Source organism: Streptomyces sp. M-16, from assembly GCF_052114405.1.
Taxonomy (GTDB): Bacteria; Actinomycetota; Actinomycetes; order Streptomycetales; family Streptomycetaceae; genus Streptomyces.
Genome location: NZ_JBFRER010000037.1, coordinates 1 through 54,177, shown reverse-complemented (window position 1 = coordinate 54,177; position 54,177 = coordinate 1). Strand labels below are relative to the sequence as shown.

The following is a 54,177-nucleotide window of genomic DNA, read 5'->3' as shown; positions in this document are numbered from 1 at the left end:
CCTCTCTACGGTGCGCGCCATGAAGATCCTGTTGATGCACGGACCAGAACACGGCCGAACGATCACCGCCGACCAGTACTGCGGGGACTTCCAGGAAGTCCACCGCACCCCGGACGGATACAGCTACCAGCTCACTGACCGGCAGGACGACCGTGGCCGCCAGATCGCCGTCGGCTACCCGGACTAGCCAGCTGCCGCGGCACGAGCTATGCCGGAGCCGTGGCCGTCCCGGAGCCCGAGGGTTCCGCGGGCGGTGATCTGGGCGGGGCCGCTCAGGGTCATGGCGCCGTCGGCGTCGACGTCGATGCGCAGACGGCCGCCGGGGAAGTCGACGTCGTAGCGGGACGGCTCGGCGGGCTGGGGGCCGCGGTGGCGGACGGCGGCGACGGCCGCGCAGGCTCCGGTGCCGCACGAGGGGGTTTCACCGACACCGCGTTCGTGGACACGCAGCACAAGGTGGCCGGAGCCGAGGTTGCGGACGAACTCCACCGTCGTGCCGTGCGGGTAAGCGTTCGCTGGGGTCACCGCGGGCGCCTCCCGGAGCTCTCCCGCGTGGGCGAGGTCCTTGACGACGGCCACGGCGTGGGGGTTGCCGACGTCGACGTGCAGGGCACGCCATCGCCGCTCCCCCACCGCCACGGTGATCCGTGCCGGGCCGGGCAGCGTCGGGCAGCCCATGGCGACGGCGACATCCGCGTGCGGGTCCGCGGGGACGGTCAGGTCGCGCAGGCCGGCGCGGGTGGCGAGGGAGAGGGGGCCGGGCGGGTGGTGCCCGGCGGCGACGAGGTAGCGGCCCACCAGGCGGGCGCCGTTGCCGCACATTGCGCCCTCGGAGCCGTCGGCGTTGCGGTAGTCCATGAACCATTCGGCCTGGTCGGTCATCGTGAAGGCTTCGGGGTGCGCGGTGGTGCGGACCAGGCGCAGCAGCCCGTCGGCGCCGATGCCCTCGCGCCGACTGCACAGCCGCGCGACGTCGTCCGCGTCGAGCGCGAGTCGGCCGTGGGGGTCGTCCAGGATCAGGAAGTCGTTGCCGGTGCCGTGGCCCTTGGCGAAGGGGATGTCGGTGAGAGCGTTCATGGGCTGGGCTGGTCTCCTGGGGCGAAGCGCAGCCAGACGCGACTGCTGGTGGCTGTGGTGGTCATGCCGTACGAGGAGCCGAGCTCGAGCACGTCGACTAAGGACTGCCAGTTGGCGGTGAGCCGGTCGTCGACGTCGGCAGAGATGGTCAGGCCGGAGGCATCCGTGGTGATGTGCGGCTGGGCGCCGGTGAGTTCGGCGAGCCGGTCCAGGGCTATGTGGATGTTGGTGCTGTGCTGTGCGCTGGCCACGGTGTCCCCCATCGACCCACCGGGTTTCACCCTCGGTGCTTCTAGTGCACGAGCTGTTAGCTGGTGCACTAGATTGCCAAAGTCGGGCGCCTGCCGCCACTCCGCTTGCGGCACACCGGCACTGACCGGCAGTCAGCACTTCCCGGGCGAGGAGAACCATGGCCGACAGCACCCCGGCCGGCTACCAGCGCGTCGCCGACGCCTTCCGCGAGCGGATTACCGACGGCACCTGGCCCCCCGGCCACCGCCTCCCTTCCCGCACCCAGCTCGGCGCCGAGTTCGGCGAGGGCGAGAACGTCATCCGCAAGGCACAGGAGACGCTCATCTCCGAGGGCCTTCTGGAGGGCCGTCCCGGCGCCGGCACCTACGTGCGCGCCCCCCGCCCGCGCCTGCACATGCAGCGCTGCCCCGCTCCCGGCACCCCGCCGGTCCCCCTGGCTCCGGCCGGGATCTCGACCTGGGACGCCCACAGCACCGCCAAAACCCCCGCGCCCACAGACATCGCCGCCCGCCTGGCCATCACCGCAGGCGACCCGTGCGTGCGCACCGAGTACGAGTTCCTCGACGCCCACCGCCAGCCCGTGATGACCGCGATCAGCTGGGAACCGATGGCCATCACCGGCGGCACCGTCGTGGTCCTGCCCGACGGCGGACCCTTCGCCGGCCGCAGCGTCCTCGACCGCATGGCCCACCTGGACATCACCATCACGCGCACCGTGGAACGGCCCCGCCCGGTCCAGGTCGACCGCGACCAGGCCCAGAAGCTCGGCGTTCCCGCCGGGACCCTGGCCACCCTGATCGAGCGCACCTTCTACGACGGCGACAACCGCCCGGTGGAGACCGCGGACCTGCTCGTCCCCGCCGACCGCTGGGACATCGACTACGACATCGCCCTCACCGCGTCGCCCGCGTGACCACGCACGCCGCGAACCGGGAGCGATGACCATCCGGATACACCGATTCCTCGGCCCCGAGGAATCACGACCCGCCGCCCGACCGGACGGCGGACTGGGGGAGGAGCCGACCATGTCCGAGGCTGTACGCCGTGATCCGCTCAGCCGGGCCACCGCCGCGTTAGGGTCACCAGCCCTCGGCACGGCCATAGGAATCGTGGGCCTGGTAGTCCCCGTCGTCGGCTGGGCCGTCGACCGCGTCAACCTCAAGGCCCTGCTCGCCATCCAGGCCGTCCTTATCATCGTCCTGGCCGCAGGCCACCTGTGGGTGCGCAAGAACTTCATCCCGCTGCGCCGGGCCAATAACCTCAAAGCCATGGATGACGCCGCGTACTACGACCGGGTCCGTGCACAACTCGAAGCCGAACTCATCTCCGACTACGGCGAGATCGCCGACGGCCACCTGCGGGTCTACGCCTCAGAAGTGCCCCGCCTGTCCGTCCTGCTGGTCAACACCATCACCGAGGCCCAGTCCCAGCCCCAGCGGATCCTGGCCGCAGACCTCACCACCAACCCCACCCTGCTCACCGGCCGCCGCGAGTACATCGCCGCCAACCGCCGCTTCACCGAGGCCGGCGGACGCATCGACCGCCTGTTCATCGTCTGGGCCGCCGACCTCGCCAAGGAGGAATTCGCCCGCTCCCTGCTGGAGCTCATCGGCCAGCACCGCGACCTCGGCGTTACCTGCGGCCTCGCCGTCCGCGACCGCCTGCGCGCCGACCAGGCCGTCGACGTCGTCATCTTCGCGGGCGCCGCAGCCCTGGTCGAGGAGGAGCAGGGCGACGCCGACTACAACCGCGGCCGCTCCTCCGTCTACTTCAAGGGCGTCGGCCGCTGGTCCGGCAGGTTCGAAAGCGTGTGGGGCCATGGAGCCGACTCCGCCCCCCGCGTCCTCCAGACCTACGAGGCCACCGCCCGCCCCATGCTCGACGCCAGTACCTGGGACGGCACCCGCATCACGGCCACCGTCGCCAGCCTGTAGATCCTCATCGTCCGTCCGCACCGTGGGGGAACCTGTGATCGTTCTCGATACCAACCAGTTCTCAAAGTCTTTCTTCCCCCACGGGCCGGCTCTCGGCATGATCCGTAAGATCGCGTCGTTCCGCGGCCGTGCGCTGGCCATCCCGGAGATGGTCGCGACCGAGCTGGTAGCCCACCACCAGCACGAAGTAGAGCTGAACCTCAAGGCGGCCCACACCGCACTCGGAGCACTCAGCGGCGCCTTCCACCAAGACCTGCTCGCCCCAGTCCGCGCGCTCTCGGTCCGTGACGCGGTCGAAAAGTACCGGGCCTCGCTGGAGCAGGTGTTCACCATCCTGCCCTCCCCTCCCGGTGCAGCAGAGGAAGCTCTGCGCAGGGAAGCTCACCGAATGCCGCCGGCCGAGCAGGTATGGACGGACGGCAAGAACAAGGTCAAGGCACGCGGGGCTCGTGACACGGCGATCTGGCTCACCCTTCTCGCCGCGGCCGAGACCCAGAAGGAGCTTTGGTTCCTCTCTTACGACAAGGACTTCGGTTCAGCCGACGGCTTTCATCCAGCGTTGGCCGACGAGGCGCAGAACAGGCTCGGCGAGTCGTCCACGTGCCTTCGTCTCATGCACAGCGGCATCAAGCAGCTGCTCGAAGAGTTGGCCGAGCCGTTCCCCGCTCCTGTCCAGGAGGTCGAGAGGATCATGCGGGGTGCGTCCGTACGAATGGCCGTGGCCGACCACACGCACGGTCTGCACGCGCTCCGCACGCTCATGCCTCTCAACTTCCAGACCGCATCGATCATCTTCTCCAATGGGCCGGACTTGCGGGTCGATGAGGTCATGGAGCCCAAGGCATACAAGGTCGGCGAGCGGATCTGGTTCAGCGCCCGTCTTCGCTGGCATGGGGAACAGACGTACTCCGTCGTCCAGCCGGAGGAGACGACCTGGGCGCAAAGGGTCGTCTACTCCTTCGACACCACTGTCCTGATTGCACGAGGTGAAGAAGGTGCCGCCTCAGCGGAGGTCGTCGCGACCGGCCCATTCCTGTTCAAGGACCGCCGCTTCGTGGCTGCCGAAGTTGATGGGTTCGTCTGGCCCGGCGAGCAACGAATCCCGGAGCCTGCGCAGCCCTTCGCCCAGAACGTGACGCCGCCGGCCGAAACCCCCGCTGCAGCCCTGCCCGACTCCTGACTCTGCACGAACTCTTACCCGCTCCGCAGCACGAAGAAGGGACCGCAGCCCACCGGGCGCGGTCCCTTCTTCCTTGCCGTACTTCAGGCGCCGCGGGCGCCGATCGTTCGTTACTGGCCGGGGTTCCTGCCGACCAGCTGCGTGAGGAGCTCGACGATCTGCGCCTGGTTGCGGTCCATCTTGTCGCTGAGGGCCTGCACCTCGCCCGCGAATGCCTCGCGCAGCTCGTGCACATCGTTGCGGACGCCCGTGACGGAGTGCTCCACCGACATCAGGCGGTTGTCGAGGCCCGCGATGTCCCCACGGAGGATCTGCAGGTTGTTCTCGTAGCGGCGGGTCAGGGCCGCGATCTCGCCCTGTGCGAGCTCGTCCTCAGGCATGCCGTCCGTCCTCATCGTCAGGTGTCAGCCCCCAGTATCCCAGCCCGCCCAGCCACCCCTCCCCCGCGTCACAGCACGAGATGGCACTACGCGCCATGCAACTAGTGCACTAGATGTACTGTGCGTGGGAGTCGGGTGGGAGACGTGCCCACCCCCGTCCCACGGGATCCATCTATGCTCGCCGCCTTATCCCTGATCACAGCCGGGATACTCCTGCGCCAGGCCGACCGCACGCACTTCGCCCACCAGGCCCCGCACACCGCCCCCGCCACGGAACTCCTCGCCCTACAGCGCGCCCGCGCCAACAACCTCACCCCGGCCCTGCTGCTCGCCGGACAGTGGATCCAGATCACCGGATGGTGGCTCCTGGCCACCAACGGCCCCGTCCTCGCCACCGCGGCCGCCGTCGGCATCGCCGTGCAGCTCCGCCACCTGCAAGAGATCAGCCACCACGCCATCCACGGCGTCCTCGCCCGCACCCGACGCGCCAACCGCCTCCTCGCCGAGACCTTCGCCCACCACCCCCTCGGCCTGGTCCCCGTCGAGCTGCGCCACCAACGGCACGTACGCGACCACCACCCCGCCGCCACCCTCACCGGCGACCCCAACCTCACCGACCTCCACCAGGCCGGCCTGCGCCCCGGGATCACCCCCGCCCGCTTCGCCCTCGCCCTGATCCGCCCGCTCACCCCCGCCGGGGTCGCCGCCACCCTCGCCACGCTCGCCCAAGACCTGCGCGGGCACCACGGCCGTCTCGCCACGCTCCTCGCCGTCCCGGCCGCCGCCTACCTGGCCGCTGGATGGACCGGCGTCATCGCGGGCTGGCTCGTGCCGCGCCTGCTGCTCTACCCGCTGCTCGCCTGGTGGAGCCTGATCGTCGAACACACCTGGTTCGACCCTGAGCACCGCACCGGCACCCAGGCCCACATCGAGGCCGGCCGCTGCCTGCGCCTGTACCCCCGCAACCGCATCCTCGCCGCAGTGGCCGCCGCCACCTGGCTCCCCTACGGCGACCTCCACCACTACGCCCACTCCGCCCATTCCGGCCTGCGCTGGAACTACCTCCCCGCCCTCGAACGACACCTCCCGGCCCCCCACTTCACCCCCGACGGCCTGGCCCTCGGCCCCAACACCGTGGCCACCCGCCACCACCAAGCCCTCACCGCACCCACCACCAGGCAGGCACCGGCCGAGCGGTAGTCCGCTCCCCCTCACACCGCGGCCCCGTAACCAGACGCTGGTTACAGGGCCGCAGCCGTTCTGTTCAGGCGCTGTGCGGCGGCTTTCGTTTCGCCGCCGTCTTCTTCGTGGGGCCCGCCGCGGGCTTCACGGCCTTCTTCGACGTCTTCCTTGCCGAGGGAAGGTCGTGAACCTCGGCGGGCGCAGCGTTCTCCCCGCGGGCTGCGCGTGCGTTGCGTACAGACTGCTGGAGCGCGGCCATCAGATCGACGACCTTGGCCGCAGTGACCGGTTCCTTGGCCGGCTCCACCTGGCGGCCAGCCTCCTTCGCCGCGATGACCTCCTCGACGGCGTCACGGTAGGCGTCGCGCTGCTCGGAAAGGTCGAACCCGGACGACAGAGCGGCGGCGAGCTCGACGGCAGCGTCGATCTCTTCGTCGGTCACTTCCACGGCCGGGGCGGGGACCGCGTCGGCCGGACGGATCTCATCGCTCCACCGCATCTGATGCAAGGCGATCACATCGCCGACCACCCGAAGGAGGCCCAGGCGCTCGCGGTCGCGCATCGAGTACTTCGCCACCGCGACCCGGCTGGAGCGCTCCAGGGCCTTGCGGAGCAGCACGTACGGCTTCAGAGCCGCAGGCCCGTCCGGAGAGAGGTAGTACGCCACCCCGATCTGCACCGGATCGATAATGGCGGCCGGCAGGAACCCGGCGAGCTCGATCGTGCGGGCGGTCGGCAGGGGCAGAGAGTCGAGGTCTTCGTCGGTGACGGGGATGACCGCGGTCGCGGTCTCGTAGCCGCGCACGATCTCGGCTGCGGAGACCTCCTGGCCGTCGAGCTCACACACTTTCCGTACCCGCACCCGGCCGCCGTCGGCGAGGTGGATCTGCCGGAAGGCGACGTCATGCGACTCGGTGGCTGGCCAGACCTTACAAGGCACGGTGACCAGGCCAAAGCTGATCGCGCCGCTCCAGACGGGCCGCATCGGAACCTCCTGCTCGTGCCCCCTGCCTCCAGCCTCGCACCCGCGGATGTACGCGGCGGTGAGGTAAATCTGACCGACGGCGTCGCACCAAGCAGCTGGGCGGGGTTACGTGGTTCCGGGCGAGTCAGCACAGCGCCGGAGATCGGCGTACAGCCGTGCGGTCACCCTGGGCTCGCCTGGTACGCGCCGGATACTCGGAGTGCCGCAGGTAGCCCAGCAGCGACCCTAGGTCCTCCGCCGCGGCCCGCACAGTGGCCTAGTCCCGGCGGGTGGTGTCCAAGACCAGGAGGCCAGGCTCGCTGACGTGGATCGAGTCACCCACACGCGGAGCCTCGGTCCAAGTCAAAAAATGCACAAATTGGTAACACGGGAACATACTGTTTGATGTGCGGGTTTAGCTATGTCTAAAGTGCCTCCCACGACACTGCCACCGGAGGAGTTGTTCATGGGGCCGCGCAATGCCAAAAAGTACGCGACGGAGGCGCTGGAAGGCCGTCTGCCAGTGGAGCTTGGTCGGCTGCCTCGGGATGTCGCGGCCACGATCGAATGGTTTCTGGAGCGGTACGGGGTCGCGCAAAACCAGTTGGCCTTGGACCTAGGAGTCACGGAAAGCCGCGTCAGCCAGATCCTGTCTGGGGACGCGAATCTCACCCTGCGCTCACTGGCGGCGGTCGCAGCCGCCTTGGACGCCCACTTCGAAATAGACCTCGTCCCCAACGACCCTGGTCGAGCTCTCGTCAACCGACCAATGGACCCGGGAACAGTTGATGCCGTCTCGGAAGCACCGGACAGCCCAAGCCCTGCACGGGAGCCAGCCTCCGACTCGGTACTAGTGCGCGAACAAGTCAATTTTGTCGTACCCCCAGTCGTAGGCCAGACCGAGTAGGTTCCGCATGGTGGTGCGCATCCCCGTCTTGCAGTTGGCAGCCTGAATGTCTGCCTTCTCGATCGACGACAGGATCCCCTTGAGCTTCTTGCGTGCATCCGACTGGTCATCAGGGATGTGGTCGGACAACTTGTCGTACAGCGCCTGGGCGAAAGCGACGGCCGAGGCAGCGTGCGGGTTGAATCGGTCAAATCCCCTGGCGCACTGACTGTTGATCCAGTCTTGCCGGTCCGCCAGCATCCGGCGGTCCACCTTCTTGTGCAGCAAAGCCAGCAGCTTGCGTACCCACCCCGGGACTCCCGAGACGGGCATGCCCTCTGTCGGGGCTGTCCTTGCAGCTCTTGTTCCATGAATCGCGGCTGGCGCGCCTGCAGATGCGGCCGCAGCGGCTGCGGCTGGCCATGGCCCAGCGATGGCAGCTACGAGGACCGCGGTCAGAAGAATCGTCGTCACCGACCACAAGCCCGTCTTCAGCAAGCCGAACGGTCGCCGCCTGTTCGGTCCATCAGGGTCCGTTTGGCATCCGTAGACGAGGGAGACGGCCCCGCTGATCGCTGCAACAGCGAAGAACAGCCAGGTCCGGAGTGTCCCCCCTGACGCCCCCTGAACGTCGATCGCGAGCTGCATGCCTCGAAAGTATCGTTCTATCTCAACCTCCACATTTCAGGGTGGAAGAGTGAGCTCGGAACTGCTGCCGACCAGCTGGGGTCAGAGGGCGCAGTATTCGCGCGAATAATCGAACACCTGATTGAATTAGTGGATGAGGTCCATCCGCTTCCCCGACAGCCTGCTTGCACTGGAAAGGGCTTGGCTACAGATCTACGAGAACATGGCCCGCCAGCCCCCAGGAGCGGGCACCACCGTCCACTGGCGCCGCCTCCTGGACCTCGACCGCGCCATCTGGACCCACCCCTACTGGGCACGGCCGGGCCGCTCCCAGGCCGCCCAGGTCGAGCTGCGCCGGCAGGCCCGCGCATGGCGATGGGTGGAGGCGGCGTGAGTGACCGGAACGGTTCACGACCCGTGGCATGAGCCCGAGCCCTGGGCCCCGATCACCATGCTGCTGCCCGACGGCCGCAGCGCCTCCAGGTCCGGCTCTACGAGCGCCGCCGCGACGACGACGGCCCATGGCTCTACCGCATAGGCGCACCCATCTGGCAATACGACGGCGAGGGCGACGTCGCAGCGATGGAGTTCCGCACCTGGGTCACCGCCGACCAGCTCGAGCCCATCAAGGGCGTCGACCTTTCCGTCGTCCCGACCCATCGGGCCGTACACGAGCCGCCACCCGCCCGCTGGGGCTGGGTGCAACGGCCCAAGCCCGGCGGCCGAGGGTTCACCATCCACGATCACGACTGCGGCCTCGCTGCCGACGGCGGAGCCGAGCTGGGCATCGACGAGGCACTGGACGCCATGCTCCGCCCCGGAGCCGAGGCGTGCGACCGGTGCGACGCGGCCGCAGTCCTCGTCCCGATGCTCCAGCTCGGCCAGGGCTACGCATAGCTGGCCCGGCTACAGGGCCTCAGCCTCGCAGTATGTCTCGCGAAGGTATTCGTGCACTGCGTTCTCGGGCACGCGGAACGACCGCCCGACTCTGACGGCGGGGAGATGCCCGTTGTGTACCAGCTTGTAGACCGTCATCTTCGAGACCCGCATGACACTGGCGACCTCGGCGACGGTGAGGAAGGCGACCTCGGAAAGCGGCCGTTCGCCGGCGGAAGGCTTAGGGGGCGTGGCGCGATGGAGTGTGCTCTCCACCGGCGTCGGCACTGGCTGCTGGGCGAGACGTTCCTGAACACGGCACAATCGCTCCGCTGTGTCCACGGGATCGCTCCACAACTCGCCGACCGCCCGAGCGGCGTTCTGCAGCCTGTCTTCGATGTTCATCAGGCAGCTCCGTCCACATCTGTCAGAAGCGTTTCCAGGGTGGCACGGGCATGGTGGAGATGGGTCTTCACCGAACCGGTTGAGATGCCCATGATCTCCGCGATCTCGCTGAGCGGATGGTCGAACTGGAGCTGGAGAGCGATCGCGGTGGCCTGTTGCTGCGGAAGTTTGCGGACTGCGTCCAGGATCGTGAGCCGCTCCTCGCGCTGAGCCAGCCCATCACGGTGGCCCACCCTCCCAGGCAGCTCATGAGGGTCGGTGCTGATGCCGTGTCGTAGCCGCGCAGTCCGGGCTTTGCTCAAACGCTGCTGGGCCACCTTGAACAGCCACGCCTTGGGATTTTCCAACGAGGAGACCCGGTCCCAGTACTGGTGCGCGGCGATCATCGTTTCCTGTGCCGCGTCATCAAGCACTCCCGAATCACCCTCTAACCAGATCAGATACCGCCGGACATGCGGATCCCATTGCGTGAAGAACCGCGCGAACTCCACCGAGGTCGGCGCCACTCACTCCCCCTTGCCCTCATGCCGCCCGCTCAATGGGATCCGTTCTCGACGGTGTCTCCGGCGATGACGGTACGGCGCCCCTGAGCCGTATCTTCCACCCGCAGCCCGGCCCCCGGCAGCCGTTCCAGCATTACCACCAGGGTGGCCCGGCGCTCACGCTCCAGCCCGGCCTTCACCCGGCCCCTCGCCAGCTCGTGCAGAACATCCCAGAGATTCGAACTACCCCTCCGGGACCGGAGAATGAGACCCGCCAGCCCAAGCAGCACAGGGACACCCACCGCGGTCAGAACCTCAACGCTCACTGGCCGACTCCGCCTGCCTCGCGCCACAGCCCCTTGCCGCAGCCCTGCCTACTACAGGCTTGGAGGCCCTCCTCAGGTTGAAGAGGGCCTCAAGATTTTTCCGGGCCAGCACCAACCACCCTTCGGACGGGGCCGGCTGCGCGCGCACCTCAGCCCTGGAAGTGCCGGAAGTTCTTCTCCATCTGCCGGATCTCCTCGGCGTCCAGCCCCTTCTCGCGCGCCCACACCGAGAGCTCCTCCTCCCCGAAGTTGCCGACCGAGTCGAACGTGTCCCCGATCGACTCGATCCGATGCCAGGGGTAGAACATCTCCCCAACCTGGAAGAGAACCTGATCAGGCCGCTTCTCACTGCTGTTGAAGGAGTAGTTCCAGCATCCCGTGAGAGTGATCACCCGGTCATCTCGGGCCAGGAACCGTCCCGGTACATCGATCGACTCGACCAGCTCCGGATCGTCGTCCACGACGTTGGACAGCGTCACGGTCTTCATGTCCTCGTACAAGCCCACGATGTGCCTCTCACCAGCCAGAAGGGGTCATCCGACACAACTGCTGTCGCTGCCCCCAGGCAACTGGGTGCCGTCACGGCCCCCTCTCGCAGAGGAGCCGGTACGACGAAGGAGGCCAGCCCCTGACGAGGCTGGCCTCCAAGAGGCGGGACGCCGGTGTGCCGGAGGCGTCCCCCGCACCCGCTAGCGCCCGCGGGCGTTCCGCAGCTGGCGTTCGAGAACATCCACGCGCTTGTTCAGAGACTCCAGGGTGGCCGTCGCGATCGGTCCCTCGAACTGCTGGATGAGCTGGTGATGGATTAGCCCGTGAGGAGTGTCCGTGATGCGGCTGAGCTGGGCGACGAGGCGCTTGATCACACGACGGACATCCGTCTTCTGCGCCGTGAGGTCCTGCTCAGGTTCGGCAGACGGCTGAGCAGGGATCGTGGCCGTCGCCGTGGTCAAGAGCTTCCCGCCGGTGACCATGCGGATAGCCGAGGCCATCTGCGCCGGCGTCATCGTCGGCGGAGCTCCGACGGCCTCGGCGACGTTCTTGGCGCGGATGAGCTCGTCCTCGCTGTAGGACTGCCCGCCGTAGACCGTCGAGTGGTGGAGAGCCTCGCTGGAGTCGATGGGCTGCACGAGATCGAGCTGCAGCGTCGTCTGGGTCCCATCACCCCGCAGCTCCCGGGCGGCCTTTGCCTGCTCGGCCAGGACGGCCTCGACGGTCCGTTCGATGTCCTGGGCGTACTTGAGGAGCGGCTGGATCGACGGGATGAAGAGGGTGGCAGTCGTCTCATCCTCGGGCGACCGCATACGGACGAAGCGGCCGACCACCTGCCGGAAGAACATCTCGGTCTTCGTCCGGGACGCGTACACACCCACCGCGAGGCGCTTGATGTCGACGCCCTCCGACACCATCTGCACCGCGACGATCCACTTCGAGGTGCCCTTGCCGAACCGCGTGATGTGGTCGGAGGCATCCGGATCGTCCGAGATCGCGACCGTCGTCTTCTCACCGGTGATGGCGTCCAGGAGCGCCGCGTACTGCCGCGCCTTGTACTGGTCAGCTGCCACGACCAGACCGCCGGCGTCCGGAACCTCCTGGCGGAGCAGACTCAGCTCCTCGTCGGCCCGCCGCAGCACCGACCCGATCCACTTCCCCTCGTGGTCCAGCGCGGACCGCAGAGCATTCGTGAGGGTCTTCTCGTCCGTGTCGGCAAGGTCGGTGGAGATGATCGCGCCGGCATCCCGCCACCGCACGTTCCCATCGAGCGCCGGAAAGGCGATCGGACGGACCACGGTCCGGTCACGAAGAGCGGTGCCGTAGTCGTAGTTGTAGCTCGGCACGCACTTCCGCTGGTCGTCGTAGCTGACGAACGGAATGGGCCGGCCGTCCGACCGGAACGGCGTGCCGGACAGCAGGATCCGCCGGGCCGCCCCGTCGAACGCCTGCTTCAGCGCCGCACCCCACGAGAGATTGGCGTCCTCTCCCGCGTGATGGATCTCGTCGAAGACGACCAGCGTCCGCTTGCGGCTCACCATCCGCTGCCACAGCAGCGGCTGCGCCGCGATCGTCGCGTACGTGACCGCGACACCGTCGAAGTCACTCGCGTAGACGGTCTGCCCGTTGGAGAACGAGCGGTCCAGCTTGATGTTCAGCCGGTTGGCGGCCTCCGCCCACTGCTTTCGAAGATGTGACGTGGGGACCACCACGATGATCTTCTCGATCTCATGCCGGTCCATCAGCTTCTCGGCGGCGACCAGGGCGAACGTCGTCTTGCCTGCGCCAGGCGTCGCCACCGCGAGGAAGTCGTCGTTGTTCTTCAGGAAGCGACGCAGCGCCTCCTCCTGCCACACACGCAGTTCCACGAAGCGGTCTCCCTTGCTCAGATTGCAGGTGGGGCAAAGCGCTTGGCCGTTGGTGACGTCAGTGGCGCCGCCGACGGAGTAGGGCCGTACGTGATCGCCGTGCCAGCCGGGTTCGAGGGGCTGTCCGCACTCGGTGCACTGCCCGTCGGCCGCCAGGTAAAGGGCGACTCGCTCAGAGGAGTTGAAGCGTCGGCGTTGGTCGGGGGGAGGATCTTCGGTCATCTGGCTCCCGTCGTCGCTGACCACCTTTGGCCAGGAGATAACCGGAATCACCAGTGTGACAGCGATATGGCATGTGAATATGCGAAACCAGCAAGAATGCCCATGCCCACATCCCGGGCCAGGACTCCAACACCCACTCCCTGACACAGACGTAGTTCAACAGGGAGAGGGCTGACCCTTTGGGACAGCCCTCCACATCGAACACCCGTCAGTTCGCCGCCTACGCCACGGGGTCGGCTTCCTTGCCGTCACTCTCCAGACCCGCGTCGATCACCAGGCGGGGAACCGCACCGCTTGAAGTGTCAGGATCGATGGAGTCCACCAGGCTGGAGAACCGGGCATACAGGCGCTTTGACATTGCGTACCGCTGGGCGTCCTGAAGAACATGGTCAGCGCCTGCCGCCAGAACAGCCCGGAAGATCGTCAGACACCGCACCAGGTGAGGCCCCGACAACGTCACCGTGGCCATCCCGGTGCCCCGGTCAACACGGCACCGCTCCCCAGGGAAATGCTGCGAGTCGACCGACCCATGGAACGGGATGTGGAACCCGGTGCCCGGCGTAGGAAACACCAACCTCTCCACGAACGCCCAGGTGTCCTCATGGCAGACGATCACCACCGAAGACACCGCTGCGGCCGTCGACAGACGTAACCGGTGACGACCCTCGAACTCCTCCCTCGCAGCACTCTGCCGTGCCGCCTCCTCTGCACGCCGCTCCCTGCGCTCCTTGGCCGCAGCCAGCTGTTCAGACACCGACTTGAACAGGTTCACGCATCTCCCTCAACGAAGCCCGCCCGAGAGACGAGCACCCCAACGGTCAGGACCGTCATGCCCACACGGCGAACCCCCTATCCGGCCCGCGGGGACCCGGGACCGGTACCGCTCGGCCGCGGCTCCCGCCACCACCCTCGCCACGCGCAGCACCTTGCCGCAGAGAGCCGTTGACGTGCTGCGGTTGCCCAWAGGCAACCGCAGCACCCCAAGCCGCGACTCCGCTTGCCTCAAGGCGCGCGCGGGCAGGACCTGCCGAAGCCTCCCCCGGCGCCCACCTACCGCTCAGCAACGCGGCATCCCCCACACGCACACCACCATTCGGCCCCGGCGGCCGGCCGCCAATAGGGTGCGCGCCGTGAGCAGCAAATACGCCGACCTCGGCCGCCTGGGCCACTGCTGGCGGTGCGGAGACTCCGTCCAGGGCTACCCGGACCACGACGGCCAAGAAGTCGTCCTCGACGTCCGCGAAGCACCCACCCACCTCGTACCCGAAGAACTCCGTTGGAGAGTCAACGGCAACGGCATCGCCCTCCCGCTCGGCTGGACCGACCCCACCGACACCGTCCGCATCCGCCACGAACCCGTCTGCATCGCCAGCCCCCACCCCGGCCCCGAACCCCTGCGCAACCACCTCAACCGCGCCCACCCCATCGCCCGAGGCCACGAAAACGTAGCCGCGGCCCTCACCGATCAGCTGCGGAGCCAGAACCGCAACCCCACCTCGGACGACGTCCGCACCGTCCTATGCCCCCGCTGCGAGGCAGAACCGGACTTCCAGTGCGTCGACACCTCGGGCATCCCCCGCACGGCCAACCACAAAGAACGCGTCGTCGCGTTCCACCAAGCCCGCTACGACGCCTTCCCCGTCCCGCAGGTGGCCGGCCAGACGACGCGCCCGCTCCGGCCCTCACGCCACCAGGTCCGCACCATCCCGTGCCCCCGCTGCCCCGCTCCCGCAGGCCAGCCCTGCACGGACGACCAAGGACAACCCCGGACCGCCAACCACATGGAACGCGTCGACGCCTACACCAGCGACATCTGAAGCACACAGCAAGGAGGCCCAACCTTGAAGGGATGGGCCTCGGCGAACCGGTGCCAGCGATGGTCAGAACAGCGTGTCCTGGTCAGGTTCCTGGCGCGGTAACGGGGCGACGTCTTCGCCGTTCCACTTCTCTTCGAGGTGTTTGCGCCAGCCGGACGGAGGAGGCCACGGAACTCCCCACTCGGCAAGCTGTTTCTTGGTCCAGCCACCGTTTGCGGTCTGCGCGGCGGATACCTCGTCGGGCGAGGGCACGTAGCTCGTCATGACACGGATGGTTCCCAGCAAGCCCTGACCGCAACAACGGTGCCACCACGCGACTGGAGCGGACTTCCTTCCCGCGTCCCGCCGCAGTTGGTCACCCGCTTTTCGACGCTGGTACGGAGCTTCAGGAGCCGTCCTGGGACGGAAGCAGAGGATCAACGAACCGGATGCGGTCAAACCGGCGATCAGGAGCGTTGGGAGGGCGTGACCAGACGTTGGTGGCGTCACGGCGCTGCACTACGTCCTGGACGACTTCTCCGGCGTCACGCGCGAAGCCGCCGGGTACGAGAGCGACACGGTGGCAGTACATATCGCTGCTGTCCTCCGCGTACCCGTACCACTTTCCGTCCACGTAGCGCTTTTCAGGCCGGATCACGTCGATCAGCTGGAACGAGTCCAACGGCTGATGGGTCTCGTACGCGTCACGCCCCAGTCCGTAGTGCCCGAGGCGCACGTCGCTCGGGACATGGCTGATGGGGAACTGCTCCGACTCGACCAGGGTGGCGTGGTAGGTGAGTGTGTCGACCCACATGAGCAGGGCGACGATCTCGCTCGTGGTGAGGACGTGGATCCAGCCCTGGGTGAAGAACTCGGGCGGGAGCTCGATGAAGGCTTCGGTCTCCGTGGGAACGGTGTACGGGATGGACTCGGCCACGGTGCTCTTGCCGGTTTCCGACAGGAGTTCGTAGCCCTGCCGGGCACGGCCGGGGCCACGGGTCGGGCGGATGAGGTGCATCCGCTCAAGCTGCAGCAGAGCCTGTGTGATCTGCCTGCGGCGGTTGACCATGGCGGAAGCGCCCTGAATCCCGGGGCCCTTGTAGTCGGCGACGGAGGCCATCAGCCGCATCAGCGAGTGGTCGGCGCCGGCCTCCAGCTGCACGGGGTAGGGGCTCGTCCATGCGTTGCCGGGAGCTGCTTCGCACTGCGCGGCGTACAGCAGCATCAGCTGCAGGCGCAGGGTGAGCCCCTTGGGTGTGATCATCTGCGCGGCCAGGGGGCGCTCGGCCTTGGGGAGCGGCTTGCGCTCGTCGTCCACAACCTTTTTGACCGGCAGGCGGTAGAACTCCCGCCGGATGCGTATGCCGGTCGGCACCGTACCGCCCTTCCAGATCGCCTGGGCGGTCTCGTTGACGGTGGGGAGGAGTTCTCGGCGGAGCTCCCGCAGGGCCCCCAGCCGTGTCTCCACCTTCAGATCTCGTCGAATCTGCACAGTTACCACGGTTTGTCTCGCATGTCTGATTCGATCCACGAGTTTTGACGGATTCCCCGCTACGGATTGATCCGTATGTGTGCCGCATCATCTCAACTATCAAGTTTCGGATGACAAGTTGATGGCTCTCATGCGGATCAATCCGTCGCCCATTCTAGCCGACGAGGCATCAGGGGTCGCGCAGGATTTCTTCTGCAGGGCGCGAACAGCCCGGCAGGACAAGGCGGTCGGGGACTTCCCGCTCGCGGACGTCCAGCAGGCCTGGAGCAACGAGCCGTCCAAAGCAGAAGCTCCAGGGCCTGCAGACAGAACAGAACAGGAAACCAGTTTCGTGTCCGAGCTCGAACCTACCGCAGGCCCCGCCTACAGCATCACCTCGCTCCCGCCGATCCCCAAGCCCAGCCGCACCCTGGAGTGGGCGGACTTCGGCCTGACCGCGGCCTGCATCACGGCCGGCGTCGTCGTCGGCCTCACCGCCTCTGTCCCCCTCGGGGTCGCCCTCATCACGGCCGGGGGCGTCAAGGTCGTCGTGAACGTCATCCGGTAGCCCCACCTTCGGCGGACGCGTGGTGTGGCCGACGGTCCAGACCGCCGGCCACACCACGCAGCAGGCGGTTCACGGAGCCGGGCTCTGCCGGCCCGGCTCCTCCCTGACCCGGGTACCGCTCGGCCTCGACCCCGGCGACCGTCTTGGCCAGGCTCAGCGCCTCACCAAGGGTGTGCCGGAACGCGGCCTGACGCCCGACGTCGCTCACGTACTGCCAGTCCGTACCGGCCTCCGACGCGGTCCAGGTCCGCAGACCGGCCACGGCGCCGTCGGTCACCGCCCACCGGTCCGTACCGGCGCGATCGCGCTGCACCATGCAGCGGCTCCACGTCAGCCTCCGTCGTTGTGGTTGGACCAGGAGTGCCCGGCCGGACACCGCAGCACGTGAACGCTCAGCAGCTGGTGCGGCCCGCGGTCGTTCCATGCGTGGGTGCCCTCGACGGCCGACTCGTCGCAGTGCGGGCAGGGCCAGTCGGCCAGCTCGTACGAGGCGAGCGCCCGCGGCTCCGTCGACCGCGACCCGGCCACCGGCGCCGCCGCAGTCGCGGCCGGGGCCGGCCCGGGGGAGTCGGTGTAGCGGACCGGCAGGCCGAGGCTCAGCGCGTACGCGATCTCCAAGCGCGTCGAGTCGCCGTAGTACCCGCCGGGGTTGACCACCAGGACCTCGTCCGCCATCCGGATCTTCGCCCGGTGCAGTTCGTCGAGGCGCACCTTGAGCTCCTCGGCGTCCCGCTCGTCCGCCCACAGCAGGTGCGGCGTCTTCATGTCGCACGCCGGGGCCAGGACGATCCGGCCGGCCGCGGTCTCGCGCAGATTCGCCTCGGCGAGCTCCGCCCAGAACCGCGTCGAGCCGCACAGACACACCACTACGGGACGCCCGACCCCGGCGACCACAGCCACCGGCTCGACGGCCGCCGTACGCGGGTTCAGAAACGAGAGCAGCTTCTTCAACACCAAGGGCCCCCTTCGGGCTCCGAGAACCGTCATCACTTCATCCGCCGCAACAGCTCATCAGCCAGCTCGTCCTCCAGCCCGTACGCCTCCCGCTCGTGGTCCTCCACCAGCACCTCGTACGCCTGCACGGCACCCGAACTGAGCAGCTCCACGTCGTAGCCGTGCCGGTCGTACGCGATCCGCGCCTCCCGCACCCCCGGCCGCCCCATCTGCACGGAGTGCACGCCCTCGTGACACAGCACCCGCGCCACGTCCCGCAGGTCACCGCTCGACATGTCCTCGGCCTCGGCGTTCAACAGCAGCAGCGTCCCCTGGCGGCCGGGCCGGAGCACCACGTGCCCCGACGCCTCCCGCGCGTTCCGCCGAGCCGAGTCCAGAGCCTTCGACCGAACCCGCCCAGATAACCCCGGCACGAACGTCTGCTCCGCCCGGCAGGCCAGCTCCGCCAGCCCGTCCGACACGGTCAACGTCACCTCCAGCGGCTCCAGCCGCTGCCGGAACCGCTTCTCCAGCAGCTGCGCCATCACCGGCGCCGCCGCCTCCAGGAACGGCGCAACCGCGCCCCTCCTCCAGCCCATCCGGTAGGTCTTCACCCGCACACTCGGCCCGAACAGAGCCATTCCGCCTCCTTGAGTCAGCTGGTTGCCAGATCACTTGCAGGCCGGCCGCAACACCCCAGACGGGGAGCGCCGCCGACGGTGGTCGTCAGAGCTTGCGCAGCTCGTGCGCGTGGCACAGGACGGGAGCGATCAGGGGAGAGATCCCGCCCACCGTCCACCTGCCTCCCGTGCGGGGCCCCGGGGGCACCTCGTCCACGATCCGGCCGACCCTTCCGGCCGCCCGGGAGTCGTCACCGCAGGACACGATGAGCACCTGGTCCTTCGCCTTGAACGCCATGCTGGGCCTCCATTTCTGCGGACCGGGACCGCCCGGCCGCACGTCGCGACCGCGCGCAGTCAGGCGGTGGTCGGCGTCAGATAGATCCCGGCGGAACGCCCCAGCAGCAGCGAAGCCACCATGCCGAGCACACCGCCGACGAGCAGGAGCAGCGACCGGACCACGGTCACCGTGGCCCCGCCGCCGAAGAGCTTCGCCAGACCGCCGGCCACCACCCCGTACACGACCGACCCGACCGTCACCGGGTCGTGCCCGCCCTTCGCAGCCGTCCACGCCGCCCAGGCCCCCACCAGGGAGGCGACCAGCGTGATGAAGGCGAGAGTCGAACGCTCGATGGACATAGCAATCCCCCCAAGGGATCAGTGCGGGACAGTCCGATCAGAAACTCAGCAGCAGACCCGGCAGACCGGTGCCTGACAGCTCCCCCTCACCGCCCGACCCGTCCCCGCGAGCGGGGGCCGGTGCGAGCGGATCAGGCAACCGTCAGAAGCGAGCCGTCAGCCGCGGTCCCTGCGGGGGAAGGTGCGGTGGAAGCGGCCTCCGTCACCGTCGGCCTCGACGACCTTCCGCGCGTACTCCTCAACCTCCCGGCCCCGGGCCTCCCGGCCCTCGGTGGTCAGCGCCGCGGCGAACGTCCCGGTCCGGAACGTCGACATCGCCTCCCGGTCCCCGGACGCGATGGCCTGGTCCATGTCCCGGCTCATCTGGCTGTTGTCCTTCACCTCGGTGATCAGATCCCGGATGCGGTTCAGCATGACGATCTCCCTCTACTCGGATCTGGACTGTCAGCGCCGGACGGGACGCCGACGGGAACGCTTCTTGCCCAGGGCCTGGGCCATCCCGTACTGGAAGGCGCCGTAGGCCAGCACCGCCCCAGCCGCGAACGTCACCACCGGGACCAGCGGCTGGCCGAGGACCAGCACGACCGCCAGGCCCGTCAGCAGCGCCACGACCGCCGAGGCGCGGTCCACGAGCTTGCGCACCGGAGCCGGCACCCGAGCGGCCATCAGCCCTCCACCCCGTCCAACGCCGCGTCGTCGGAACCGGCCGGCTGCACCGGCTGCGTCACGGGGCCCAGGCCCAGGTCCGGCGCGCCGTACTCCCACGTCGGAGCCGAGGAACCCCTCTCCCGCGTCGAGTCGGGGGCGGAGCCCTGCTTGGTGTGGTTCGGCTGCTCGGTCACTGCGTCCTCCTGGCCATGTCGTGACTGGTGGAGCCCGGTTGTTGTCCGTGATGTTTGGTGCTGAGAACCTTGCTTAGTGAGTGCACAGCGTCACGTTGCCGCTCTGCCAAGTAAAAGCATAGAGCTTGCATGGACCAATGCAAAGGGGTGCGCTAATGTCTGTTGGTGAAGAGAGAGGGGACGACATGATCGACGCGCTGAACGCGGCCCTGAGCGCCGTGCAGGATTCAGACCTTCCCCCGCCCCGCGACCGCGTGCGGATCCGGAAGGCGGCAGCCCTCAACCAGGAGGCTTTCGGGAAGATCCTGAATGTCTCCAGGTTGTCCGTGAGCATGTGGGAGCAGGGCAAGACGGAGCCGAGCGGCAAGAATCGTCAGGAGTACATCCGGGCTCTGCGGCACATCTCCAGCACGCTCGGCATCCCGTGGATGGTGACGGGAGACGAACCGGATGCGTGACGACCGCACGGGGTTATACCGACTCTTCGACGGGTCTGACCAGCTGCTCTACGTCGGTATTGCCTTCGTACCGCGACAGCGCTGGAAGACTCATGCGCGACAAAAACCCTGGTGGGGCCAGGTGGCTCTCAGGGAGATCGAGTGGTTCCCGTCCAGAAGCGAGGCTGAGTCTGCTGAGATCAGGGCCATCGAAGCAGAGCGCCCCCGGTACAACATCCTGGGCACGGAATCGGCGCGTCCGACTTCCGGGGTAGGCAAGGCGATGAAGGCGGCGCCAGAGCCGCGCACTGTTGAGCAGATCATCGCCGGGCTCGAGGCGGCCAGGGAACGTCGACGTGGCAAGGCGAAGAAGGACGAAGCGCCCTAGGCAGGCGTCTTGGTGGTCGTTTTGGCAGTACGTAACGTGGGGCGGCACCGGTTCCCTGGTGCCGCCCCACCGTGTTCTTGGTCCTAGTTTCGGGCTGCCCGGTTGAGGGCCTGTTCCGCGCTGCTCTTGGCTTCAGTCAGCAGGCGAGCGGTTTCGACCGGGTCCTCTTCCATGGCCTGCTTGACCTTGGCGGGGGCGAGAGCGCGATGAGCGGATTCGAGCTGGGAGACGGCCTCCCGGATGCCGTCCAGCGCTGAGGGCGCCGAATTCGGCCCTGCCGTGGGGGCCTGGGAGGCGAGCTCGCGGGCCCGGGCCGTGAGCTCTTCCTGGCTCAGCTCCTCGTCCTTCTTGCGCGGGAGGCGCTTGATGACACCCTTGAGCTCGCGGACGGGGAGCTCCCTGCCTGTGGCGTCCTTGATGGTCTCGTGGACGGCAACCGATACCTCGGGGCCATAGTCCTTGGTGACCGTATTCAGGGCGCCGGCGGCCTTCTTCCCGATGGTGATGTCTGCACGTGCAGACACATCGTTCGAATCCTCTTCGAACGCTTTGTCTGCACGTGCAGACAGAAGCTCGCCGATCCGGTAGGAGGTCATCTCCTCGTATGCCGTCGGCCGGGACTTGTCGAAGACCTCCTTCGCGAACTCCTCGAAGGTGGCGTGGGTCTTGCGGTAGAGGCGGCGTCCGTTGATGTTGGCCAGGGACTTGCCCATGACCCACCAGGCGTTCTCGAACTGCTTGACGCCCTGCATGCAGAGGGCGAGGATCGCCTCTTCCTCGGCGCTGAGATCGCCGGTCGCCTCCGGAGTCTCCTCGGGGTCCGGGAGGTCCGCGAGGGTGATCATCTTGGCTGGGCGGCCCTGGGCGAAGACGACGGGTTGCCCGTTGGAGACGCTGGTCGGAACGCCGGGGAGCCCGGTGTTCTGCTGGCCCGGAAGGCCCACGGCGGTGCCGCCAGAGCGACGTGCAGCCCGTTCTGCGAACGGATCGGTCTTGCTCACGGGAGCAGCCCCTTCTCCTCCATCTCGGTCACCAGCTCGTCGAAGACCGAGCCTTTCGCCTGGATGGTGGAGCCTTCGTGGGTGCGCATGTACTTCACCACGGCCGGCACCACGGTGGTGAAGACGTTGTAGCCCTCGTTCTGGAGGTACCTGCGGACCTGGGTGACCTCGTTGATGCCGGTCGGGGCCTTGCACAGGAGGACCCAGGTGGCCGGCGGCTTGCTGTCCATGCGGTACGCGGCCATGTCCTGGATGAACTCCTTCATGGGGAGCTCCTCCATCCGCTCGACCTCATTCATGGACGGCGGGATGTTGATGACGGCGAGGTCTGCCAGTCGCAGCACCGAGGTGCCGACGGCCTGGTGGTCCTCAAGGTGGCCCACGTCCACAACGCCGATGCCGTCCTCGTACCCCGCCGGAATCAGCTGCGGGGTGGTGACGTGGAAGGCGGGGCTGGCGGCCTGCATCACCGGGAAGGGATAGCTCCCGGCGGCGTGCCATCGGCTGAACTGCTTACTGTCGTCTGCGTCGTAGCCGATCACCTTGCGCCCGCGCTCGTGCAGCGCGTGGCCCAGCCACGTCGAATTCGTGGTCTTGCCCGTACTGCGAGGGCTGACATTGGCGATGTAGAACATGCGGTGAGGGTACCGAGGACAGGGCCACTCCCCGCGCCGGCCGTCGCGTTTTGATGCGGAGACTAGGGTCGACTTCCGTGACGATCGCCCTTTTCGACCTCGACAACACCCTCATCGACCGACAGGGGACGCTGACCGCGTGGGCCAACGCCTTCGCCCGCAGCCGCGGCCTGGACGCACCGACTGAGGAACACCTCGTCGACGCGTTGCGTGACCGGGCCTACCCCGCCACCTTCGAAGCGCTGCGCCAAGAACTTCCGCTGGCCGAACCCACTGAGATGCTCTGGGCCGACTACGTCCAGGGCATGGCGGCCGGTGTCACCCAGCGGCCAGATGTCATTGACGGCGTGAAGCAGCTGCGCGTCGCCGGATGGGTGGTGGGCATCCTGACCAACGGTGCGGGCGACATCCAGAGGGCCAAAATCAAGGCGGCCGGGCTGGCTGACGTGGTCGACGCCGTAGCCATCTCGGAGGAGATCGGCGCGCGGAAGCCCGACCCGAAGGCGTTCCAGTCCGCGCTCGCCCTCTGCGGCACCGATCGTCCAGGCGAAGCCTGGATGGTGGGAGACAACCCTGAGGGCGACATCGCCGGAGCTCATCAGGCAGGGCTGCGCACCATCTGGGTACGTGGCCGCCCGTGGCCGCGGCACCTGCCAGCCGCGCACCACAGCGTCGACTCCGTCGCCGACGCCATCCACATCCTGATGATTGAAGGCTCCCTGTGACCACGATCGGTCTTCTCCACCCGGGCTCGATGGGCGCGGCTGTCGGTGGCCAGCTCGTCCGCGCCGGCCATCAGGTGCTGTGGTGCCCGGAAGGCCGCTCCCCGGAGAGCGCCGAGCGCGCAGCCAGGAATGGGCTCAAGGCGGCAGACCTGCCGCAGCTCCTGACCGACGCTGCGGTGGTGCTGAGTATTTGCCCGCCCGCCGCAGCCGAGGAACTGGCCCGTACAGCACAGGGCTACGCAGGCATCTGGGTGGAGGCGAACGCCATCACACCGCAGCGGACCGCGCGCATCGCTGACCTCCTCCCCGCGTCCGTGGTTGTCGACGGAGGGATCGTCGGCTCCCCGCCTACCGGCGGCAAGCGCCCGACGCTTTACCTCTCAGGCCAGAACTCGATCGACGCGGTTGCCGACCTGTTCACCGGAACCGACGTCCACCCCCACCTCCTGGGGCCTCGGATTGGGCAAGCCTCCGCGCTGAAGCTGTCCTACTCCGCCTACCAGAAGGCATCCCGCGTGCTGGCTGCCGTCTCCTACGGCCTTGCCGTCGACCACGGAGTTGACGAAGAACTGCTCGCTATTGGGGGGAAGCGGCCGGGTTCGTACCTGAACGAGGTCGACTACATCCCCAAGACAGCTGCCAGGGCCTGGCGGTGGGGCCCAGAGCTCCTCGAGGCCGCCGACATGCTGCGCGACGCCGGACTGCCGGACGAGATGCTGCGCGCCGCGGCCGCCGCCCTGGCCCGCTGGGAGCAGGCGAAGGACGACGGCCGTATGGATCTGGCGGGGGCGCTGGAGCAGCTGCGCCGGCTGCCGGGCTAGGAGTCGTTTCCCGCGGGAAACGCAGCGCGTACGTGCTCGCTGATCAGCTGTGCGGCCTCGGCGGGGGAATGGTCGCCGGTCTGCACGGTCAGGTCCCAGACCTGGTCCGGATGGGCTTCCACGTCGTTCTGGGTGGCCTGCCAGGCTCGGAGCCGGGCCTCGGTGTCGGAGTCACCCCGACCGGCCGAACGGGTCCTGGTCTCTTCGCGGGTGCACCACAGGAGGACGGTCGTCCAGTCCGCGGGGTAGGCGTCGATCACGGCTTGGACGCCTTCGATCTGCCCCAGGTGCAGTACAGGGGTCAGGCCGGCGGCCACCATCTTGTCCAGGCCGGGCTGGTCGACTACGTAGACGTTGCCGTAGCGGCTGTTGGAGTAGATGACCTTGCCGTCCTTCTCCAGCTTTGCAAGGTCCTCGGCGCTGCCCATCCGGTAGCCGTCGGTCTTGCCACTGCCGACCTTGAGCCGCTGGAACTGGGCGAAGTCGGCATCGAGCTCGGCGAGCGCACGAGTGATGGTGTCCTTCCCGGCGGCCGGCGGCCCGTAGAGGATCACGGCGGGAGGCAGAGCGGTCATGAGTACATCCGTCCGATGGCGAGCTTGGCCTGGTCCGTGAGGCTCACCGCGGAGCCGAGGCGGTTGTCGACGACGAAGTGGTCCACCTTCGGAGCGAAGTCCACGTCGACGCCCTTGATGTAGTCGTCCCAGTTGCCCAGCTTCCAGCTGTCGCGGGCTGCGCTGCGGAACGTGATGTACTCGCGCATGCTTTCGTGATCGCACTTCACCCAGATCACGGCGACCTCGGCGCCCTGGGACTTGCACCTGTTGATCAGCCGTTGCATCCAGGCCGGGTCGGAGAACTCGCGCAGGAACGGCGCATCGAGCACGGTGCTGATCCCGGCGCGGATGTTGTCGGCCGCGGTCTCCATCAGGCACTGGTACTCGGCATCCCGCGCCTTCTCCAAGTACAGCGGCGTGTGCCTGTCGTGAGGATCGCCGCCGTGAGCCACCAGGAGGGCCTCGACCAGCGGCCGGGTCAAGGAGTCCTTGTCGAGCCGAGGCCAGCCGGTCAGGTACGAGATGAACTCCGCGAGCTCACTCTTCCCGCTCCCCGCGTAGCCGCCGACCAGCACCAGATGAGGGCGGTGCGGGTCGCCGCCCGTGTGGCGTCGGCGCCAGGCATCCAGGATCCGGTGTCGCAGACCGTGGTGGTCGACCTCTCCACCCGGAGCGATCTGCAGAAGCGCCGACTCCACGGCCTGGACGTGCGCGCCCGTCACGGAGTCGGTGTGCGGCGTGATCTTCGGAACCTGGGACTGTTCCTCGTGCGGCAGCTTGCTCCGGAACTGGAGCTCCCAGGGCGCCGCGTTGTACAGGAGGCAGTACGCCCGCTGGTAGTGCGGGTTCGGGTACGCCTTGCCCGCCTCGTGGTTGAAGACGGTCTGGAAGTTCGCCTGGATCGGAAGGCGGGCGATCTCCGCAATCTTCCGCAGCTCCTCTCCGGAACCCTCCAGCGTCAGCCCGTGGGCCTCGCGATGCTTCCGCAGAGTGCCAGGCACCCATCCCGGATGATCTTTTGCCACCACGTCACCCCCGCCGTTCGTATCCATAAACCGGAGGCTAGGTCCGCCTCACGAGAGTCCGGTATCAGCCGCGAGTTGAAGCGATCGTTGAAAAAGCCCCTGAGCTGCGCGGATGCACCCCTTCAACTTGCACGATAGTCCGCGAATCCGTCACATCGGCGGGGAATCGGCGAGCAGGCCGAAGGCCCGGGTCACTGACCCGGGCCTTCGAAGGAAGCAGTCAGGGCTTGAGCCCCGGAAGGTGGCCGTTCGCGGCGCGGGCGGCCTGGGCCAGCTCGGGAATCTCCACGACGGTGAGGCCGGCCGCAGTCAGCATCTCGACGCCCTGGCAGTCATCGACAAAGTACGAGGGCTCGCGCCAGGCGACCACCACCCGCGACAGCCCCGAGCGCAGGATGTGCTGCGTGCACGACAGCGGCCGCGAACGGCGCTGGGTGCATGGCTCCAGCGACGTGTAGATCGTCCCCCCGCGAAGCTGGGCGGAGCTGACCTTCGCGAGCGCAGCCTCTTCCGCGTGGACATGCAGGTCGCCGCCTTCGCGGGAGTACCCGCGGGCAACCTCTTCCTCCTCTGCGTTGAGGACGACCGCACCGACGCTGAAAGCACCCTCGGCGGGCGGGCAGGAGTGGGACAGCTCGATCGCCGTCCTCATCCACTCGAAGTCGTCGTCCGTCCAGGCGCGCTCGGTCACTGGCCGCCCTCCTGCTTGGGCAGGTAACGCAGCAGCGCCACATCGCCGACCGCCCGCACCTCGGCGAGCGTCATCCGCCGGGTGGAGCCGCCCGGGTACGACGCCGGGTTGAGGAACGAGGGCGCGTCGCCCTGACCGACGACGAGCGGAGCGATGGCGAGGTGAATCTCGTCGACCAGCCCGGCGGACAGGAACGCGGTGTGGACGGAACCCCCGCCCTCAACCATGAGCCGCTGAACGCCTCGTTCGCCCAGATCGTCCAGGAGCCGGCCGAAGTCGACGGTCTCGCCGAGAGAGACCACATCCGCCAGACCAGCGAGCCGTTCACGGAGCTTCTCCGCCCCCGCGTCGGTGGTGTAGGCAACCTTCGCTTCCCCGTGGTGCCAGAACTTCAGGGTCGAGTCGAGTTCACCCGAGGCGCTGATCGTGACCTTGAGGGGGTAGGCGGATTTGCCCGCCGCGACTCGGGCCGCGCGGCGCTCCTCACTGTTGACCAGCAGCCTGGGATTGTCGGCACGCATCGTTCCCGCACCGATCAGGATGGCGTCGGACTGGGCCCGTACTTCGTCGACGCGGTCGAAGTCCGCGGAGTTGGACAGCAGGAGCCGGTCAGCGCTGGTGTCGTCGATATGGCCGTCGACCGAGGTGGCGACACTCAAGAGGACATAGGGGCGGGGCAACGGTTCTCCCTGGTAAGAGCGGTAATGGGGCAGAGGGTACGGGTCACGCCTCGTGGACGACACAGGCGTCAAGCGAGTCCCGGAACTCGCGGACCGACGGGACCGCGTGCCACCCCTGCAGTGCGCTGTCGAGCTGAGCCAGCTCCGCCATGATCCGGGCGGATCCCGTCTCGCTCCCGATCGCCAGAGCCTCCAGCCCCACGGTGGCGGCCTGCTCGGCGTCCCTGGTGCCGGCCAGCGCCAGCGCCTCGCGGGAGAGGTACACCCCGCGGTCGCGGTGATACCCCGGAGGCAGCGCGGAGATCGCCGTACGGAACCCCTCGGCGGCCGCGCGATGGTCACCGAGCGCCGACTGGCTGCGAGCCTGCTGGACGCTGATGTAGGCGTCGTCCAGCCACACACCCCAGCTGGACGAGGGATCGGGATCCACAGCGTGGAGGAGCTCGCGTGCACGGTCGTACGCCCGCGACGACTCGGCCGCCTCCCCCTGGAGCGCGTACCCGTGCGCGGCATACGTCGCCGCGACGGCCGCCAACCGACTCCCCGGGCGGGCCACGCCCTGCGCTGCTTCCGCCACGTCGACCGCCTCGACCGGATCCAGCATGTCGCCGGCCAGCTGGCTCTTCCTCGCCAGGATGTAGACGGTGAGGTCCGGATCCCCGGCCCCGTGGGACCACTGGAGTGCACGGTCCATCCAGTACTGCGCAGCACGGTGATCTCCCGCGTCCTGGTGGAACCAGCCGCACAACTCCGCGAACTGGGTCTGGACCTGGAGGAGCTGGCGACGGTCTGTCCCGCGCTGGCCTTCCCTGAGCGAGGTGATGGTGTGGATCTGCTCCTGAACCTTCGGGATGAGCTGGTGGGGACCGAAGAGATTGTCGGAGTCGATCAGCACCCGGCGGATTGCCTGGAGGTGCTCAACCGGGTTGCGGTCCGCCATCGGCGCCCGAGGGGCCGCTTGAGCCAGCGGAGCGCCCACGAGGCTCGTGGCAGCAGCAGCGCCCAGGCCGCCCAGAAATACCCTTCGAGGTACGGACACGAAGATGATCCTTCCGTCAGAGGTACGGCAAGGGATGGAAATCCCCTCCTCCGACGGTGCCTGTGTGCTGGCTTCCTCGGCCAGACCAGCCGGGCTGTTGGCCACATGGGCCCCCGCTTTGGCCACATGGCCACGAGACAGGACATCCAGTCCCACGCCGCTCTGGATCGCTTCGTGGAGACGGACCAGGGTGCCGCGGGCCTCCAGGGCGTCGTCGTACGCGCGGACTAACGACGCCGAGGGGGCCTGTTCCCCGCGCTCGGCGCGCGCCATGTAGCTGTAGTCGTACCTGATCCGCGCCTTCAACTTGGCCAGGGACAGCCGGCGCTCGTTCCGCCACGACCGCATTTCCGCGCCCAGGTAGTGCTGTGGGCTCGCGTGCGGTGTCAGTTCGTTCGGCCGCTGCCCCACGTCGTCCTCCCCGATGTGGCCCACGTGGCCAGCACCCAGCGGCCACATGCCGCACCTGCCATCCGGCCTTGCACTGCGGATACAAACGGATCACAGGCAGCGCTCAGCCTATCCACCACCGGTGACAGCCGGTACGGGCTGAGCACGGGAGGAGGGCTGATGCAGCGCCAGCACGCCGTCTCTACACGCGATTTCAACGAGCAGCGACCCGCACGTGAAGACCGCGTTGAAGCAGACCCGAAAGGCAGCGTGATACCTCCTGTCCGCCTTCCCCGCTTGAGTTGTCACATCGAAAACGACAGCTCGGAAGGAACGCAGATGAACGCCGCGATGACGCTCGACACCGCCGCCCACCTCGCACTTCGCGTAGCCGCAGTCCGCGACTCCGTGTCGCTCCCCGACCTCGAGTCCGCAGTCGAGGAGCTGGGGCAGTGCCGGCGGTACGACGCCGAACGCTGGTACCTCGGCGCTATCGGTTCCCGCCGCACGGTCGCCCGCGACCTGGTCCAGACCGAGGAAGAGCGCGAGGTGTGCCAGGGCTGCTCCGTCCGCGACCGCTGCCTCTCGCTCGCCGTACTCACCGGAGACACGGCCGACAGCATCCACGGTGGCCTGCTTCCCGTGCAGCAGCGCGAGGTTGAAGCGGCCCTGGATCGGCAGGGGAACGCGGTGGTTCTCAGGCTCCCCTCCCGCGTCGATCCCGTCGTTGAGCAGGCAGCATGAGCCTGTAGACACACGACTATGCAGACAACCTTTCAGAGATGTTGGCATCAGCTCTATGCATTTCTCCTGGCAATGCGCTAGCTTTGGGGAAGCAGGGAGCATGCAGTGTTCTTGCTCCACAGCTACGCGTAAGTCGAGACATAGGAGTTGGCATGACCGGATGGATTGGGGATTTCGCCGATGCGAACCCCTGGCCCGTGGCGATTGGAGCCGCAGTGGTCGGCCTGGCGCTGCTCGCGCTGCTGGCTGTCGGGGCGAAGGCCGGGATCAAGGCGTTCAAGACCCGCCGCTACACGCAGGGTCGGATGACGGTCGCGCAGATGGTGTCGACGATCGGCGCCCTCGGTGCGACGGGCGTCGGCGCCAACACCGCCTGGCGGTTCGCGGGTGAGCACCTGCACATCTCGAACACCTGGGAGCGTGCGGGCCTGTTCTTGGTCGGCGAAGTGATGCTGTTCGGTCTGGCGCTGATGGCGAGGCAGAACCTGCACAACGCGGAGATGCGACGTACGGGCCTGCCGGGCACGTTGGTCTGGGTCCTCTCCGCCTTCCTTGCCGTCCCCGCGATCTCCGAGTCCGACTCGGCGGCCGGCGCGGCCTGGCGGATCGTCCTTGGTCCGATGGGCGCCGCGCTCCTGTGGCACCTGGCGATGGGGATCGAGCTGCGGCACTCCGGTGAGGAGAACACCGAGAACAACGGTGTCGCAGCACGGATCATGCGGAGGTTCCAGCAGCAGCTCCTGGCCCGTCTGGGGATCGCGGAGCAGGACAAGGACGCCGAGGAGCTCATCCAGGAGCGGGCCCGTAGCCGGGCCGCTGAACTGGCCGACCGGTACCGCGGCCTGAACGAGAAGCAGCTCAAGGGATGGCGGGGCCGTCGGCTGCGGAGCAAGCTGCGCGCGACGCTGCGCCGTGCCGATGTCGCGGGCAACCCGGAGCGCAAGCGGCTCCTGCTGGCGGACCTGGCGGTCTCCTCGCACGCCCCGGCCCTGGTGGAGCTGGTGCACCCGTCCCCGTGGGTCGAGGTCCCCGAGGTCACCGCCGCGCCGGCCGCTCCGCCGCTGGAGCTGACCAGCAGCGAGGAGCGGATGTTCGAGGTGTTCCGTACGTACCTCGCCCAGCACGGCTCGGCCGAGGCTCTCCAGCTGGAGGCGGGCAACCCCCTCCCCGCGTCGAAGGACGGCGTGGACGAGGCGCTGGAGCAGCTGCTGGAGGAGGCCAGCAAGAGCGAGGACGGTCCGGACGACGATGACGACCCGAAGAGCCCCGGCGGTGCGCCGAGCCCGGAGGCGGACGACACCGATGCGGTGCTGGACGCCACGGTGTGGGCGCAGCAGGCGCCGGAGGAGCAGGTGCAGGAGCGGGAGCCGGTCCTGAGCCGCGAGGAGATGGAGCGGGCCCTGCACACTGCCAAGTTGCAGGAGCCGGAGCTGTCGAAGAACAGCGACGCGATCCGCTACGCGATCTCGGTGACCGGAACGACAGTGGCCGGGCAGCTCGTCCGGTGGCTGGCCCTGCACGGCCGGGAGGGCGTGAACGAGGGGCAGGCGTACCGGGTCGCGAAGAAGCAGGTGGAGGAGAGGCGGAGCAACATCCGTCAGCTCCGCCCTACCTCCGGGGACTGACGTGGCAGCCGGGATGCAGCGGGTTCGGCAGGCGGGCTCGACCGCGTGTCCGGTCTCCGTGATGGTCTCGGCCGTACAGCAGAGCTACGGCAGGACCCCAAGACAGCACGAGAGCAGCGAAATACCTGATCAGAACCGCAGTGAGTTGGTTGATCCGGTCGGCGGGCGAAGAGCCTGGCAGCAATCCCCGCCGACCGGTACGGCCCACCAGATGGATGGAGATGACCGTGGACGACATTGTCGCAGCGGCCCGGCAGGGCCAGGACCAGAGCGGCAGTACCGGCCGGAACGACGAGAACAGCAAGAGCAGTGAGAGCAGCCCCTTCGAGCAGGGTCACGCCCTGCCCGGCGGGGTGACGAACGGCGGGAAGAGCAGCGCGCTCGCCCAGGTTCTGGCGCAGATGCAGGGCCGCGAGCAGGGCGTGCAGGGCTCCATGCAGGTCGTGTTCGACCTGAAGGCGTTCGTGCAGCAGCCGGAGCAGGTGCAGCAGACGCTGATGGGGCTGCTCCTGACCGGCTCCGCCGCCGAGATCAGCCTCCGTGACGACGTTGCGGCGGGTGAGTGAGGATGCCGGTCTGGATCCTCCTCGTCGGCGCCCTGGTGCTCGTGGCCCTCGTGAAGGGCGGGGCCGGCCGGAGCGAGCGGCGCCTGGCGAAGGCCATAGCGCACCAGCAGATGCCGATGCAGGCAGCCGACGCCCCGGCCTGGATGCCCGGAGCCTGGGCGAAGGGCCACAAGCGGCACTGGCTGAGCCTGGTCCCGCGTTGGGCCAAGGTGCTCCTCCTGGCCGTCCTGGCGGCCGCGGTGGGCGGCATCTGGTGGCTGTGGGCCAACTACCAGGGCCTGTTCACCCTCGCGGTGGCGGTCATCCTCGTGATGGCAGTGTGGCTGTGGAGGCGCGGTCGGCTCGCCCGGCGCCACCGCGAGATGGTCGTGAAGCCGTTCTTCGCGGCGGCCCGCAAGATCCTGAACGACATCCCGGACGGCGCGACGCACAAGGACTGGGTGTCGATCCCGCAGCACCTGATGGGCGGGGAGGATCTCGTTCGCCGCACGCTCCGGGACCGGCTGCCGGCCTCGCTGGTGGAGCGCATCGACGCGTCAGCGACGGTGGCCCGCCTCTCCCTGGCCTGGGTGAAGTTGCTCCGCAGGCCGGTCGCCTGGCTCGACTGGTTCCGGGCGCTGAAGCTGGTGGCCTGGTGGCTGGAGCGCCGGGCCGCGGCTGAGGCCGACGCGGCTCTGTCGGTCAAGATTCCGCCGGAGGCCGAGCTGGGCGATGGAGAGCAGGCACGGCTGAAGAACCTGGTCAGCCGCCGGATTCCGGGGGAGTGGGACGCGTCCTGGGACCACCAGAACTTCGTGGTGACGTTCAAGCACCCGCCGCGTCCGCCGGCCAAGGTCCTGTTCTCCGAGGTCCAGGAGCTGATCGACGGGCTGAACGACTCGCAGGTCCTGCTGGGTCTGGGCAGCCGCAACGAGAAGATCATCCTGGACTTCGAGGACGAGACCCCGCACGTGGGTCTGTCGGTCGGTACGGGTGGTGGCAAGTCGTCCACTCTGCGGAACATCATCGTTCAGCAGATCCGCAAGGGTGCCGAGAAGTTCATCATCATCGACCCGAAGCTGATTTCTCTGGACTGCCTCGATGGCATTCCCGAGGTCGAGATCTACACCGAAATTGCGGAGCAGTGGGCCGCCATCGCGGGATTCGCGCTGGAAATGGAGCGCCGCTACCAGATCAAGAAGGCCGATAAGTCCGCGACTTTCCCCCGCTGGTTCCTCGTAATGGAGGAGCAGAACGACTTCGCGGAGGAGTCCTACCAGACCTGGATGGACGTCAAGGAGAAGAAGGACCCGGCGCGCCCGCCGGTGTTCAGTCAGCTCGCCAAGAGCCTTTTCAAGGGCCGTCAGGCGAACATGAACATTATCTCCGTCTACCAGCGTCTTACCGCCCGTGCCGCAGGCGGTACGGAACTGCGTGACCAGTACGGTGCAAAGATTCTCGCCCGTTTCTCCCCGCAGGCGTGGAATTCTCTGGTCGCGACGACGCCGAGGCCGAAGAGCTCGCGCCACAACGGGCGGGCGATCGTGGTCATCGGCGGGTCCGAGCGGGTGTGCCAGCTGGTGTTCGTCGACGAGGACGAGGCCAGGGCGTACGCCCTCAACGGCCGCAGCCCGGTCGCTCCGCCGGCCTACGTGCCGATCGCTCAGCGTGAGGCAGAGGCTCTTCCGGAGCCTGTGTCCATGGTGAGGGCAGGAGTGTCCACTCCTAGCGATCACCTGGGAAGTGTCCATGGACTGTCCATGGACAAAACCGACAGTAACGGCGCAAACAGCTCCACCACTGAGAGTGATGTCCATGGCGGTTCGGACGGGGTCGTGATCCCTCTCGTCCAGCCCCGGGAGGAGCCGGAGCCGATCGTCGGCAACGACGCGGCCGCCGCCTTCCTGGAGATGGAGAAGGACGCCTTCGTCAAGGCCCGCAGCCGCTACAAGAAGCGCGAGGGCGACGACATCCCGGGCACTTTCCAGGTCGGGAATTACCCTGCCTGGTGGCCCAAGGACCTCAAGCGGTGGCAGGCAAACCTCCCCCGCACGGGCGTCAAGGAAGTCGCCAGCAAGTAGCCGAATAGCGTGTGGCGGCCCGGATATCACCGGGCCGGGCCGCCACCGCCGATATCAAAACCCCTTTGCTTAACGCTCCTTGGATACCCCTGTCTCAAAATCCCCCGAGAAACGGTGAATTCAAATGGCCAGCATTTCCATCATCCTTCTCCTCATCGCAGCCTGCGCAGCCCTCATCAAGATGGGCTCCATGAAGGTCTGGCACGTGATCATCGCCGGAATCCTCGGCTTCTACATCCGGGACTCCTCGATAGGGCCGCAGATCGGCGAATGGCTCGCCGCGTTCTTCAACTGGCTCGGAACTCTCAAGGTCTGAACCGGCCGCCGTCGCTGGTTCCCGGCGCGTAATTCCGCACCGGGCGCCGGCGTCCACGACCGGACCGCAGCCCCTCTCGACCGCACGAGAAAGGAGCGCCACCGATGTTGAACTTCACCTCCCTCCCGCGCCCGGCCCGGACCGCGTTCATCGCCCTGATCGGCATCCCGGTCTTCGCCATCACGGTCCTGGACCCCGACCAGCTCGACGGCCCCAAGCCCCTCGGCCAGGTCATCACCCGCGACGGCGGCCGGCTCACCGTCCGCACCGCCGACGGCCAGTTCCACGAGATCACCGAGCACCCGGCCGCGGTCCGGCTGTGCGACCCCGGCCGGACCTTCCCCGCCTGCACCCGCTGACCCCGGCGCCCGGCAACCCGCCGTCCGCCCAACCCACCCCGAAGGAGCCCGAGATGCGCATCACCGACAAGGACGCGATCAACCACACCGAGGCCGCCCGGATCGCCGGGACCGTCCTGGTCGCTGCCCTCCGCGGCGGCAACCTCAGCGGCCGCCAGAAGCGAAAGATCGACCGGATCATCGCGGGCGCCGAGGAGCGCGAGGCGGCCCTGGCCAAGGAGAAGGCCAAGAAGGCGAAGAAGTAGCCCCCGGCCCGGCACACCCCCACCCCGATAACGCACCACCTCCATCTCCGACCCACCCACAGGAGCGAAACCCAGATGAGCACCGACCACACCGACTCCACCGGCCGCCAGAACGAGATCCCGGCGCCGTTCCTCTTCCTCAAGACCACCGCCGAGGCCGCCCCGGCCGAGCCGGGCATCGCCACCGGCTCGTTCGCCCAGAGCCTGCGAACGGCCCTGCGCCGCTGGTACGGCGTCGCCCGCCCGGTCGTCGGGAAGTGGCTGGAGGAGCGCGCGGACGACCTGCGCAACGCGTTGCGCGACGGCTGGGACGAGACGACGACCTGGATCAAGGCCACGGTCGGCGCGACCGTCCTGCTGGCCGTGGCGGCCGTCGCCGTGATGAGCCTGGCCCTGATCGCCGAGTCCGCCGTCGACGGCGTGAACGCGGTCGCGGGGGTCCAGGTGCCCGCCGGTTCGGGCGGACGGACGGGCCTGCTGGCCTCCATCACCAGCCCGGTCTGGACGTACCTGCAGAGCCACACCGCCGGCCTCGCCGTCACCGCGCCGACCGCGTACGGCGCCTGGATCCTCACGGTCGCCGGTACCGGCCTCCTGTCCTTCGTCACCAAGGCGTTCGGCGCCCGCCTCGCCTGGGGCGCCACGGGCGCGGCCACCGCCTGGATGGTCTGGCACGGCGCCCCGGCCGACGGCCGCGAGGTCGCCCTTGGCATCACCGTCATCGCCTTCGCGGTCCTGTCCGTCCCGGCCCTGCGCGCCTTCCGCATCCGCGGCTTCTGACCCCAGCCCCTTCCCCGCGTCCACGCCTGAACGAAGGAGAACCCCGTGAACACCCCGACGCAGCCGGCCGAGCAGAGCGCGCTGGAGCAGCTGCTCACCGCGTACGCCGAGTTCCACAGCCCCGAGGCCGTCCGCCGCATCGCCGACCTGAACGAGCGGGCCGGGGCGATGGAGGCCGCCGGCCGCTGGGTCACCGACCTCCCGCAGTCGCTGGCCGCCGCTCTGTCCACCCCGGACGCGTGGACGGCGTTCCCCTCGCTCCGCCTGGACGTCTACTACGTCCCGGCCGCCGCGGTCGTCCACCTCGGTCACGGGGTGTGGCTCCACCACACCTGGTGGCCGACCGAGCCCGGGTTCAGCGGTGACTCGGAGGCGACGCTGCTGGCCCCGTGCGCCTGCGGCAAGGGCTACCAGTCCTTCGAGGTCACCACGCAGGACGACCTGGTCGGCACGCTCGCCGCCCTCTCCGGGGCCGCGCTCCTCGCCGGAGACATCGAGGGCCGGCCCGACTGCGACGACGACGGATCCTGCCGCAGCACCTCCCTGAACTGACCCGGCATATCCCCGGCGGGCCCGCCCGCCACCGCACCGCCCAAGTCCCGATCACCCGGAGGAGAACCGACATGAGCATCCACCAGCTGACCACCGCCACCGCCAACGTCACCGCGACGGTCTTCACCGACCAGGGCGACCTGATCGCCGCCCTCGACGCCCAGACCGACACCGCGTTCGCCGACCCGCAGACCCTCGCGCTCACGGCGATCCGCCAGCTGCGCGAGCCGGCCGACCACCAGCCGCAGCTCCTGTCCACCCGCAGCCGGGTCGCCGACATCACCGCGCTCCTGGAGTCGATGACCGCCGCCGCGCAGGCCGCCGAGCACAGCGAGCTGGCCGAGCTCCTGGGCGGCGCCGCCGAGATGGCGGACGACCTGCTGATCCTCCTGGCCCGCGCCGCGCACGGCACCCTCCCGGCCACCGCGGGCGACGGGGACGGCGAGGAGCTGGAGGACGACGAGGACTGGGCCGACGACGAGCCGATCGCGGCCTGACACCGAGAACGAAAGAGGAGGCCCGCCATGAAGTACCGCGTCGACATCCCCACCCGCGACAAGGCCACCGGCGCCCGGGGCTGGCAGTGCCTGGTCGTCACCGCGACGGTCAGCCGCGAGGCCCGCGAACTCGCCCTGGCCGAGGCCGGAGACCTGGCCGCCGTCCGGCACCGCCGTGACGCGGACTTGGTCCTCGACGACCCCGCCCGACCGCTCCAGGTCTGGGACGTCACCCGCCGCTAGCTACGCCCCGGGACGGCCGTCACCACCGGCAAAAGTGCGTCGACCGCCCCGGGCCCCCGGCACCCCAACAGAGAACCGGAGATCACCATCATGACCGCTTCCCTCGCCGAGATCGAGACCAGCACCCGGCACCTCGCCGACGAGGTCGAGGCATGGCTGGCCCAGATCACCCCCGCCAACCCCCTCCCCGCGTCGCCGGTTGCCGTCACCGGGCGGGGGACCGGGATCGACATCGCCGCGCTCGTCGCGGCCGGGCTCGCCGAGGTCGAGCGCAACGAGCGCGCGACCGCCGCCGCCCAGCTGGGGGCCCGCCCCACCCTGCTGGAGCGGCTCACCCGCCGACACCTGCGCCCCGCCCACCTGGCCAGCGTCCACATCCGCCGCGCCGCCGCCGTCCTGGCCACCGCCGGATGGTGCCGTGGCGAACTCACCGACGCCAGCGGCCGGCACTGCATCCTCGGCGCGCTCCAGGCCGTAGCCGCCGAGGCCGACACCGCGCTGCGCTCCCACGTCCACATCCGCGCCGCGATGACCGAACCGGCCTCCTACGCCCGGCCCTCCGACGCGTACCTCGCCCGGCTCGACGCCGAGGCCCGCGCCTGCGGTCTGGACCCGGCCGACGTACGCCGCCGCCACGACATCGCCGTCGCCAACAACATCGGCCAGCTCACCGTCGGCGCCGTCCTCGAGCTCCTTGAGCGCGCCGCCGTGATCGCCGAATCGGCCGGCGACTGACCTGTCCGCTTTCCCGCAGACCATGACCGCTCACTGACCGACCGAGACGAGGAACCATGACCACCGCCTCCACCCCCGACCCGGCCCAGGCCCACCTGGTGCCCCTCGGTACCGACCCGGCCACCGGCGCCCCGGTCCTCCTGGACTGGGACACGACCCCGCACCTGACGATCGCGGCCGGGGCCGGGTACGGCACCACGTCCCTGATCCGGCTGATCGCCGCGCACACCGTCGCCACCGGCGGCACCGCCACCGTCATCGACGGCTGGACCGCCGAGTACGAGGAGTTCGCCGACATCCCCGGCCTCGACGTCGCCTACGAGCCGGGCGAGGTCCGCGATGTCATCCGCTCCTACGTCGGAGACATGGAGGACCGCCTCCGCGGCGCCGCGACGGACCCCGCCCTGATCTCCGGGCGCCGGGTCCTGGCCGTCGACGGCCTGGCGGCCCTGTGGCACAACGCCAGGGACGAAGAGGACCACGACCTGCTGTGGGCGCTGACCGACCTCAAGCGGATCCTCCTGACCGGCCGAGCCGCGGGCGTCCACCTCATCACCGACATCGACGCCGCGACCGTCATGCAGCAGCTGGACGCCGACCTGCTCCGGTCGGCCACCGCCACCCTCGTGATCGGCCCCGCCGACCACGACCTGGCCCGCCTGCTGGGCGTCGACCCGCTCCTGGAGCGCCCCCGCGCAGGTGCCGCGATCTGGCGCACCCCGGCCGCCGCCCAGGGCCGCCAGCTCGACCTCACGCACATCACCGCCGAGCAGGCCCGCAGCCTCGCCCTCGGCGCCCTCCACCACTGAACCGCCACACCACGACCACGTCTGCCAGAAGGGCACCCCGATGACCACGAACCGCATCCCCCAGGCGCACAACCACCACCACCTGGCCCTGGGCACCGACCTCGACACCGGCGAGGCCGTCACCCTCGACCTCAACCAGCACCCGCACCTGCTGGCCGCCGGATGGACCGGAGGCGGCGTCTCCTCCCTCCTGCGCAGTGTCGCCGCGCATGCCCTCGCCGACGGCGCCACCGTCACCGTCATCGACCCCAAGCGGACCAGCTTCGAGGTCTTGGACGGCCTGCCGGGCCTCAGCCTCAGCAGCTCCCCGCACACGATGGTGGAAGAGATCAGCCTCTTCCACGCCGAGATGATGCGCCGGCACACCTCCGGGGAAACGGGTCCGCAGAGGCTCCTGGTCGTCGAAGAACTCCCGCAGATCCTGGCCCGCATCAACGGGGGAGACCAGGCCAGGCTCGACGCCGCTGTGCGGCTGCTCCGGGCCATCGTGCTGATCGGCGGCAGCGTCGGGTGCCGCCTTGCCGTCGACGCCGATCTCTCCGCGCTCCGCTGGTTCGGCCTCGGCGACCAGGACGTCCTGAACAAGATGGCCACCGTCGTCATGGGCCGACCCAGCCGTCAGCTCCTGTCCCGCCTGGGTGTTGACCCCGCCCTCACCAGTGCCGGACGCGGGACCGGCGTCCTGCGCCTGCCCGGCGACAAGGGCCGCCGCGTGGCCATCGACTACCTCGCCCACGCCGAACTGCGCGCCGTCGCCCTCGGAGTTATCCACAGCTGACCTGCGGCGGGACGCATTTTCCGCGTCCCGCTTCCACAGGCTCCGCATGTTCGACTCGCGTTTCCGCCGGGACCACCCGGTCCCGGCGGCCCACCGAAAGGCAGCGACTCGTGAGCGACGTGAACAACACCCTCGACGCCGTGCAGATCGCCGCGCACGGCATGGTCGTGGACCTCGCCGACGTCCTCGTACGCGGCCACATCAAGGAACACCCGTCCCTGATCGCCTTCCGCCTCGGCGTCGTCAGCGGCGCCGTCGACCAGGTCCGCACCGTCGTCCAGGCCGAGCGGAACTCGGGCCGCTGGCCGCGCCTGGCCGCAGACCCCGCCGCCGAGCACGAGCGCGAACGCGCCGTCTTCGCCGGCCATCACTGCGACTGCCCGTACTGCCCGCAGGCCCTCTGACCACCAGCACCCAGACACAGGGACGGGGCGCGTCCCCCAGCCAGCAAGCAAGTGGACGCGCCCCGCACACACCCCGAAGGGATAGACCGAGATGACCACACCGATCGCCCGGGACGCAAGCGGCACCGCCGCGTGCCCGCCCACCGACTCCTGGTGCGCCGACTGCGACGGCCGCCCCTGCCGCCGCGTCGAGACGTTTCCCGCGGGAAACCCCCGCGCGCTGACCGAGGCCGACCAGCTCGCCGCCGCCAGCGGGAACGGTGCGCACGTCCACTTCGCCGCCCGCCGCGACGAGTTCGTCGTCGTCCTGCCCGAGGCGGTGGCGGCATGACCCGCCGACGGATGAGGACCGCCCACCGCCTGGGCACCGGCCAGGGCCGCATCAGCCTCGCCACCACCAGCGCGGTCACCGTGGACGAGGAGCGCGGCATCGACTGGATTGCCGTCGAGCTCGCCGTCAACGGCGAACTCCCCTGCGGCCTGACCCGGCCCGAGGAGATCGAGGTCGCGCGTCTGCTGACCGCGAAGGGCATGGGCCCGACCGACGTCGGCCTCTACCTCGGCATCACCAAGGGAACGATCCGCACCTGGCGCGACAAGGGCTGGAAGGTCCGCCCCCTCGGCCGCCCCGCGAAGGCGGTGCGGTGATGGCTCTCAAGACCGTGACGTGCCTGGCCGCCGTCTGCGACGAGTGCGGCCAGGTCCTGGAGAACCCCGACGGCGGCGAAGCCCACTTCGACACCGAGCAGCAGGCCCGTGAGGTCGCCTCCACCTACGAGTGGGAGCTGCTGGAGGACGGCCGCCTGATCTGCACCGAGGGCCACCTGGACCTCCTCGAGGAGCACGGCCGCATCCAGCCGGGCCCCGGCGCCATGACCTTCACCTTCGACACCGACACCGCCCCGGAGGTCTGGCTGTGAGCAGCTACCGGCACGACGGCGAGATCAACGCCATGGACTGGTTCTGCGGCGCCGGTGGCAGCTCGCAGGGGATCGACGCGGTCCCCGGCGTCCGGGTCACCCGGGCCGCCAACCACTGGGACCCGGCGATCGAATCCCACGCCCTCAACTTCCCGCACGCCGACCACTGGAAGGGCGACATCCGCCAGGCCCCGGTGGAGAAGTGGCCGGCCGCCCAGATCTTCTGGGCCTCCCCGGAGTGCCCGAAGTGGACCAACGCCCGCGGCAAGAAGCGCGACTTCCACACCGCGCAGGAGGAACTGCCCGGCTTCGAGAAGCCCCGGGACCCGGCGGACGAGCGCTCCCGCGCCTTGATGGAAGAGGTCCCGATGTACCTGCGCGGGGTGCAGGAGCGCGGCGGCCTGGTCCTCGCCGGTGTCGTGGAGAACGTCATCGACTGCCGGGCCTGGGTGGAGTGGGACCGCTGGCTGGGCGAGCTCCACAAGCTCGGCTACGCCACGAAGACGATCGCGCTGAACAGCATGCACGCCCAGGCGCCGACCCTGCTGCGCGCCCCGCAGTCCCGCGACCGCCTCTACGTCGCCTACTGGCACCGCTCGCTGGGCCGGAGCCCGGACTGGAACAAGTGGCTGCGGCCGGCTGCCTGGTGCTCCGGCTGCGAGCGGGTCGTCCGGGCGATGCAGGTGTTCAAGAAGCCGGGCGCCGACATGGGCCGCTACGGGATCCGCTCCGGGCAGTACGTGTACCGGTGCCCGTCCACCAGCTGCCGGAACCAGATCGTGGAGCCGGAAGTCCTGCCCGCCCTCGCCGCGATCGACTGGACGATCCCCGGCACCCCGATCGGGAGCCGGCCGCGCACGGCGGACGCCCCCGAGGGCCTCAAGCCCAAGACCATCGCCCGGATCAGGGCGGGCCTGGAGCGCTTCGCCCAGCCGGTGATGGTGCCCTCCGGCGGGACCTGGCGGGAGTCCGCGACGCCGGTGTCCGCCCCCATGCCGACCAGGACGACGCGCGAGAACGACGCGCTCGCGGTGCCGCCGCTGCTGATCCCCTCCGAGGGCCGCGACGGCAAGGAAGCCAGCCCGGTCCACCGCCCGCTGCGCACGCAGACGGCCCGCAACGAGACAGGACTTGCCTGGCTGCCGCCGGGCGTCTTCGAGCCCTTCGTGACCCCGGTACGCGGGGGAGGGGACTCCGAGCGGGCCCGTCCGCTCTCGGTCCCGCTGCACGCCGTCACCGCGGGCGGCAACCACCACGGCCTGGTCACCCCGCCCGGCATCTCCGGCGAGGACCTCCAGACGCTGCTGGTGCCGTACTACGGCAACGGCAACGCCGTCCCCGCCACCGCGCCGGTCGGCGCCTTCACCACGCGCGACCGGTGGGCGCTGGTGCAGTCCCTCGCCGACATCGACATCCAGGACGTCCTCTACCGGATGCTCGAGCCGCACGAGATCGGCCGCGGCATGGCGTTCGCCGACGACTACCAGCTCGCCGCCCGCAGCAAGCGCGACCGGGTCCGGCTGCTGGGCAACGCGGTGACCCCGCCGGTCGCCGAAGTCCTCGTCTCCGCGCTCACCGAGGCCATCACCGGCACCGAGCTGGAGATGGCGGCATGAGCGACTACCTGCGCCCGTGGCGCTGGGACCGCGAGGACAAGACCGCCAACCGCCAGGCCCTCGAAGTCCACCGCTACGGCCACGTCATCCGCTGCGACCACCGCGGGCTCCTCATCGACGGCGAACGGATCGACACCGTCCCGGTGTACGAGCCGGTCCCGCGCCCCAAGGGCGAGCCGGAGCCCGTCCCCTTCGAGCTCGGGGACGACGGCCGGCTCTTCTACCGGGGCCAGCTCAAGGCCGTCCTCTCCCCGCCCGCGCCCGGCACGTACGGGCCCGGCCCGATCGACCTCCACCCCACCCCCTCCCCGCGTCCGCAGTCCTCTGGAAGGAGCACCGCCGCATGAAGCTCACCCTCACCACCGAGACCCTGACCGATGCCCTGCGCCTGGTCGGCCGCCGCATCCCCGCCCGGCCCACCGAGCCGATCGCGGCCGGGCTCCAGCTGACCGCCGACGGACAGCAGCTGACCCTCACCGCCTCCGGCGACCCGACGATCGGGGTGCGCACCGCAGTCCCGGCGGCCGTGCACCTGGCCGGCACCGCCGTCCTGCCCGGCCGGATGCTCACCGCCATCGCCCGCACCCTCCCCGCCAAGGCCCCGCTCGACATCACCGTCGACACCGGCATCGCGAACTTCGCCTTCGGCGCGAGCAGCGTCTGCGTCCCGCTCCTGGACGCCGAGTACCCGGCGATGCCCGACCTGCCCAGGACCGTCGGGACGGTCAGCGGCCGGGACTTCGTGGCGGCCGTCAACCAGGTCGCCGTGACCGTCGGGACCGACGACACGCTTCCCATGCTCGGCGGCATCCGCGTCGAACTGGCCGGCCACGAGCTCCGGCTGTCCTCCACCGACCGGCACCGCGCCTCCTTCCGGTCCATCCCGATCGAGCGGACCGCCCGCCGGGCCCCGTCCCAGCTCTGCCTCGTCCCCGGCAAGGCACTGCGCGCGACGGCCGCCGACGTCCGGCACGCCGAGACCGTGACCATCGGCCTGCCCTCGGCCGAGGGACAGCGGTTCTCCGTGTCGACGCCCGGCATGACCGTCGCCCACACGCTGCTGGAGGCCACCCACTACCCGGACCTCGGCAAGCTCACCCCGAAGTCCTTCGCGACCACTGCGGTGCTGGACCGCATGGCACTGGTCGAAGTGGTGCGCCGCGCCGTCGCCGTGGCGGGCGACTACGTCCCGGTCTGCCTCACGATCCAGCCCGGCGCTCCCGTCGTCATCGCGGGCGGATCCCGCTACGAGGCGCGGACCAGGGACGAGCTGGACGCCCGCTCCGTCAAGGGTGAGCCGATCCGCCTGGCCCTCAGCCCGACGTACCTGCTCGGCGGTCTGCGGGCCCTCAAGTCCCGCACCGTGCAGCTGAGTCTGACCCGGCCCGACCGGCCGGTCCTCCTCCACACGCCCGACTCCGACCGGTGCGCCCTGCGCTACCTGCTGATGCCGGTGCGCCAGCACTCGGATGCGCCGACGCCCAACTGACCCCGAGCTGGGGGCCGGGCTGGCACGCGCCAGCCCGGCTCATCGGCCTATCCGACTGAAGTACCGCTGTGACGAACGTTTTTGAAGGTGGCGCGTTGTGATCCCGAAGTCGCTGGCGTGGTGTAGGTTGACGTCTGATGATTTTTCGCATGGAGGATGGGGAGAAGCTCATGAGCTCATCTCACCGTGGCCCGGATCAACGGGTGGGGGTGACGGCTGCGGAGATCGCGCGGATGTCCGGCGCGGTCACGCGACCGACTGCTGCTTCGATCGCCGCGAGAGCGGGCGTGCCCGGACACGACGTCCGGCGTGGGATCTCCCCGGACAACGGCCGGCGGATGGCGATCGCGCTGTCGGTGGGTCTGCTCAGCGAACGCTCGGCGCGTGCTCTGGCCGAGGACCCGCAGGCGTTCCTGAACGCGACATACGACTTGCAGGATCTGGTGCGGGAGATCATGCGCGCCCGGGACGAGGAGTCCAGGGTGATAGCGGTCGCCTGACCCCGGACACGACAAAGGCCCGGTTCCCCCTGCTCAGGTTCTCCGGGCCCTCATCTATTCACAAGCATCGCGACCTGTTCCCGACCGGGGTTATCAAGCCCGGAAGGCGGCCTTATCAACCGCTGCTGGTTCAGGAAGCGATGCCCTCGCTAGTTGAGAGGGTACCCATGGCTTCGGCCATCCACTACACCAGCAGTTCAAATGTCCCGAATGTCACCCCGGCCGTGTCCATCTCCGGCGGTGGTGCCCGGTGACTTCCCCCACCACCCAAACGTCCACCCAGGGCTCCCACGACCGGGTGAGCCTCCAGCGGTTCCTCGCCGCGCTCGAGGCGCACGACTGCAACCCGCGCCCGCGCGGTGACGGCCTGGACGCCCTGTGCCCCGTGCACGACGTGAACAGCCCCTCGCTCTCCGCCGACTGGAAGCCGCCGACCCACGACAAGGCCGGCCGGGTCGTCTTCGAGTGCAAGGGCGGCTGCGACCGCCGGGCCGTCATCGACGCCCTCGGCCTGAGCTGGGCCGACCTGTACGACGGCCTGTCCCCGGAGGCCCAGGCCAAGAGCGGCGCCCGGGGCACCTCCCTCCCGCGTCGCCGTACGTCCCCCGAGGCCGCGCCCGAGCCTGCGCCCGCGCCGAGCCGTACCCCGGACAAGGACGTGGCCAAGGCCCGCAAGGCCACCCAGGCCCGCCTCAAGAAGGCTCTGGCCGGGCACACCCACACGTTCGCCGAGACCACCCACACCTACACCGACGTCGACGGTGTGATCCTCGCCCGGGTCCACCGGCACAAGTGCACGGACGCGGCCTGCCCGGACAAGAAGAAGGGCCGCCGCTTCGCGACCTCGTACCCGGACGGCAAGAACCCCTACCCGGGCCGCAAGCTCGGCGACTGGCTCGGCCTCTACAACCTCCCCCTCGTTGCCGCCGCCATCAAGGACGGCCGCACCATCCACGTCACCGAGGGCGAAGGCGACGCCGACGCCGTCATCGCGGCCGGAGGCGTGGGCACCTCGCACTCCAACGGCGCCGGGTCCTGGTCCAGCCAGCACACCGAGCAGCTCCGCGGCGCGCACGTCGTGGTCGTCGCCGACAACGACCTCGTCGGCTACCGCCACGCCGCCCAGGTCGCAGACGAGCTCGACGGCGTCGCGGCCTCCGTCCGCGTCGTGCGCGCGGCCGTCGACGCGGACGGAGCGGACGCCACCGACCACCTCCAGGCCGGCCACACCCTGGACGACTTCGAGGACGTCGACGCCCTCACGCTGGAAGGCGCGCTCGCCGAACCCGCCGCCCCGGCCCCGGCTCCCGCCCCGGAGAAGTCCCCGGCCAAGAAGGCGGAGCCCAAGGAGAAGACCGGCCCGAAGCGTCGCGGCCCCAAGCCCGCCGAGATCGAGCCGGCCAACCCCCTCGCCATGTCGACAGGCCAGTGGCGCTACTCGCTGGGCGACGGCAGCGACGAGTTCGACCGCGGCGTCTACCGCCTCACCACCGTCCGCGACCCCCGCACCGGCGAACGCGTCGAGGTCTGGGAGTTCTCCTCCGTCCTGCCCTACGTGCTGGAGCAGCTGGTGGTCCGCGACGGCGCCGCCCGCCGCGCCCGCCACGACCTGCGCCTGACGATGTCCCTGGACGAGGGCGCCGAGATCGCCAAGTGCACCCCCGACCAGATCAAGACCGGCGAGTGGGCGCAGATGCTGAACGTGCCGCTGTCCGCCGACGACAAGGTGCAGAAGGCCGTCCAGACTGCCATCAACGAGATCGCAGTCACCTACGCCCCCGAGCAGGAAGCAGTCCCGCGCTGGGTCAACGAGGACACCCTCGTCGTGCCCTCCGGCGACGTCGCCCCGCCCGGATACTTCGTCGAGATCCTCAGCGAAGGCCGGGCCCGCACCAACTGGCAGAAGCTGCTCACCCTCGCCGCCGAAGACGGCAACGAGCGCCTGGCCCTGATGCTCGGCGCCGCGCTGGGCGGCGTCTACCTCAGCCCGCTGGAGCGCCAGGGCTTCTGGGTTCTGGCGGTCGGCGGAGCCCGCCAGGGCAAGACCACCGGCATGGACGCGGGCGCCGCGATCTTCGGCAACCCCAAGTACGTCGTCACCGGGTGGAGCGTCAGCCCGATCGGCCTGATGGAAAGCCTGGGCGCCCTCGGCATCGTCACCGCCTTCCGCGACGAGCTGGGAGCCTCCGGACTCTCCGGCCCCAAGCTGGAGCAGACCATCTTCACCACCACCGACGGCGCCAAGCGCACCATCGGCCTGCGCGGCGGTGGCTCCCGCACCACCGCCGGATGGGAATCGGTCCTCTTCGCCACCGGCAACGTCTCGGTCACCGGCCGCATCACCAACGAGGGCATCGCCGCCCGCGTCGTGGAAATCCCCACCCCCATCGTCAAGGACGGCCAGACCGCCAAGCGCGTCAAGCAGCTCAGCTACCGCGCCTACGGCTGGCCGCTGCGCTGGCTCCTGGCCGATCTGCGCCTGAACGACTTCCGCGACGCCGTCGCCAAGGCGGAAGACGAGCTGGGCAGCGGCGTCGACGGCGTGGCCTCCACCCTCGGCGAGCACCTGGCCCTCGCGGTCGCCGGCGCCGAACGCCTGGAAGAGATGCTGGACGTCACCGGCCTGCGCGACGCCGCCCTCCGCGCGGCCCGGGAGCGCCTCGGCACCCTGACCATGGAGCTGGAGGAGCGCGGCGGCAACCCGGCCGACCGCCTCCTGGCCGCCGTCGTCCAGGCCGTCTCCTCCCGGCCGGGCGCCTTCCCCGACTTCGAGCTCTACAAGGCGTACATCCAGGGCGGCGAGAACGCCCCGCAGCTCGCCTCGCGCGAACTCGAAGGCTTCTACCTCGCCCCCCAGCACGTCGCGGTGTTCTCCAACGGGATCAAGGCCATCGCCGCCGCCGCGAACATCGAAGACGCGCTCCTGGGCCTGCGCGACCTCCGCGACGACGGCCGCCTCATCACGAACAACCAGCTCCGCAACAAGGTCCGCACCGGCCGTACGACCGTCGACACCTACACCTTCGTCCTCCCCACCGGAGACGACACCGACGAAGACCCCACCCCGGGCACCGAAGGGGGAGGCGGCGAGGGCCCCGGAGACGACAGCGGCACGCCGCAGGGCGACAGCCCCGTCCAGGACACCCTCACCGACGAGCCCGAAATCGGCGCCGCCCACCAGGCCGCCCCGGCCAGCACCCCGCCTGCAGCCGAGGAGGAGACCCGCATGGCTGTGCAGATGGACGACGTCCCCGGCGGCACCTGCGTGCGCTGCGGACACCACACCACCCACCAGAGCAACGGCGAGTGGGCGCACATGGAGATCCCCGGCGTCATGCGCTGCGACGTCGGCTACCTCCACCCCGACATGCAGCACCTCAACGCCCAGGCGTTCCCCCACCTCGCCCAGAAGCCGGCCGCGCCCGCGGTCCCGGTGACGCCGTCGATCCCGGCCCAGGTCGCCGCGCCCGCCGAGACCCCCTCCCCGCGTCCCAGCGTCATCACGGCGCCCGCACACAAGTCCCGGGCCCAGCTCGAAGTTCCGGCCACCACCGAGAACTTCCCCAACGGGCCGCTCGCCGTCCTCGACACCACGCAGGACGGCCAGCTCGTCGCCCACCTCGTCGACGGCCGCACGATCGACTGCCCCGCCCGCTCCATCCCGACCCTGGTGAAGTGGGCGCTGGACGCCGGACTCGGCCAGGCCCGCCTGCACCGCTGGGGCACCGACTCCGACCCGCTCGTCATCCTCACCGCCAACGCGACGAAGAAGCTCGGCCTGCCCACCGACCTCGAAGACGAACGCGGCCAGCGACTCGCAGACGGGCACCGGGTCATCAAGGCCATCGAGAAGGCCGGCTGGTCCCTCACCCGCCGCGGCTTCGGCCCCTGGCCGCGCATCTACCGGCCCGTCGAAGGCGGACGCCGCATGTGCGTCCAGCTCGCCATCGCACCCTGGGGCGCCCTCGGCAAGGAATCCGGCTGGTCACTGCCCCAGGACATGGCCGCTCCCGAGATCGCCCGGACCCTGGGCACCTACGCCCAGCGCGTCATCGCCCCCCGGGGAACCATGGCCACCTCCGGGCTGGAACTCATGCTCCAGCTGCGCCCCGCCACCCGCCCCGTCCGAGTCGAGACCACCGACGAGGAGACCGGGGAGGTCACCGAGACCTACGTCTCCGGCCCCGTCGAAGGCTCCCTCACCCAGCCCCGCCAGCCGGCGCCCTGCGAAGCCAGGGCCGAACACCCCGTCGTCCACGCCCTGTACGGCAACGCCCGCCCCGACGACCAGATCATGCGCGAAGAGGCGTGGTCCTGGCACCGCGCCCCCGAAGGCGACGAGCGCGCCTTCACGCACGTCGTCGGCATCGACACCAACACCAGCTTCCTGTCCGGGTCCTCCCGGCTCCGGGTCGGTGACAGTGACCCCGTCCACCACCACCGCCCCGCCTTCGACCCCAAGATCCCCGGCGCCTGGCGCGTCGACTTCTCCGGCGCTGACCTGGACCCCCGCCTGCCCAACCCCTTCACCGCGAACGGCCAGCGCCCCACCGGCCCCGGCTGGTACACCACCCAGACCGTCGACTACGCCCGCAAGCTCGGCCTCAACCCCCAGCCCCTCGAAGCCTGGCTCCGCGAACCCCTCGGCGCGGGCTGGCTCGACCCCTGGAACGAGCGCCTGGCGGCCGCCTACAAGACCACCATGGCCCGCCTGGGCATCACCGAAGACATGACCCCGGAAGCCTTCCTGGAGGCCATGGAGCGTTACGAGAACGGCGAAGGCGACCAGGCCGAGCGCCTCGTCCTGCGGGCCATCAAGCAGTCCGTGAAGTCCGGCGTCGGCAAGCTCAACGCCAGCCCCGCCCGCTACCGCGACTACGTCGACGGCCAGCCCTGGCCCGAGCTGGACAAGCCCTGGTGGCGCCCCGACATCCGGGCCTCCATCATCTCCACCGCCCGCGTCATCCAGCACCGCCGCATCGTGAAGACCCAGCAGCTCACCGGCCGGGCCCCGCTCGCCGCCTACAGCGACTGCGTCATCTACCCGGCCAACAGTCTCTCCCCGCTGGAGATCATCCCCCGCGCGGCCGACGGCAGCCAGGTACCCGGTGCCTTCCGCCTCGGCGTCTCCCCGGGCTGGGCCAAGCTCGAAGGCGCCCGTCCCATGGACTGGTACGTCGAGATGAGCGAGAAGGTCAACCCCGCCCGCTACATCGCCCCCCGTGAGGGCGAGCGCAACGACGAAGGAGAGTGAGACACCCCATGGGCAAGTTCCTCGACGGACTCCGCCGCGCCGTCCACGCCAAGATGACCGAAGCGCAGGCCATCCCCAAGACCACAAAGGGCCGCGCCGCGGCCCTGCTCCGAGACGAGAAGAAGAAGGGCGGTGAGGCCGGCGCCGTCCAGCGCGCCGCCGCCCGCCTCGGCATCCACCCCGACTCCTTCCGCCGATACGTCAACGGCAAGCGCAAGAACCCGCCCAAGCACATCGAGGAGAAGCTGGCGAGCGAGGTACGCGCGGTCTGGAAGCCCAACGTCCAGAAGAAGGTCGCCCAGCAGGCCAAGACCGCCCCCGTGAAGATCAGCGGCAAGGCCGAGTTCGGCTACTCCAACAGCCACTCCAACACGCACACCCCGGACCCGCGCATGCGGCACATCGCCGAAACCCTCCCGCCCCACTACGCCACGCCCCTCTGGCAGGCACTCGAAGACGGCGACGAACAAGAAGCCCAGCGCATCGTCCGCGAGTACATCCAGAACGAGTACATCCGGGAAGCCGGAGGAGACAACCAGTACACGGAAATCGAGTTCGGAGACGTCCGCTACATGGACTTCAACTTCTGACCACACAAGGCGAGGCGGCCCCGAAGAACCTGGGGCCGCCTCGCCTTGTGTGAATCATGAACGACGCCAGCCAGCTTCGAACTCCTTCTGGCTGGCCACCGTCACGCGCTTTTTGTCCGCATGCAGGATGCGCCACGCTGTCGCTTCGACATCACTGAGCCACCACTCACCGATCCTCTCGGGAGGGAATCCCGAGACGTCGACCTCTTCCAAAACCTCCGCGATCACGAGACCGGCAGCAACCCGCTGATCACGATCCATTTCCGTGAGCGCGTTCAGCAGCTGGAACGCCAACCCGAGGCCGTCGCCGCGCAGGGCCCGGAGTACCTGCCCCTGGATGTTCGCGGGCATGAAGATCGCGCTACCTGACGCCTGCCACAGCCGGAACCAGAAGTCCCTCGGCTCATCAGACGGCACCGGCAGCGACCCCATCAACGACACCAAATGCGCGGTGGCCGCGTACTCCTCAGAGTGAGCCACGGCGAGCACCGCGACGCGGGCGATCCTTTCCACGTCCAAAGCACTGGCCTCAACCTCGGGAGCCAAGTTCAGGTGGTAGCGAAGGTAGTCGGCAAGAGACTCACGGTGATGCACAGCAGGGATCATGCGTCCTCCTCGATGACCCGGCACGGTGAACCCGCACACGGCGACCCTCGATCGTCCCAACGCTGCCCCAACGGCGCGGGCGCTTCGTGCAGGTTGGCTGGCAGACGTCTCGTCGCAAAGCCTGAAGACGGTGACGGGGCGCTAGAAGGCGCTTCTGGCGCCCGAACGCTTCAGCTTGGGGGGATTTGGCAGAGGGGGCCATGCGATGTCAGCAGACGCTCGTACAGTCGTGGCCGTGGCCTCTTCCACGCCGGATGGCGTCTCCTACGTGTATGTGATCGGCTCTGCCGGTTCGACTCGGGTCAAGATCGGTACTAGCGTCAGCCCCGAAAAGCGGCTCAAGGAGTTACAGACGGGCAACCCCAATCGTCTGGAAGTGCTGTGGTACACCCCCGGCGGCCGAGAGCTGGAAGCTCAACTGCATCAAGCATTTACTGACCATCGCGGCGAAGGCGAATGGTTCGACTTCGGTGGCGTGCAACCGATCGGCGCGATTCCCGCGGCTGTCCACCAACTCGCTGGGAACACGCACGCCCGGTCCAGCACACGTGCCGCGCCCAAACGGGCGACCATGCGCATCGAGCGGGGCGAGCACCTGATCACACCGGAACGGCTGGCCGGCATCGTCCGAGACGTCGTGGTCGGCGTCGTCCGCCCAGAGCCCGAGCAGGAAGAAGACGACCAAGAAGAGCCACCGGTCAAGAGGCGGCGTACTGCGAGCGAGGACATGACCCGCTTGGTGGCGTTCCTGTACCAGGACGCTGCGGCCTTGGCTGCGCAACGCATCGTCTCGGGGAAGAAGGGACTGGAAGCCCTCGGAGGCTGGCGCATCCTGATTTCCCTGATCTTCCTGGCGGTCGTCACTCTGCCCGTCAGCGCGTTCCTCATGCTGCGGATCATCACGCGGGACATTTGGCCCGTTCGCAAGCTGCCCATGATCGTCGGAGCGGGCTACTGGGTATGGGGCCCTCTTGGGTTCGACAGGCTGATCCGTGACCTTGTCCTTTCCCGGCTCCCGATGGCGGACATAGAGTTTTTCGTCCGCACCTACTTCACACAGGCTGCGGTCACCAGCCTTCATTTCCTGGCCTTCTGCTCCCCGGTGGCGTGTCTGATTGGGTACGCCATGCTGGTCCAAGACCAAACGAAAGAACAGCGAAACAAGGCCGAAGCAGAAAAGCGTAAGACAGCAGTAATGCCCCGCCACGACGGTACTCAGCGCCCAGCTACTGCCTGGGACGGAGCCCTACCGACAGCCGGTAGGCGTGGACTCCCCGCCCCATCGCCTCTGGTGGCAGCCCTCATCCAGCCCATCCCCCAGCAGGCCGCTGCCCCACGCCCCGGACCCAACACGAGTCCGCCGCCCGCCTGATCCGCAGCCGGGCGGGCCCTGGCCGCCCGCTTGGTGGACCCCACCAAAAAGGACCCCCTTGACCAGCCTCGGGCACGCCCGGCAGACCGTGGTCAAAGGGAGTATGGGCCCACCGTGCAACAGAGCGCTGCAACACGCACCTGGACCAGGAGCCGCGTTGCTGCGCTGACCTGCACGAACTTCACCACTGAGGCTGCCTGAGGGCCGTGTTGCGCAACGCGTTGCACCGCAGAAGCGAACCTGCACCTCACGCGCGGCCGGCCCCCCCGATCAGGAGAGACCTCTCCCTTCGACTACCGCGAAGGTAGAGGTGTCGTCGGGGGAAGAGGGCTTGCCCACGTGCCCTGACCAGGGCAAACGCACATGATTGCGAAAGGGGGGTTCACACCTCCGGCAGTACCTCCGGTGCACCTTTCGATCAACCTGTACAAGCACCTGTTGCTGCAACCGTCGGTGCAACCTCACAGGGCCTCGAACCTGTGAGGTGGAACGCCCAAGATGCCCGGATCGCACTATTGATCTGTGAGGTTGAAGGCTGTTTCCCCAGGCCACTGGGCAAGCCTGTGAGGGAGCTGGGCAAGCCTGGCTTGCCCAGCCACCCGCAGGGTGTCCTGTAACACCGATCTTGAGCTCGTGTCATCGAAGTTTGAGTGATGCTCGGCCGGTGGGCGTGCACAGCGTGGCGCCGCGAACGTCGCCGACGGCGATAAGTCGGAGAACAACCTGCCGCCTCGGCTTGTGGTCCCTGCCAGCAGGCCGCGCTCGAACGCAAGGCACAAAGGGGATTGCATCAACCGGGCGGGTTGCGGTGTCGGACGCTGGCGTGTGCAGGTCCGGGTTCTAGCGTGGCCTCATGACACAGGAGGATCCTGCACGCGTTCACTCGCATGCCTCGCGTCATGCTCGCCTCCATGAAAAGGCCAAGCGGTGGTGGCGGCGCCAATCGCCTGGCGTCAAAGGCCTGGTCTTCTCTGTGATCGGCGGGATCGCGGTGTTCGCCGTGACCGAATGGCTGGGGCCAGCCATGTATCACCTTGGGCAGCGCATTTTTTTCGGGGAACAACACGGGCTGAGCATTGATGTCGATGAACCTGTAGCGAGCAGTACGGAAGGATGGGTCTTCGGAGGAAAAGCCTATGGCGACCTCGTGCCTCCGCCGAACCAAGTCGAACATGAAAACCTGGAATCATGGGCGACGGAGAACGGAGGCACAACGGTTAAGCAGACACTTTCGTTCACCCTCCGCGGAAAGTCTGACAAGCCCGTGGACGTCACGTGGTTGGAGCCAAAAGCGGACTGCGACCCAAACAGCACCGCAGGAGTGTACGTCTGGGACCCGACGCACTATTCCCGAATCCCCCAGAGCTATACATACTTCGTCGCTGACGCCGAACCTCTAAAGGTTGTGTTCATGGACGCAAATGGGAAAGAAGTCAAATCCCCCAAGTATCAGGTGAAGGAAGATGACAAGGAGTCAGTGTCTCTCTCTGTCAGCGCCACCTCACACCGATGCATTTGGAGCATCGTTGTTCATTGGCGAATGGATGGGAAGGACCACGAGTCGAGGATCTCCGACAGTGGCCGGTACATCGTCACTGGCACAGATGCGGCCACCCAGACCCGCAGAACCGACGGCAGGTGATCTACTGGTGATTCCCGTCGGGGGGCGTTCGCGGCGGTCACAGGTCCACGGCCCGCCGGGCGAGCACCGCTCAAAACTTCGATGACACGAGCTCAAGATTGGGTGACACAGGACACAGGGCTTGCCCAGTGACCTGGGCTTGCCCGGCCCCAGCTTGAGGGCGCCTACCGATGCTCGAACGGAACGCACGCTGAAGCGCACGCAGAACGCGGTGTCACGCACCTTGTCACGCTGCCCTGTCACGCTCCGGGCCGGGAAGCCGTCACGCCGGATCTGACCTTGGGGAGACGCTCCGAACCCCCGCCCCGATTTTCCGTGTGACAGCCACCGCACTGCTCCTGCGAGGGTGAGGCCGTGGACCCCAATCCATCGACCGCTGAGGCACACGGGGCCGCGCCCGAGGCTGTTCCAACTGCGCCCGCGCGTCCGCGCCGCGGTCGCCTTCGGTTGGCTCGTACGGCGGTAGCCCCGCAGCAGTACGCAGTTTGCCGAGCTCGCCCCACCCTCCCCGATCGCCTCCGGCTGTCAGCAGCTCCTTCGCCGGGCGCGGGCGTTGCGAGCGGTACATCTCGAAGGGCGGCCGGCCAAGGCCAACAGCGCCGCAGCCTCGCAGGCGTGGACGACGACACCGGAGCTCAGTTTTCGATCCGAGCCTGGATCCAACGGAGTTCCTCCACGAGAACTTCAACGCAAGAGCAATATTGGGGTATTCGCTAACCCCCACGGGGGCGTAAGATGGAAGAAATTCAAGAGCCCCAGTTGACGCCAATTCAAATCGTTGCAAGAATCACCTTATTGGCTCTTATCGCGAAGAGATCAGAGCCCAGAAAAGGCGACAGATAAACATCGGCCACCTGGTTCTAATTCCGCGAAGCGGGATTAGAAAGTCGAATCCGAATTTGGGAAAGCCGAAATTCCGCAGGGTGAGGCACCTCCTCCCCGCGTCGCTGCGTCTGTTTGAACCCCAGCTGACCAGGTACTTTCTAGTTTGCAACCTAGCTTGCCCTCGCGGGCCGCGGAGCGGGCCGCCCTCCCTGGGATGACGCGGAGCGTCACCCCTCCCGCTC

The 54,177-nt window shown here is 68.8% G+C and carries 68 protein-coding genes and 1 pseudogene; 40 read left to right on the top strand and 29 right to left on the bottom strand.

What is annotated here, in order from left to right:
• Window positions 1-19 precede the first annotated feature (19 nt).
• On the top strand, window positions 20-187 hold the full coding sequence (locus AB4039_RS19235; RefSeq protein WP_442271307.1) for a hypothetical protein: 168 nt from the start codon (window positions 20-22) through the stop codon (window positions 185-187).
• Here AB4039_RS19235 and dapF read toward each other — a convergent pair.
• On the bottom strand, window positions 184-1,077 hold the full coding sequence (dapF, locus tag AB4039_RS19230; protein ID WP_442271306.1) for a diaminopimelate epimerase: 894 nt from the start codon (window positions 1,075-1,077) through the stop codon (window positions 184-186). The two genes, AB4039_RS19235 and dapF, sit on opposite strands and share 4 nt — an antisense overlap.
• A complete protein-coding gene (locus tag AB4039_RS19225; protein ID WP_442271305.1) occupies window positions 1,074-1,328 on the bottom strand; it encodes a hypothetical protein in 255 nt (84 codons plus the stop codon). Before AB4039_RS19225 ends, dapF begins: the two co-directional genes overlap by 4 nt.
• Window positions 1,329-1,486: 158 nt before the next feature.
• Between AB4039_RS19225 and AB4039_RS19220 the strand changes: the two genes are divergently transcribed.
• The 3 genes from AB4039_RS19220 to AB4039_RS19210 all read left to right on the top strand — a co-directional run bounded on the left by AB4039_RS19220 (window position 1,487) and on the right by AB4039_RS19210 (window position 4,443).
• The gene (locus AB4039_RS19220; protein WP_442271304.1) at window positions 1,487-2,242 is read left to right on the top strand and encodes a GntR family transcriptional regulator; all 756 of its coding nucleotides are present in this window, start codon (window positions 1,487-1,489) and stop codon (window positions 2,240-2,242) included.
• 112 nt (window positions 2,243-2,354) lie between these two features.
• Complete coding sequence (locus AB4039_RS19215) at window positions 2,355-3,263, top strand: hypothetical protein (RefSeq protein ID WP_442271303.1); 909 nt, start codon at window positions 2,355-2,357, stop codon at window positions 3,261-3,263.
• Between the two features lie 34 nt (window positions 3,264-3,297).
• Entirely contained in the window at window positions 3,298-4,443 is a 1,146-nt protein-coding gene (locus AB4039_RS19210) for a PIN domain-containing protein (RefSeq protein WP_442271302.1), read from the top strand.
• A 110-nt stretch (window positions 4,444-4,553) separates the two neighbouring features.
• Here AB4039_RS19210 and AB4039_RS19205 read toward each other — a convergent pair whose 3' ends face one another.
• On the bottom strand, window positions 4,554-4,823 hold the full coding sequence (locus AB4039_RS19205) for a hypothetical protein (RefSeq protein WP_442271301.1): 270 nt from the start codon (window positions 4,821-4,823) through the stop codon (window positions 4,554-4,556).
• 174 nt (window positions 4,824-4,997) lie between these two features.
• Between AB4039_RS19205 and AB4039_RS19200 the strand changes: the two genes are divergently transcribed.
• Window positions 4,998-6,023, top strand: coding sequence for a fatty acid desaturase (locus AB4039_RS19200; protein ID WP_442271300.1), 1,026 nt, complete (start codon window positions 4,998-5,000; stop codon window positions 6,021-6,023).
• A 64-nt stretch (window positions 6,024-6,087) separates the two neighbouring features.
• Here AB4039_RS19200 and ku read toward each other — a convergent pair whose 3' ends face one another.
• Window positions 6,088-6,990, bottom strand: coding sequence for a non-homologous end joining protein Ku (gene ku, locus AB4039_RS19195; RefSeq protein ID WP_442271299.1), 903 nt, complete (start codon window positions 6,988-6,990; stop codon window positions 6,088-6,090).
• A gap of 400 nt (window positions 6,991-7,390) precedes the next feature.
• Between ku and AB4039_RS19190 the strand changes: the two genes are divergently transcribed.
• Window positions 7,391-7,876 carry a helix-turn-helix transcriptional regulator gene (locus AB4039_RS19190; RefSeq protein WP_442271298.1) on the top strand — a complete coding sequence of 162 codons (486 nt, stop codon included), beginning with the start codon at window positions 7,391-7,393 and terminating at the stop codon, window positions 7,874-7,876.
• Here AB4039_RS19190 and AB4039_RS19185 read toward each other — a convergent pair.
• A complete protein-coding gene (locus AB4039_RS19185; RefSeq protein WP_442271297.1) occupies window positions 7,820-8,503 on the bottom strand; it encodes a hypothetical protein in 684 nt (227 codons plus the stop codon). The genes AB4039_RS19190 and AB4039_RS19185 overlap by 57 nt on opposite strands.
• 133 nt (window positions 8,504-8,636) lie before the next feature.
• On the opposite strand from AB4039_RS19185, the gene AB4039_RS19180 reads away from it, so the two are divergent.
• Together AB4039_RS19180 and AB4039_RS19175 are read left to right on the top strand one after the other, a co-directional pair.
• Window positions 8,637-8,876, top strand: coding sequence for a hypothetical protein (locus tag AB4039_RS19180; RefSeq protein ID WP_442271296.1), 240 nt, complete (start codon window positions 8,637-8,639; stop codon window positions 8,874-8,876).
• A gap of 188 nt (window positions 8,877-9,064) precedes the next feature.
• Window positions 9,065-9,379: a DUF6233 domain-containing protein gene (locus AB4039_RS19175; RefSeq protein ID WP_442271295.1), complete on the top strand. Its 315-nt coding sequence runs from the start codon at window positions 9,065-9,067 to the stop codon at window positions 9,377-9,379.
• A 9-nt stretch (window positions 9,380-9,388) separates the two neighbouring features.
• On the opposite strand, the gene AB4039_RS19170 is transcribed toward AB4039_RS19175, so the two are convergent.
• The 6 genes from AB4039_RS19170 to AB4039_RS19145 form a co-directional block, all read right to left on the bottom strand.
• Window positions 9,389-9,634, bottom strand: coding sequence for a helix-turn-helix domain-containing protein (locus AB4039_RS19170; RefSeq protein WP_442271315.1), 246 nt, complete (start codon window positions 9,632-9,634; stop codon window positions 9,389-9,391).
• 128 nt (window positions 9,635-9,762) lie between these two features.
• The gene (locus AB4039_RS19165) at window positions 9,763-10,269 is read right to left on the bottom strand and encodes an RNA polymerase sigma factor (RefSeq protein ID WP_442271294.1); all 507 of its coding nucleotides are present in this window, start codon (window positions 10,267-10,269) and stop codon (window positions 9,763-9,765) included.
• 29 nt (window positions 10,270-10,298) lie between these two features.
• Window positions 10,299-10,571: a hypothetical protein gene (locus AB4039_RS19160; RefSeq protein ID WP_442271293.1), complete on the bottom strand. Its 273-nt coding sequence runs from the start codon at window positions 10,569-10,571 to the stop codon at window positions 10,299-10,301.
• Between the two features lie 149 nt (window positions 10,572-10,720).
• A complete protein-coding gene (locus AB4039_RS19155; protein ID WP_442271292.1) occupies window positions 10,721-11,059 on the bottom strand; it encodes a hypothetical protein in 339 nt (112 codons plus the stop codon).
• A gap of 201 nt (window positions 11,060-11,260) precedes the next feature.
• Window positions 11,261-13,174 carry a DEAD/DEAH box helicase family protein gene (locus AB4039_RS19150; RefSeq protein ID WP_442271291.1) on the bottom strand — a complete coding sequence of 638 codons (1,914 nt, stop codon included), beginning with the start codon at window positions 13,172-13,174 and terminating at the stop codon, window positions 11,261-11,263.
• Window positions 13,175-13,370: 196 nt separating this feature from the next.
• Window positions 13,371-13,922 carry a hypothetical protein gene (locus AB4039_RS19145; protein ID WP_442271290.1) on the bottom strand — a complete coding sequence of 184 codons (552 nt, stop codon included), beginning with the start codon at window positions 13,920-13,922 and terminating at the stop codon, window positions 13,371-13,373.
• A gap of 358 nt (window positions 13,923-14,280) precedes the next feature.
• On the opposite strand from AB4039_RS19145, the gene AB4039_RS19140 reads away from it, so the two are divergent.
• Window positions 14,281-14,967 (top strand): zinc finger domain-containing protein, encoded by a 687-nt coding sequence (locus tag AB4039_RS19140; RefSeq protein ID WP_442271289.1) that lies wholly within the window; start codon window positions 14,281-14,283, stop codon window positions 14,965-14,967.
• A 63-nt stretch (window positions 14,968-15,030) separates the two neighbouring features.
• Here AB4039_RS19140 and AB4039_RS19135 read toward each other — a convergent pair whose 3' ends face one another.
• Both AB4039_RS19135 and AB4039_RS19130 read right to left on the bottom strand, forming a co-directional pair.
• Window positions 15,031-15,231, bottom strand: a complete 201-nt coding sequence (locus AB4039_RS19135) for a hypothetical protein (protein ID WP_442271288.1) — start codon at window positions 15,229-15,231, stop codon at window positions 15,031-15,033.
• A 121-nt stretch (window positions 15,232-15,352) separates the two neighbouring features.
• Window positions 15,353-16,438, bottom strand: coding sequence for a hypothetical protein (locus AB4039_RS19130; RefSeq protein ID WP_442271287.1), 1,086 nt, complete (start codon window positions 16,436-16,438; stop codon window positions 15,353-15,355).
• Between the two features lie 331 nt (window positions 16,439-16,769).
• On the opposite strand from AB4039_RS19130, the gene AB4039_RS19125 reads away from it, so the two are divergent.
• A complete protein-coding gene (locus AB4039_RS19125; RefSeq protein WP_442271286.1) occupies window positions 16,770-16,985 on the top strand; it encodes a hypothetical protein in 216 nt (71 codons plus the stop codon).
• Here AB4039_RS19125 and AB4039_RS19120 read toward each other — a convergent pair.
• The 8 genes and pseudogenes from AB4039_RS19120 to AB4039_RS19085 form a co-directional block, all read right to left on the bottom strand.
• The gene (locus AB4039_RS19120) at window positions 16,975-17,301 is read right to left on the bottom strand and encodes a hypothetical protein (RefSeq protein ID WP_442271285.1); all 327 of its coding nucleotides are present in this window, start codon (window positions 17,299-17,301) and stop codon (window positions 16,975-16,977) included. The genes AB4039_RS19125 and AB4039_RS19120 overlap by 11 nt on opposite strands.
• Before the next feature lie 254 nt (window positions 17,302-17,555).
• Window positions 17,556-17,972: pseudogene (locus tag AB4039_RS19115) on the bottom strand (hypothetical protein); the annotation flags it as partial.
• Window positions 17,972-18,559 (bottom strand): hypothetical protein, encoded by a 588-nt coding sequence (locus AB4039_RS19110; protein WP_442271284.1) that lies wholly within the window; start codon window positions 18,557-18,559, stop codon window positions 17,972-17,974. The pseudogene AB4039_RS19115 and the gene AB4039_RS19110, both read right to left, overlap by 1 nt.
• Before the next feature lie 85 nt (window positions 18,560-18,644).
• Complete coding sequence (locus AB4039_RS19105) at window positions 18,645-18,836, bottom strand: hypothetical protein (protein ID WP_442271283.1); 192 nt, start codon at window positions 18,834-18,836, stop codon at window positions 18,645-18,647.
• 59 nt (window positions 18,837-18,895) lie between these two features.
• Window positions 18,896-19,177: a hypothetical protein gene (locus AB4039_RS19100; protein WP_266581849.1), complete on the bottom strand. Its 282-nt coding sequence runs from the start codon at window positions 19,175-19,177 to the stop codon at window positions 18,896-18,898.
• 156 nt (window positions 19,178-19,333) lie between these two features.
• Entirely contained in the window at window positions 19,334-19,591 is a 258-nt protein-coding gene (locus AB4039_RS19095; protein WP_351921200.1) for a hypothetical protein, read from the bottom strand.
• A gap of 30 nt (window positions 19,592-19,621) precedes the next feature.
• Window positions 19,622-19,843: a hypothetical protein gene (locus AB4039_RS19090; RefSeq protein ID WP_442271282.1), complete on the bottom strand. Its 222-nt coding sequence runs from the start codon at window positions 19,841-19,843 to the stop codon at window positions 19,622-19,624.
• Complete coding sequence (locus tag AB4039_RS19085; RefSeq protein WP_442271281.1) at window positions 19,843-20,019, bottom strand: hypothetical protein; 177 nt, start codon at window positions 20,017-20,019, stop codon at window positions 19,843-19,845. Before AB4039_RS19085 ends, AB4039_RS19090 begins: the two co-directional genes overlap by 1 nt.
• A gap of 185 nt (window positions 20,020-20,204) precedes the next feature.
• Here AB4039_RS19085 and AB4039_RS19080 point away from each other — a divergent pair, with 185 nt between their 5' ends.
• Complete coding sequence (locus AB4039_RS19080) at window positions 20,205-20,477, top strand: helix-turn-helix domain-containing protein (protein ID WP_442271280.1); 273 nt, start codon at window positions 20,205-20,207, stop codon at window positions 20,475-20,477.
• Window positions 20,470-20,844 (top strand): GIY-YIG nuclease family protein, encoded by a 375-nt coding sequence (locus AB4039_RS19075; protein WP_442271279.1) that lies wholly within the window; start codon window positions 20,470-20,472, stop codon window positions 20,842-20,844. Before AB4039_RS19080 ends, AB4039_RS19075 begins: the two co-directional genes overlap by 8 nt.
• Window positions 20,845-20,927: 83 nt before the next feature.
• Here the strand turns inward: AB4039_RS19075 and AB4039_RS19070 are convergent, their stop codons facing one another.
• Together AB4039_RS19070 and AB4039_RS19065 are read right to left on the bottom strand one after the other, a co-directional pair.
• A complete protein-coding gene (locus AB4039_RS19070; protein WP_442271278.1) occupies window positions 20,928-21,845 on the bottom strand; it encodes a hypothetical protein in 918 nt (305 codons plus the stop codon).
• A complete protein-coding gene (locus AB4039_RS19065; protein ID WP_442271277.1) occupies window positions 21,842-22,480 on the bottom strand; it encodes a ParA family protein in 639 nt (212 codons plus the stop codon). Before AB4039_RS19065 ends, AB4039_RS19070 begins: the two co-directional genes overlap by 4 nt.
• A 77-nt stretch (window positions 22,481-22,557) precedes the next feature.
• Here AB4039_RS19065 and AB4039_RS19060 point away from each other — a divergent pair, with 77 nt between their 5' ends.
• Together AB4039_RS19060 and AB4039_RS19055 are read left to right on the top strand one after the other, a co-directional pair.
• A complete protein-coding gene (locus AB4039_RS19060; RefSeq protein ID WP_442271276.1) occupies window positions 22,558-23,205 on the top strand; it encodes an HAD family hydrolase in 648 nt (215 codons plus the stop codon).
• Entirely contained in the window at window positions 23,202-24,026 is an 825-nt protein-coding gene (locus AB4039_RS19055) for a DUF1932 domain-containing protein (RefSeq protein ID WP_442271275.1), read from the top strand. Before AB4039_RS19060 ends, AB4039_RS19055 begins: the two co-directional genes overlap by 4 nt.
• Here the strand turns inward: AB4039_RS19055 and AB4039_RS19050 are convergent.
• From AB4039_RS19050 to AB4039_RS19030, 5 genes are all read right to left on the bottom strand, one after another.
• Window positions 24,023-24,601, bottom strand: a complete 579-nt coding sequence (locus tag AB4039_RS19050; protein WP_442271274.1) for a phosphotransferase-like protein — start codon at window positions 24,599-24,601, stop codon at window positions 24,023-24,025. The genes AB4039_RS19055 and AB4039_RS19050 overlap by 4 nt on opposite strands.
• Window positions 24,598-25,584 carry an AAA family ATPase gene (locus tag AB4039_RS19045; protein WP_442271273.1) on the bottom strand — a complete coding sequence of 329 codons (987 nt, stop codon included), beginning with the start codon at window positions 25,582-25,584 and terminating at the stop codon, window positions 24,598-24,600. The genes AB4039_RS19050 and AB4039_RS19045 overlap by 4 nt, the downstream gene beginning before the upstream one ends.
• Window positions 25,585-25,828: 244 nt before the next feature.
• A complete protein-coding gene (locus AB4039_RS19040) occupies window positions 25,829-26,299 on the bottom strand; it encodes a dCMP deaminase (protein ID WP_442271272.1) in 471 nt (156 codons plus the stop codon).
• Window positions 26,296-26,958 carry a RibD family protein gene (locus AB4039_RS19035; RefSeq protein WP_442271271.1) on the bottom strand — a complete coding sequence of 221 codons (663 nt, stop codon included), beginning with the start codon at window positions 26,956-26,958 and terminating at the stop codon, window positions 26,296-26,298. The genes AB4039_RS19040 and AB4039_RS19035 overlap by 4 nt, the downstream gene beginning before the upstream one ends.
• 64 nt (window positions 26,959-27,022) lie before the next feature.
• Window positions 27,023-28,453, bottom strand: a complete 1,431-nt coding sequence (locus AB4039_RS19030; protein WP_442271270.1) for a helix-turn-helix domain-containing protein — start codon at window positions 28,451-28,453, stop codon at window positions 27,023-27,025.
• A gap of 135 nt (window positions 28,454-28,588) precedes the next feature.
• On the opposite strand from AB4039_RS19030, the gene AB4039_RS19025 reads away from it, so the two are divergent.
• The 24 genes from AB4039_RS19025 (at window position 28,589) to tpg (ending at window position 49,490) form a co-directional block, all read left to right on the top strand.
• The gene (locus AB4039_RS19025; RefSeq protein ID WP_442271269.1) at window positions 28,589-29,152 is read left to right on the top strand and encodes a WhiB family transcriptional regulator; all 564 of its coding nucleotides are present in this window, start codon (window positions 28,589-28,591) and stop codon (window positions 29,150-29,152) included.
• A gap of 152 nt (window positions 29,153-29,304) precedes the next feature.
• Window positions 29,305-30,777 (top strand): hypothetical protein, encoded by a 1,473-nt coding sequence (locus tag AB4039_RS19020; RefSeq protein WP_442271268.1) that lies wholly within the window; start codon window positions 29,305-29,307, stop codon window positions 30,775-30,777.
• Between the two features lie 227 nt (window positions 30,778-31,004).
• Entirely contained in the window at window positions 31,005-31,343 is a 339-nt protein-coding gene (locus tag AB4039_RS19015) for a hypothetical protein (protein WP_442271267.1), read from the top strand.
• 41 nt (window positions 31,344-31,384) lie between these two features.
• Window positions 31,385-33,403: an FtsK/SpoIIIE domain-containing protein gene (locus AB4039_RS19010; protein ID WP_442271266.1), complete on the top strand. Its 2,019-nt coding sequence runs from the start codon at window positions 31,385-31,387 to the stop codon at window positions 33,401-33,403.
• Window positions 33,404-33,527: 124 nt separating this feature from the next.
• Complete coding sequence (locus AB4039_RS19005) at window positions 33,528-33,719, top strand: hypothetical protein (protein ID WP_136216825.1); 192 nt, start codon at window positions 33,528-33,530, stop codon at window positions 33,717-33,719.
• Between the two features lie 104 nt (window positions 33,720-33,823).
• Window positions 33,824-34,078, top strand: a complete 255-nt coding sequence (locus AB4039_RS19000) for a hypothetical protein (protein ID WP_442271265.1) — start codon at window positions 33,824-33,826, stop codon at window positions 34,076-34,078.
• A gap of 53 nt (window positions 34,079-34,131) precedes the next feature.
• Window positions 34,132-34,323, top strand: coding sequence for a hypothetical protein (locus tag AB4039_RS18995; RefSeq protein ID WP_351824219.1), 192 nt, complete (start codon window positions 34,132-34,134; stop codon window positions 34,321-34,323).
• 75 nt (window positions 34,324-34,398) lie between these two features.
• Window positions 34,399-35,103, top strand: a complete 705-nt coding sequence (locus AB4039_RS18990) for a hypothetical protein (protein WP_442271264.1) — start codon at window positions 34,399-34,401, stop codon at window positions 35,101-35,103.
• Window positions 35,104-35,148: 45 nt separating this feature from the next.
• The gene (locus tag AB4039_RS18985) at window positions 35,149-35,655 is read left to right on the top strand and encodes a hypothetical protein (RefSeq protein ID WP_442271263.1); all 507 of its coding nucleotides are present in this window, start codon (window positions 35,149-35,151) and stop codon (window positions 35,653-35,655) included.
• Window positions 35,656-35,726: 71 nt separating this feature from the next.
• On the top strand, window positions 35,727-36,152 hold the full coding sequence (locus AB4039_RS18980; protein ID WP_442271262.1) for a hypothetical protein: 426 nt from the start codon (window positions 35,727-35,729) through the stop codon (window positions 36,150-36,152).
• Between the two features lie 27 nt (window positions 36,153-36,179).
• Window positions 36,180-36,395 carry a hypothetical protein gene (locus AB4039_RS18975; RefSeq protein WP_136216820.1) on the top strand — a complete coding sequence of 72 codons (216 nt, stop codon included), beginning with the start codon at window positions 36,180-36,182 and terminating at the stop codon, window positions 36,393-36,395.
• Between the two features lie 90 nt (window positions 36,396-36,485).
• Window positions 36,486-37,130 (top strand): DUF6197 family protein, encoded by a 645-nt coding sequence (locus tag AB4039_RS18970; RefSeq protein ID WP_442271261.1) that lies wholly within the window; start codon window positions 36,486-36,488, stop codon window positions 37,128-37,130.
• A 56-nt stretch (window positions 37,131-37,186) separates the two neighbouring features.
• The gene (locus tag AB4039_RS18965; RefSeq protein ID WP_442271260.1) at window positions 37,187-37,939 is read left to right on the top strand and encodes a hypothetical protein; all 753 of its coding nucleotides are present in this window, start codon (window positions 37,187-37,189) and stop codon (window positions 37,937-37,939) included.
• A 40-nt stretch (window positions 37,940-37,979) separates the two neighbouring features.
• Entirely contained in the window at window positions 37,980-38,717 is a 738-nt protein-coding gene (locus tag AB4039_RS18960; RefSeq protein WP_442271259.1) for an FtsK/SpoIIIE domain-containing protein, read from the top strand.
• 110 nt (window positions 38,718-38,827) lie between these two features.
• Entirely contained in the window at window positions 38,828-39,121 is a 294-nt protein-coding gene (locus AB4039_RS18955; protein ID WP_136216816.1) for a hypothetical protein, read from the top strand.
• A 91-nt stretch (window positions 39,122-39,212) separates the two neighbouring features.
• Window positions 39,213-39,452, top strand: a complete 240-nt coding sequence (locus AB4039_RS18950; protein ID WP_136216815.1) for a hypothetical protein — start codon at window positions 39,213-39,215, stop codon at window positions 39,450-39,452.
• Complete coding sequence (locus AB4039_RS18945) at window positions 39,449-39,769, top strand: hypothetical protein (RefSeq protein WP_442271258.1); 321 nt, start codon at window positions 39,449-39,451, stop codon at window positions 39,767-39,769. Before AB4039_RS18950 ends, AB4039_RS18945 begins: the two co-directional genes overlap by 4 nt.
• Window positions 39,769-40,041 (top strand): hypothetical protein, encoded by a 273-nt coding sequence (locus AB4039_RS18940; RefSeq protein WP_442271257.1) that lies wholly within the window; start codon window positions 39,769-39,771, stop codon window positions 40,039-40,041. The genes AB4039_RS18945 and AB4039_RS18940 overlap by 1 nt, the downstream gene beginning before the upstream one ends.
• Window positions 40,038-41,657: a DNA cytosine methyltransferase gene (locus tag AB4039_RS18935; RefSeq protein WP_240802014.1), complete on the top strand. Its 1,620-nt coding sequence runs from the start codon at window positions 40,038-40,040 to the stop codon at window positions 41,655-41,657. The genes AB4039_RS18940 and AB4039_RS18935 overlap by 4 nt, the downstream gene beginning before the upstream one ends.
• Window positions 41,654-42,004 (top strand): hypothetical protein, encoded by a 351-nt coding sequence (locus AB4039_RS18930; RefSeq protein WP_136216812.1) that lies wholly within the window; start codon window positions 41,654-41,656, stop codon window positions 42,002-42,004. The genes AB4039_RS18935 and AB4039_RS18930 overlap by 4 nt, the downstream gene beginning before the upstream one ends.
• Complete coding sequence (dnaN, locus tag AB4039_RS18925; RefSeq protein WP_442271256.1) at window positions 42,001-43,146, top strand: DNA polymerase III subunit beta; 1,146 nt, start codon at window positions 42,001-42,003, stop codon at window positions 43,144-43,146. The genes AB4039_RS18930 and dnaN overlap by 4 nt, the downstream gene beginning before the upstream one ends.
• Before the next feature lie 137 nt (window positions 43,147-43,283).
• Window positions 43,284-43,646 carry a hypothetical protein gene (locus AB4039_RS18920; protein ID WP_442271255.1) on the top strand — a complete coding sequence of 121 codons (363 nt, stop codon included), beginning with the start codon at window positions 43,284-43,286 and terminating at the stop codon, window positions 43,644-43,646.
• 250 nt (window positions 43,647-43,896) lie between these two features.
• Window positions 43,897-48,900, top strand: a complete 5,004-nt coding sequence (tap, locus tag AB4039_RS18915) for a telomere-associated protein Tap (RefSeq protein WP_442271254.1) — start codon at window positions 43,897-43,899, stop codon at window positions 48,898-48,900.
• A gap of 8 nt (window positions 48,901-48,908) precedes the next feature.
• Window positions 48,909-49,490 carry a telomere-protecting terminal protein Tpg gene (gene tpg, locus AB4039_RS18910; protein ID WP_442271253.1) on the top strand — a complete coding sequence of 194 codons (582 nt, stop codon included), beginning with the start codon at window positions 48,909-48,911 and terminating at the stop codon, window positions 49,488-49,490.
• 54 nt (window positions 49,491-49,544) lie between these two features.
• Here the strand turns inward: tpg and AB4039_RS18905 are convergent, their stop codons facing one another.
• Window positions 49,545-50,096 carry a hypothetical protein gene (locus tag AB4039_RS18905; protein ID WP_442271252.1) on the bottom strand — a complete coding sequence of 184 codons (552 nt, stop codon included), beginning with the start codon at window positions 50,094-50,096 and terminating at the stop codon, window positions 49,545-49,547.
• A 235-nt stretch (window positions 50,097-50,331) separates the two neighbouring features.
• On the opposite strand from AB4039_RS18905, the gene AB4039_RS18900 reads away from it, so the two are divergent.
• Window positions 50,332-51,468 carry a GIY-YIG nuclease family protein gene (locus AB4039_RS18900; protein WP_442271251.1) on the top strand — a complete coding sequence of 379 codons (1,137 nt, stop codon included), beginning with the start codon at window positions 50,332-50,334 and terminating at the stop codon, window positions 51,466-51,468.
• Window positions 51,469-52,321: 853 nt separating this feature from the next.
• Window positions 52,322-53,110, top strand: coding sequence for a hypothetical protein (locus AB4039_RS18895; protein WP_442271250.1), 789 nt, complete (start codon window positions 52,322-52,324; stop codon window positions 53,108-53,110).
• The last annotated feature ends 1,067 nt before the right edge of the window (window positions 53,111-54,177 follow it).

Coding starts and splice junctions, on each gene's coding strand:
- AB4039_RS18970 (WP_442271261.1), top strand. CDS start 36,486: ATGACCGCTTCCCTCGCCGAGATCGAGACCAGCACCCGGCACCTCGCC.
- AB4039_RS19200 (WP_442271300.1), top strand. CDS start 4,998: ATGCTCGCCGCCTTATCCCTGATCACAGCCGGGATACTCCTGCGCCAG.
- dapF (WP_442271306.1), bottom strand. CDS start 1,077: ATGAACGCTCTCACCGACATCCCCTTCGCCAAGGGCCACGGCACCGGC.
- AB4039_RS19095 (WP_351921200.1), bottom strand. CDS start 19,591: ATGCTGAACCGCATCCGGGATCTGATCACCGAGGTGAAGGACAACAGC.
- AB4039_RS19235 (WP_442271307.1), top strand. CDS start 20: ATGAAGATCCTGTTGATGCACGGACCAGAACACGGCCGAACGATCACC.
- AB4039_RS19220 (WP_442271304.1), top strand. CDS start 1,487: ATGGCCGACAGCACCCCGGCCGGCTACCAGCGCGTCGCCGACGCCTTC.
- AB4039_RS18895 (WP_442271250.1), top strand. CDS start 52,322: ATGACACAGGAGGATCCTGCACGCGTTCACTCGCATGCCTCGCGTCAT.
- dnaN (WP_442271256.1), top strand. CDS start 42,001: ATGAAGCTCACCCTCACCACCGAGACCCTGACCGATGCCCTGCGCCTG.
- AB4039_RS18960 (WP_442271259.1), top strand. CDS start 37,980: ATGACCACGAACCGCATCCCCCAGGCGCACAACCACCACCACCTGGCC.
- AB4039_RS18965 (WP_442271260.1), top strand. CDS start 37,187: ATGACCACCGCCTCCACCCCCGACCCGGCCCAGGCCCACCTGGTGCCC.
- AB4039_RS19135 (WP_442271288.1), bottom strand. CDS start 15,231: ATGACGAGCTACGTGCCCTCGCCCGACGAGGTATCCGCCGCGCAGACC.
- AB4039_RS19110 (WP_442271284.1), bottom strand. CDS start 18,559: ATGGCTCTGTTCGGGCCGAGTGTGCGGGTGAAGACCTACCGGATGGGC.
- AB4039_RS19120 (WP_442271285.1), bottom strand. CDS start 17,301: ATGGTGCAGCGCGATCGCGCCGGTACGGACCGGTGGGCGGTGACCGAC.
- AB4039_RS19185 (WP_442271297.1), bottom strand. CDS start 8,503: ATGCAGCTCGCGATCGACGTTCAGGGGGCGTCAGGGGGGACACTCCGG.
- AB4039_RS19075 (WP_442271279.1), top strand. CDS start 20,470: ATGCGTGACGACCGCACGGGGTTATACCGACTCTTCGACGGGTCTGAC.
- AB4039_RS19020 (WP_442271268.1), top strand. CDS start 29,305: ATGACCGGATGGATTGGGGATTTCGCCGATGCGAACCCCTGGCCCGTG.
- AB4039_RS18920 (WP_442271255.1), top strand. CDS start 43,284: ATGATTTTTCGCATGGAGGATGGGGAGAAGCTCATGAGCTCATCTCAC.
- AB4039_RS19000 (WP_442271265.1), top strand. CDS start 33,824: ATGTTGAACTTCACCTCCCTCCCGCGCCCGGCCCGGACCGCGTTCATC.
- AB4039_RS19080 (WP_442271280.1), top strand. CDS start 20,205: ATGATCGACGCGCTGAACGCGGCCCTGAGCGCCGTGCAGGATTCAGAC.
- AB4039_RS18980 (WP_442271262.1), top strand. CDS start 35,727: ATGAGCATCCACCAGCTGACCACCGCCACCGCCAACGTCACCGCGACG.
- tpg (WP_442271253.1), top strand. CDS start 48,909: ATGGGCAAGTTCCTCGACGGACTCCGCCGCGCCGTCCACGCCAAGATG.
- AB4039_RS19100 (WP_266581849.1), bottom strand. CDS start 19,177: ATGTCCATCGAGCGTTCGACTCTCGCCTTCATCACGCTGGTCGCCTCC.
- AB4039_RS19005 (WP_136216825.1), top strand. CDS start 33,528: ATGGCCAGCATTTCCATCATCCTTCTCCTCATCGCAGCCTGCGCAGCC.
- AB4039_RS18940 (WP_442271257.1), top strand. CDS start 39,769: ATGGCTCTCAAGACCGTGACGTGCCTGGCCGCCGTCTGCGACGAGTGC.
- ku (WP_442271299.1), bottom strand. CDS start 6,990: ATGCGGCCCGTCTGGAGCGGCGCGATCAGCTTTGGCCTGGTCACCGTG.
- AB4039_RS18905 (WP_442271252.1), bottom strand. CDS start 50,096: ATGATCCCTGCTGTGCATCACCGTGAGTCTCTTGCCGACTACCTTCGC.
- AB4039_RS19190 (WP_442271298.1), top strand. CDS start 7,391: ATGTCTAAAGTGCCTCCCACGACACTGCCACCGGAGGAGTTGTTCATG.
- AB4039_RS19155 (WP_442271292.1), bottom strand. CDS start 11,059: ATGAAGACCGTGACGCTGTCCAACGTCGTGGACGACGATCCGGAGCTG.
- AB4039_RS18945 (WP_442271258.1), top strand. CDS start 39,449: ATGACCCGCCGACGGATGAGGACCGCCCACCGCCTGGGCACCGGCCAG.
- AB4039_RS19215 (WP_442271303.1), top strand. CDS start 2,355: ATGTCCGAGGCTGTACGCCGTGATCCGCTCAGCCGGGCCACCGCCGCG.
- AB4039_RS18990 (WP_442271264.1), top strand. CDS start 34,399: ATGAGCACCGACCACACCGACTCCACCGGCCGCCAGAACGAGATCCCG.
- AB4039_RS19065 (WP_442271277.1), bottom strand. CDS start 22,480: ATGTTCTACATCGCCAATGTCAGCCCTCGCAGTACGGGCAAGACCACG.
- AB4039_RS18995 (WP_351824219.1), top strand. CDS start 34,132: ATGCGCATCACCGACAAGGACGCGATCAACCACACCGAGGCCGCCCGG.
- AB4039_RS19105 (WP_442271283.1), bottom strand. CDS start 18,836: ATGGCGTTCAAGGCGAAGGACCAGGTGCTCATCGTGTCCTGCGGTGAC.
- AB4039_RS19175 (WP_442271295.1), top strand. CDS start 9,065: ATGGAGTTCCGCACCTGGGTCACCGCCGACCAGCTCGAGCCCATCAAG.
- AB4039_RS18930 (WP_136216812.1), top strand. CDS start 41,654: ATGAGCGACTACCTGCGCCCGTGGCGCTGGGACCGCGAGGACAAGACC.
- AB4039_RS19205 (WP_442271301.1), bottom strand. CDS start 4,823: ATGCCTGAGGACGAGCTCGCACAGGGCGAGATCGCGGCCCTGACCCGC.
- AB4039_RS18950 (WP_136216815.1), top strand. CDS start 39,213: ATGACCACACCGATCGCCCGGGACGCAAGCGGCACCGCCGCGTGCCCG.
- AB4039_RS19090 (WP_442271282.1), bottom strand. CDS start 19,843: ATGGCCGCTCGGGTGCCGGCTCCGGTGCGCAAGCTCGTGGACCGCGCC.
- AB4039_RS19050 (WP_442271274.1), bottom strand. CDS start 24,601: ATGACCGCTCTGCCTCCCGCCGTGATCCTCTACGGGCCGCCGGCCGCC.
- AB4039_RS18975 (WP_136216820.1), top strand. CDS start 36,180: ATGAAGTACCGCGTCGACATCCCCACCCGCGACAAGGCCACCGGCGCC.
- AB4039_RS19180 (WP_442271296.1), top strand. CDS start 8,637: ATGAGGTCCATCCGCTTCCCCGACAGCCTGCTTGCACTGGAAAGGGCT.
- AB4039_RS19025 (WP_442271269.1), top strand. CDS start 28,589: ATGCAGCGCCAGCACGCCGTCTCTACACGCGATTTCAACGAGCAGCGA.